The 57,509-nt window shown below is 54.1% G+C and carries 54 protein-coding genes (1 of these 54 running past the window's edge); 33 read left to right on the forward strand and 21 right to left on the reverse strand.

The features are described from left to right. The 3 genes from repC to repA form a co-directional block, all read right to left on the reverse strand. Positions 1–955, reverse strand: a 955-nt coding sequence (gene repC / locus AC0L7R_RS18420; protein ID WP_473660711.1) for a plasmid replication protein RepC, incomplete at its 3' end; no start/stop codon positions are given. A gap of 174 nt (positions 956–1,129) precedes the next feature. Continuing rightward, on the reverse strand, positions 1,130–2,086 hold the full coding sequence (gene repB / locus AC0L7R_RS18425) for a plasmid partitioning protein RepB (RefSeq protein ID WP_473660714.1): 957 nt from the start codon (positions 2,084–2,086) through the stop codon (positions 1,130–1,132). After that, entirely contained in the window at positions 2,087–3,271 is a 1,185-nt protein-coding gene (gene repA, locus AC0L7R_RS18430; RefSeq protein ID WP_348109369.1) for a plasmid partitioning protein RepA, read from the reverse strand. Between the two features lie 341 nt (positions 3,272–3,612). Between repA and AC0L7R_RS18435 the strand changes: the two genes are divergently transcribed. The 5 genes from AC0L7R_RS18435 (at position 3,613) to AC0L7R_RS18455 (ending at position 9,773) form a co-directional block, all read left to right on the forward strand. Beyond that, complete coding sequence (locus AC0L7R_RS18435; protein WP_473660718.1) at positions 3,613–5,553, forward strand: ABC transporter substrate-binding protein; 1,941 nt, start codon at positions 3,613–3,615, stop codon at positions 5,551–5,553. Between the two features lie 130 nt (positions 5,554–5,683). Next, positions 5,684–6,667 (forward strand): ABC transporter permease subunit, encoded by a 984-nt coding sequence (locus AC0L7R_RS18440; protein WP_473660720.1) that lies wholly within the window; start codon positions 5,684–5,686, stop codon positions 6,665–6,667. Continuing rightward, the gene (locus AC0L7R_RS18445) at positions 6,664–7,788 is read left to right on the forward strand and encodes an ABC transporter permease (protein WP_247129623.1); all 1,125 of its coding nucleotides are present in this window, start codon (positions 6,664–6,666) and stop codon (positions 7,786–7,788) included. Before AC0L7R_RS18440 ends, AC0L7R_RS18445 begins: the two co-directional genes overlap by 4 nt. After that, positions 7,763–8,794 (forward strand): oligopeptide/dipeptide ABC transporter ATP-binding protein, encoded by a 1,032-nt coding sequence (locus tag AC0L7R_RS18450; protein ID WP_473660725.1) that lies wholly within the window; start codon positions 7,763–7,765, stop codon positions 8,792–8,794. The genes AC0L7R_RS18445 and AC0L7R_RS18450 overlap by 26 nt, the downstream gene beginning before the upstream one ends. Continuing rightward, a complete protein-coding gene (locus AC0L7R_RS18455) occupies positions 8,787–9,773 on the forward strand; it encodes an oligopeptide/dipeptide ABC transporter ATP-binding protein (RefSeq protein WP_473660730.1) in 987 nt (328 codons plus the stop codon). Before AC0L7R_RS18450 ends, AC0L7R_RS18455 begins: the two co-directional genes overlap by 8 nt. A gap of 19 nt (positions 9,774–9,792) precedes the next feature. Here AC0L7R_RS18455 and AC0L7R_RS18460 read toward each other — a convergent pair whose 3' ends face one another. Further along, a complete protein-coding gene (locus AC0L7R_RS18460; RefSeq protein ID WP_473660731.1) occupies positions 9,793–10,446 on the reverse strand; it encodes an FCD domain-containing protein in 654 nt (217 codons plus the stop codon). Between the two features lie 193 nt (positions 10,447–10,639). Between AC0L7R_RS18460 and AC0L7R_RS18465 the strand changes: the two genes are divergently transcribed. From AC0L7R_RS18465 to AC0L7R_RS18505, 9 genes are all read left to right on the forward strand, one after another. Next, positions 10,640–11,869 (forward strand): extracellular solute-binding protein, encoded by a 1,230-nt coding sequence (locus tag AC0L7R_RS18465; protein ID WP_473660734.1) that lies wholly within the window; start codon positions 10,640–10,642, stop codon positions 11,867–11,869. A 57-nt stretch (positions 11,870–11,926) separates the two neighbouring features. Then, positions 11,927–12,796, forward strand: a complete 870-nt coding sequence (locus AC0L7R_RS18470) for an ABC transporter permease subunit (RefSeq protein WP_473660736.1) — start codon at positions 11,927–11,929, stop codon at positions 12,794–12,796. Then, positions 12,793–13,617: a carbohydrate ABC transporter permease gene (locus AC0L7R_RS18475; RefSeq protein WP_348109362.1), complete on the forward strand. Its 825-nt coding sequence runs from the start codon at positions 12,793–12,795 to the stop codon at positions 13,615–13,617. The genes AC0L7R_RS18470 and AC0L7R_RS18475 overlap by 4 nt, the downstream gene beginning before the upstream one ends. Then, positions 13,614–14,354 carry an SDR family oxidoreductase gene (locus tag AC0L7R_RS18480; RefSeq protein ID WP_473660738.1) on the forward strand — a complete coding sequence of 247 codons (741 nt, stop codon included), beginning with the start codon at positions 13,614–13,616 and terminating at the stop codon, positions 14,352–14,354. Before AC0L7R_RS18475 ends, AC0L7R_RS18480 begins: the two co-directional genes overlap by 4 nt. A gap of 40 nt (positions 14,355–14,394) precedes the next feature. Further along, positions 14,395–15,603, forward strand: coding sequence for an enolase C-terminal domain-like protein (locus AC0L7R_RS18485; protein ID WP_473660741.1), 1,209 nt, complete (start codon positions 14,395–14,397; stop codon positions 15,601–15,603). A gap of 393 nt (positions 15,604–15,996) precedes the next feature. Then, positions 15,997–16,950, forward strand: a complete 954-nt coding sequence (locus tag AC0L7R_RS18490; protein WP_473660742.1) for a substrate-binding domain-containing protein — start codon at positions 15,997–15,999, stop codon at positions 16,948–16,950. A gap of 71 nt (positions 16,951–17,021) precedes the next feature. Beyond that, positions 17,022–17,963 carry an ABC transporter permease subunit gene (locus AC0L7R_RS18495; RefSeq protein ID WP_473660744.1) on the forward strand — a complete coding sequence of 314 codons (942 nt, stop codon included), beginning with the start codon at positions 17,022–17,024 and terminating at the stop codon, positions 17,961–17,963. Next, positions 17,960–19,465 (forward strand): ATP-binding cassette domain-containing protein, encoded by a 1,506-nt coding sequence (locus tag AC0L7R_RS18500; protein WP_473660745.1) that lies wholly within the window; start codon positions 17,960–17,962, stop codon positions 19,463–19,465. The genes AC0L7R_RS18495 and AC0L7R_RS18500 overlap by 4 nt, the downstream gene beginning before the upstream one ends. Beyond that, positions 19,455–20,444 (forward strand): ABC transporter permease, encoded by a 990-nt coding sequence (locus AC0L7R_RS18505; RefSeq protein ID WP_247129611.1) that lies wholly within the window; start codon positions 19,455–19,457, stop codon positions 20,442–20,444. Before AC0L7R_RS18500 ends, AC0L7R_RS18505 begins: the two co-directional genes overlap by 11 nt. 1 nt (position 20,445) lies before the next feature. Here AC0L7R_RS18505 and AC0L7R_RS18510 read toward each other — a convergent pair whose 3' ends face one another. The 4 genes from AC0L7R_RS18510 to AC0L7R_RS18525 are packed head-to-tail and all read right to left on the reverse strand — an operon-like array spanning position 20,446 to position 24,392. Beyond that, entirely contained in the window at positions 20,446–21,600 is a 1,155-nt protein-coding gene (locus AC0L7R_RS18510) for a CoA transferase (RefSeq protein WP_473660747.1), read from the reverse strand. 3 nt (positions 21,601–21,603) lie between these two features. After that, complete coding sequence (locus AC0L7R_RS18515) at positions 21,604–22,770, reverse strand: CoA transferase (protein ID WP_473660749.1); 1,167 nt, start codon at positions 22,768–22,770, stop codon at positions 21,604–21,606. 23 nt (positions 22,771–22,793) lie between these two features. Next, the gene (locus tag AC0L7R_RS18520) at positions 22,794–23,591 is read right to left on the reverse strand and encodes an IclR family transcriptional regulator domain-containing protein (protein ID WP_473660750.1); all 798 of its coding nucleotides are present in this window, start codon (positions 23,589–23,591) and stop codon (positions 22,794–22,796) included. A gap of 30 nt (positions 23,592–23,621) precedes the next feature. Then, positions 23,622–24,392, reverse strand: a complete 771-nt coding sequence (locus AC0L7R_RS18525) for an enoyl-CoA hydratase-related protein (RefSeq protein WP_473660752.1) — start codon at positions 24,390–24,392, stop codon at positions 23,622–23,624. A 145-nt stretch (positions 24,393–24,537) separates the two neighbouring features. On the opposite strand from AC0L7R_RS18525, the gene AC0L7R_RS18530 reads away from it, so the two are divergent. From AC0L7R_RS18530 to AC0L7R_RS18570, 9 genes are all read left to right on the forward strand, one after another. Then, a complete protein-coding gene (locus tag AC0L7R_RS18530) occupies positions 24,538–25,659 on the forward strand; it encodes a hypothetical protein (RefSeq protein ID WP_473660754.1) in 1,122 nt (373 codons plus the stop codon). Then, positions 25,660–26,376, forward strand: a complete 717-nt coding sequence (locus tag AC0L7R_RS18535; protein ID WP_473660756.1) for an SDR family oxidoreductase — start codon at positions 25,660–25,662, stop codon at positions 26,374–26,376. A 2-nt stretch (positions 26,377–26,378) separates the two neighbouring features. Beyond that, positions 26,379–27,407, forward strand: a complete 1,029-nt coding sequence (locus AC0L7R_RS18540; RefSeq protein ID WP_473660757.1) for a zinc-binding dehydrogenase — start codon at positions 26,379–26,381, stop codon at positions 27,405–27,407. 27 nt (positions 27,408–27,434) lie between these two features. After that, positions 27,435–29,051, forward strand: a complete 1,617-nt coding sequence (locus AC0L7R_RS18545; RefSeq protein WP_473660758.1) for a GMC family oxidoreductase N-terminal domain-containing protein — start codon at positions 27,435–27,437, stop codon at positions 29,049–29,051. A 105-nt stretch (positions 29,052–29,156) separates the two neighbouring features. Further along, positions 29,157–30,110, forward strand: a complete 954-nt coding sequence (locus AC0L7R_RS18550; protein WP_473660760.1) for an ABC transporter permease subunit — start codon at positions 29,157–29,159, stop codon at positions 30,108–30,110. 57 nt (positions 30,111–30,167) lie between these two features. Beyond that, a complete protein-coding gene (locus AC0L7R_RS18555; protein ID WP_247129601.1) occupies positions 30,168–31,202 on the forward strand; it encodes a sugar ABC transporter substrate-binding protein in 1,035 nt (344 codons plus the stop codon). 60 nt (positions 31,203–31,262) lie between these two features. Beyond that, positions 31,263–32,243 carry an ABC transporter permease subunit gene (locus AC0L7R_RS18560; protein WP_473660763.1) on the forward strand — a complete coding sequence of 327 codons (981 nt, stop codon included), beginning with the start codon at positions 31,263–31,265 and terminating at the stop codon, positions 32,241–32,243. Further along, positions 32,240–33,754: an ATP-binding cassette domain-containing protein gene (locus tag AC0L7R_RS18565; RefSeq protein ID WP_473660766.1), complete on the forward strand. Its 1,515-nt coding sequence runs from the start codon at positions 32,240–32,242 to the stop codon at positions 33,752–33,754. Before AC0L7R_RS18560 ends, AC0L7R_RS18565 begins: the two co-directional genes overlap by 4 nt. A gap of 10 nt (positions 33,755–33,764) precedes the next feature. Next, a complete protein-coding gene (locus AC0L7R_RS18570) occupies positions 33,765–35,201 on the forward strand; it encodes an aldehyde dehydrogenase family protein (protein WP_473660768.1) in 1,437 nt (478 codons plus the stop codon). 14 nt (positions 35,202–35,215) lie between these two features. Here the strand turns inward: AC0L7R_RS18570 and AC0L7R_RS18575 are convergent, their stop codons facing one another. After that, positions 35,216–36,133: a PfkB family carbohydrate kinase gene (locus AC0L7R_RS18575; protein ID WP_473660770.1), complete on the reverse strand. Its 918-nt coding sequence runs from the start codon at positions 36,131–36,133 to the stop codon at positions 35,216–35,218. Next, positions 36,134–36,826 (reverse strand): FCD domain-containing protein, encoded by a 693-nt coding sequence (locus AC0L7R_RS18580; RefSeq protein ID WP_473660772.1) that lies wholly within the window; start codon positions 36,824–36,826, stop codon positions 36,134–36,136. Between the two features lie 136 nt (positions 36,827–36,962). Here AC0L7R_RS18580 and AC0L7R_RS18585 point away from each other — a divergent pair, with 136 nt between their 5' ends. The 3 genes from AC0L7R_RS18585 to AC0L7R_RS18595 are packed head-to-tail and all read left to right on the forward strand — an operon-like array spanning position 36,963 to position 39,887. After that, on the forward strand, positions 36,963–38,084 hold the full coding sequence (locus AC0L7R_RS18585; protein ID WP_473660774.1) for an enolase C-terminal domain-like protein: 1,122 nt from the start codon (positions 36,963–36,965) through the stop codon (positions 38,082–38,084). Continuing rightward, complete coding sequence (locus AC0L7R_RS18590; RefSeq protein ID WP_473660895.1) at positions 38,071–39,105, forward strand: alcohol dehydrogenase catalytic domain-containing protein; 1,035 nt, start codon at positions 38,071–38,073, stop codon at positions 39,103–39,105. Before AC0L7R_RS18585 ends, AC0L7R_RS18590 begins: the two co-directional genes overlap by 14 nt. 2 nt (positions 39,106–39,107) lie before the next feature. After that, entirely contained in the window at positions 39,108–39,887 is a 780-nt protein-coding gene (locus AC0L7R_RS18595) for an SDR family oxidoreductase (protein WP_473660776.1), read from the forward strand. A 292-nt stretch (positions 39,888–40,179) separates the two neighbouring features. Here the strand turns inward: AC0L7R_RS18595 and AC0L7R_RS18600 are convergent, their stop codons facing one another. The 9 genes from AC0L7R_RS18600 to AC0L7R_RS18640 all read right to left on the reverse strand — a co-directional run bounded on the left by AC0L7R_RS18600 (position 40,180) and on the right by AC0L7R_RS18640 (position 48,370). Beyond that, entirely contained in the window at positions 40,180–41,487 is a 1,308-nt protein-coding gene (locus tag AC0L7R_RS18600; protein ID WP_473660778.1) for a TRAP transporter large permease subunit, read from the reverse strand. Then, positions 41,484–42,047 (reverse strand): TRAP transporter small permease subunit, encoded by a 564-nt coding sequence (locus AC0L7R_RS18605; RefSeq protein ID WP_473660780.1) that lies wholly within the window; start codon positions 42,045–42,047, stop codon positions 41,484–41,486. Before AC0L7R_RS18605 ends, AC0L7R_RS18600 begins: the two co-directional genes overlap by 4 nt. A 187-nt stretch (positions 42,048–42,234) precedes the next feature. Then, positions 42,235–43,251 carry a TRAP transporter substrate-binding protein DctP gene (gene dctP, locus AC0L7R_RS18610; RefSeq protein WP_473660782.1) on the reverse strand — a complete coding sequence of 339 codons (1,017 nt, stop codon included), beginning with the start codon at positions 43,249–43,251 and terminating at the stop codon, positions 42,235–42,237. Between the two features lie 258 nt (positions 43,252–43,509). Continuing rightward, positions 43,510–43,965 carry an OsmC family protein gene (locus tag AC0L7R_RS18615; protein WP_247129589.1) on the reverse strand — a complete coding sequence of 152 codons (456 nt, stop codon included), beginning with the start codon at positions 43,963–43,965 and terminating at the stop codon, positions 43,510–43,512. 167 nt (positions 43,966–44,132) lie between these two features. Then, the gene (locus tag AC0L7R_RS18620; protein WP_473660784.1) at positions 44,133–45,023 is read right to left on the reverse strand and encodes an SMP-30/gluconolactonase/LRE family protein; all 891 of its coding nucleotides are present in this window, start codon (positions 45,021–45,023) and stop codon (positions 44,133–44,135) included. Next, positions 45,020–45,229 carry a tautomerase family protein gene (locus AC0L7R_RS18625; protein ID WP_473660785.1) on the reverse strand — a complete coding sequence of 70 codons (210 nt, stop codon included), beginning with the start codon at positions 45,227–45,229 and terminating at the stop codon, positions 45,020–45,022. Before AC0L7R_RS18625 ends, AC0L7R_RS18620 begins: the two co-directional genes overlap by 4 nt. A 144-nt stretch (positions 45,230–45,373) precedes the next feature. Then, a complete protein-coding gene (locus tag AC0L7R_RS18630; RefSeq protein ID WP_348108469.1) occupies positions 45,374–46,105 on the reverse strand; it encodes a response regulator transcription factor in 732 nt (243 codons plus the stop codon). A 21-nt stretch (positions 46,106–46,126) separates the two neighbouring features. Continuing rightward, entirely contained in the window at positions 46,127–47,362 is a 1,236-nt protein-coding gene (locus AC0L7R_RS18635) for an ATP-binding protein (protein WP_473660788.1), read from the reverse strand. Between the two features lie 93 nt (positions 47,363–47,455). Continuing rightward, positions 47,456–48,370, reverse strand: a complete 915-nt coding sequence (locus tag AC0L7R_RS18640) for a 2-dehydro-3-deoxygalactonokinase (protein ID WP_473660789.1) — start codon at positions 48,368–48,370, stop codon at positions 47,456–47,458. A 443-nt stretch (positions 48,371–48,813) separates the two neighbouring features. On the opposite strand from AC0L7R_RS18640, the gene AC0L7R_RS18645 reads away from it, so the two are divergent. Both AC0L7R_RS18645 and AC0L7R_RS18650 read left to right on the forward strand, forming a co-directional pair. After that, positions 48,814–49,674: a bile acid:sodium symporter gene (locus AC0L7R_RS18645; protein WP_473660791.1), complete on the forward strand. Its 861-nt coding sequence runs from the start codon at positions 48,814–48,816 to the stop codon at positions 49,672–49,674. A gap of 14 nt (positions 49,675–49,688) precedes the next feature. After that, a complete protein-coding gene (locus AC0L7R_RS18650; RefSeq protein ID WP_473660793.1) occupies positions 49,689–51,344 on the forward strand; it encodes an FAD-binding dehydrogenase in 1,656 nt (551 codons plus the stop codon). On the opposite strand, the gene AC0L7R_RS18655 is transcribed toward AC0L7R_RS18650, so the two are convergent. Both AC0L7R_RS18655 and AC0L7R_RS18660 read right to left on the reverse strand, forming a co-directional pair. Beyond that, positions 51,341–51,979, reverse strand: a complete 639-nt coding sequence (locus AC0L7R_RS18655) for a TetR family transcriptional regulator (RefSeq protein WP_473660795.1) — start codon at positions 51,977–51,979, stop codon at positions 51,341–51,343. The two genes, AC0L7R_RS18650 and AC0L7R_RS18655, sit on opposite strands and share 4 nt — an antisense overlap. Beyond that, positions 51,976–52,974, reverse strand: a complete 999-nt coding sequence (locus tag AC0L7R_RS18660) for a 2-dehydropantoate 2-reductase (protein ID WP_473660797.1) — start codon at positions 52,972–52,974, stop codon at positions 51,976–51,978. Before AC0L7R_RS18660 ends, AC0L7R_RS18655 begins: the two co-directional genes overlap by 4 nt. A 156-nt stretch (positions 52,975–53,130) precedes the next feature. Between AC0L7R_RS18660 and AC0L7R_RS18665 the strand changes: the two genes are divergently transcribed. The 5 genes in view from AC0L7R_RS18665 to AC0L7R_RS18685 are tightly spaced (at most 1 nt apart) and all read left to right on the forward strand, a layout consistent with a single transcriptional unit that may run on beyond the window. Then, positions 53,131–54,363 (forward strand): acyl-CoA dehydrogenase family protein, encoded by a 1,233-nt coding sequence (locus AC0L7R_RS18665; protein ID WP_473660799.1) that lies wholly within the window; start codon positions 53,131–53,133, stop codon positions 54,361–54,363. Continuing rightward, positions 54,360–55,178 carry an SDR family NAD(P)-dependent oxidoreductase gene (locus tag AC0L7R_RS18670; protein WP_473660801.1) on the forward strand — a complete coding sequence of 273 codons (819 nt, stop codon included), beginning with the start codon at positions 54,360–54,362 and terminating at the stop codon, positions 55,176–55,178. Before AC0L7R_RS18665 ends, AC0L7R_RS18670 begins: the two co-directional genes overlap by 4 nt. Further along, complete coding sequence (locus tag AC0L7R_RS18675) at positions 55,175–56,233, forward strand: phosphotransferase (protein WP_473660803.1); 1,059 nt, start codon at positions 55,175–55,177, stop codon at positions 56,231–56,233. The genes AC0L7R_RS18670 and AC0L7R_RS18675 overlap by 4 nt, the downstream gene beginning before the upstream one ends. 1 nt (position 56,234) lies before the next feature. Continuing rightward, positions 56,235–56,894, forward strand: a complete 660-nt coding sequence (locus AC0L7R_RS18680) for a histidine phosphatase family protein (RefSeq protein WP_473660804.1) — start codon at positions 56,235–56,237, stop codon at positions 56,892–56,894. After that, positions 56,869–57,509, forward strand: partial view of an SDR family oxidoreductase gene (locus AC0L7R_RS18685; protein WP_473660806.1) — the 5' portion only. Its footprint extends 121 nt past the window's final position; the window shows 641 of its 762 coding nt (coding positions 1–641); its start codon is at positions 56,869–56,871; its stop codon lies off the right edge, out of view. Before AC0L7R_RS18680 ends, AC0L7R_RS18685 begins: the two co-directional genes overlap by 26 nt.

Below are 57,509 nucleotides of genomic sequence, written 5' to 3' on the forward strand. Positions count from 1 at the left end.
CACCCGGATTGTCAATCGTAGGCAGGTGGTCCAATATCTGAAAGATCGCGATGACGCTTTTCTTCTTACCTATCCTAGATACAGCTTGTAAGAACACCGCTTGATCAATGCCCATCATCCCCGTGAGTTGGCTAGCAATCTTGAATGCATCGTTCCAGTGTCGCACAGGATCGGGAAAGTAGAGCTTGTATTCTTTGCATTGCTCTAACAGTCGCACCAAAGCGCTGTCGCTTGTTGTGCTATTGTGTTCTTCTTTTTTTACAACCTGATCAGAGCATATTAAAGATTCAGATTGTATGTGCCGCTCATTTTGGTTGTCACGACCGTTCATTTTCGCCGTGGTGACCGTCTCTATCTGACCTTCAAGACGTGCCTTCAGAGCATTCAAAACAGCCTCGTCAGGTTTGCGGCGTAAAATGACGCGGGCCTCTTCTGTGATTTCACATGGCCCATTGTCGTTTAGAAGCGTTTCGCGCAGCTGTGCGATGTGGTCACGCAAATTTGCCAGCCGGTCACGTTTTTCACGCGCCTGATCCGCGATAGATGCAATGTAAGCTGCGTTCTGCGCCAAAGGTGCGAGGTCGAACCCGTAGGCCACCCCTGCCCTGCGCTTGAACCGTTTGCGATTGGCGCTGTCGTGCCGGATGACAACGCCAGATGCCACAAGCTTGCACAGATGCCGCCGTAAGGTGCTTTCCGGCATGCCATTCAGGCGATGTGACAATGTCTTGTTGGATGGGAAAACTACAGTGCTCAGTGGCTCCGGGTCGATGTCGCGATCGCGGTGAAATGTCAGCAGTGCGCGTAGTACGCTCAAGGTGCGGTGGTTCAATTCCAACGTTTCCGCGCAATCCGCTAAATCTTGCAGTGCTTGCCACTTATCAACAAGGGTCACATCGGACGATTGGACAGCATGTGTCGTTCGCCCAAACTGCGTTTGGCGTTCATGTTTCATAATAATTTCACGAAAGACAATATTTACCCGTCGCCGCACAGTGATGCAGCGTTGACAGGATGCGCGGTTCGGGGCTATCTCAAAAGTGCGAAGATCGAGAATGGCCTTCCGGGATCAATCCTGGGGGGCTTTTCTTTTATTGTCGGTCTGCTCGTGCCTCTCCTGTTTTTTGTTTCATTGCTCCGCGTCAGTGGATTTGGTCCATTGGTCGTGAAGGTCTTGTAGCACCGCATCGGCGTTGGCGTTGAACCACGTGTCAAAGCCGTCAGCCGTGCGCGATGGGATGTTCAACGTGACGCCCCGTGTAGTTTGTTTGATATCGGCAAGAGCCTTGCCATCTGCGGTGCGCAGCGTGCGAGGCTTGGTGAGTGCCTTTGCAGGCTTTGGGGCTGCAGCACGTTTCAGCGCGGCCTCAAAGCGGTCATTTGATGACAAGGTCGCAAAGTCCGGCGTGCGCATGAAAGCGTCCACGCGGTTCGATGCGCCGTCTGCTTCCATCGCCTTGGCCAAAGTTGCCCAGCGGTCGCGCCCAATGCTTGGGGCGGATCCAATGTTACGCAAAAAGGGTAGGGTGAACGCCGTGCCGATCTTCAACATACGCGATACCATCGGCAGATCAATCGAAAGCGCCGCGGCAATTGTCTGCCGGTCATAGTTCATGTCCTGCAGCTGGGCTGCAAATGATGCCTTTTCGATAAAACTCAGATCCTGTCGCGCGGTGTTTTCTTGACCCTGCGCCATGATCAAAGCGTGGTCGTCAAGCTGACGCACCATAGCTTTCACGGGCAGTCCAAGATCTTTCAACGCTTTGAGACGCCTGCGACCATAAACGATTTCATAGTGGCCGGTCTTTGTGGAATGCGGGCGCAAAAGCACAGGCACCTGCTGTCCGTAGGTTTCCAGACTGTCCTTGAGTTGCTTGTGGGCCTCGCCGCTAAAACCTAGTCGGTCTTCAACACCTGCATCTTCGATTAGGTCGGCACTGATTTCTTGGACCGCGTTCTCCTGCAGTTTGCTCAGTGACGATTGCAAGGCACCAACGGTGCCGCGCGATGGGGCAGGGGGCCGCGCCGCCGGTTTGGAACGGGTACCCGTCGGAATGTTACTGCTCAGAATGCCTTTGCGTGCCATCTATCGTCTCCATGCGGTTTGCAGCAGCTGTTCGACCTCTTGGCAAACAAGATTGAGTGAATCCACCGCACGGTCGTAGGTGTTGCGGTGAAATTGGCTGCGTTCCACTTCGAAAATGGTTTGTTGGGTCAGGCCTGCATCTGAAATCGCGGTGGATTTCAACATCGGGGCGACCATGACGTCGTCACCGAACAGCTGCCGCAGGAACGCGACGACCTGTTGCTGCGGACCATCGTTCGGTTCGTGACGATTGATCAGAAACCGCATGAAATCGAACTGCATGTCTGCGCCCGCGTCAGAGACGACATCAAGTAAATCCGCGCTCATTTGTAAGAATTGGGACATCGACGCCACGTCGAGCATATTCGGCACAATCGTAATCAGAACGCCTGTCGACGCGCAAAGCGCGGACATCGTCAGGTATCCTAGCTGCGGCGGGCAATCGAAGATGATGACATCGTAGTCTTGTTCTACAGTCTGAAGGACAGTTGCCAGTCGTGCAAAGAACGGTGGCTGTACATTTGTACGCAAGGCTTGCGGTGTTTCATGTTCGAATTCTTGCAAAAGCAACCCGCCCGGAGCGAGATCGATACCCGTGAAAAACGTCTTTTGGATAACGTCTGACAAGGGCAGGGGGTCATCATAGCGGATCGCGTCGTAAATTGTTCCGCTTTCGAGAAAGTCGACCTCTGGCCGGTATCCGAATAGCGTTGTGAGCGATGCCTGCGGATCAATATCGACGACCAACACCTTATAGCCCCGTAGGGCGAGCCATTGGGACGTGTGCACGGCACTGGTTGTTTTACCCGATCCACCTTTGAAGTTGAGGAACGATAAGACCTGAACCGGATCATCACCGCGCCGTCCACGCAGATAGGTGCCTTTTGTCTTAGCATTAGACTCTAATATGTCGCGAATCGCTTGGACGTCGGACGCGTGATAAAGCCGTCTTCCGCCTGCAGTAGACTCTACTTCGGGTAGTTTTTCTTCGAAATGTAGCTTGCGTAGGAAACTGGTTGAGATACCAAGAAGATCTGCTGTTTCACCCGCAGTAAACAGGCGCAATTCTTTGCGCGCATCTGGGGCAAAGACCTTGTGCATATGGTCTTCAAGCGCCGCAGCGAGGTGTTCCGCATTCTCACGAATGCGGGTATTAATTTCGATACGCCCCTGTCGCTCAGGCATGGTTGTCCACCGCTGATTTGGTAACGCTTTGCAGCGTCATCTTGTTGTTTAGCGTTTCTATAGCGCAAACTTTGTGGCGCGCGCAACTGATTCCTCTTTCAGGCAAGAGGCGGACGGAAAGTTCAACCAGTTTCATACGATGAATGACCACATACACTGACCAGTGGCCTCAGGACGTGACGGTGCCGTCTTGAATAGGTGGTAAATTAATTCTTGCATTTTGGATAGGGAAAGAACTACGGTTAATATATTATATTATATCGATAGTATAATTAAAGCGGCGGGGAGGTCGCGCTGGCATCATTCATAATGCTGTCACTTATGCTAATGGAGGATAAGACATGAGGACTCAGGTTACATTAAAGCGAGCGCTAGCGAGCGGTTCCGCTGCGCTATGCTTGGCTGTTGCGGGCGCGCTGCCCGCGATTGCACAAGACTATCAAGAGGCGCCAGGTCTCGCTGATTTGGTCGCATCAGGTGCATTGCCAGCGATCGAGGACCGGTTGCCAGCCAGCCCAATGGTCCAAGAAACGCTAGACAGTATTGGTGAATATGGCGGGACGTTGCGCCGCGCTATTCTTGGCGGGGGCGACCAGCACAACATGGTCCGCCTTATCAGTAACGAAAACCTGGTACGCTGGAGCGCCGATTGGTCAACGGTCGAAACGAATATCGCGGAAAGCTATACGGTTTCCGAAGATGCGACGACGTTCACGTTCAATCTGCGCGATGGCATGAAGTGGTCTGACGGTGAACCATTCACCGTGGATGACATCATGTTCTGGTACGAAGTGTTTTCCGATGAGCGGCTGACGCCATCGAAACACCCGATGTATACAGGCGCGAGCGGCCCCGTCGAAGTCACAAAGATCGACGAAAATACTGTTGAGTTCAAATTCGGTGAGGCCAATGGATTGTTCTTGCAGAACCTCGCATACGGGTTCGGCTATTACACCGTGAACTATCCGCGCCACTACCTTGAACAGTTCCATGCGGATTACAATTCCGACATTCAGGCGCTTGTTGATGCTGAACCTGCTGCAGCTGATTGGGTATCATTGTTCAACCTGCGTGCCGGTCCGATGCATACGCCGATTTTCTGGCAGAACGCTGACCGTCCGACGCTACACCCGTGGCACATCGTCGAGGCCTACGGTTCAACCGACCGGATGGTCGCAGAGCGTAACCCGTACTACTGGAAAGTTGACGGCGAGGGGAACCAGCTCCCCTATATTGATCGCGTGACGTGGGATCAGGTCGAAGACCCTGAATCGATCCTGCTAAAGGCGTTTAACGGCGAAATCGACTATATGGCGCGTCACATTGGTCGCCCTGCGAACCTTGCAGCGCTGACCGATAATAAGGACCGTGGTCAGTACGGTTTCTATCAGGTTGGCGATATCACCGCATCGCAAGCTGCCTTGATGTTGAACCTGAATAACCCTGATCCGGTTAAGAACGAAATCGTAAACACGTTCGAATTCCGTCAGGCATTGAGCCACGCGATTGACCGTCAGGAGATCATTGATCTGGTCTATCTGGGTGTCGGTAATGCGGTTCAAACATCACCGCATCCATTGTCGCCGCTCTATAACGAAGAATGGTCCACACAATACACGGACTTTGATCCTGATGCAGCAAGCGCGTTGCTTGACGGTATGGGTCTGGATCAAAAAGACGATGACGGGTTCCGGTTAGGACCTGATGGTGAACGTCTGACTTTGGTGTTCCTTGTCGCTGATGTGTTCGGGTTCCAATATCCTGACGTTATGGAACTGGTGTCCGGTTACGCAGCGGACGTTGGTTTGGATATTCAGGTTCGTGCAAGTGATCGGTCTCGTCTGCAGGAAGTCGCATCCAACGCTGAACATGACGGCTATATCTGGAACTGTCCGGGCGGTCTGAACGACGCCTATACAAACCCAGATTGCTACCTGCCACGTGGTCAGGCGGTATATTGGGCACCTGAATGGGCTGCATGGGGTGTTGATCCGACAACGGGTACTGAACCACCAGCCAATATCAAAGCTTTGTTCGAAGCATATGAAGGTGTCACAGGGTCTGCTGACCCTGCAGTCCAAGAAACTGCGTTGAAAAGCCTGATTGATCAGGCTGCTGGCCAGCTATTGACGATTGGCTTGATGCAAAGTGATGGGGCGTATGGGATCGCACGCGAGAATTTGCGCAACTATCCTGACCCGATGCCGATTGCCGGACAGCTTTGGACGCCGGCGCCCTATACGGCACAGTTTTACTTTGAGGGCGGCGATAATCTCCGCTGAAAAGTAACCCGCGTTCGGCTGCATTTTGTAGCCGGATGCTGAAAGGTAGCAGAGCTTTGTCCATGGTCCTCCCGGATTAAGCTCTGCTACGATTTTCAAGACACGCGACGCACCGCCTAAAGGACACGTCATGCTCGGATTTCTTTTTCGACGTATCGTTTACATGATACCGACCGTCTTTTTAGTTTCTGTCGTTACCTTTGCGATCATCCAACTTCCGCCGGGTGATTACCTTGATACGCTTGCCGCAGAGCTGAACGACAGTGGTGGCTTGGACGAGGGGACAATGCAGTCCCTGCGTGACCAATATGGTCTCGGGCAACCTATGTACGTGCAGTACCTGAAGTGGATGAAGGGTATTCTGTTTCACTTCAATTTCGGCATTTCGTTCGAGAAAAACGTGCCTGTGAACGACCTGATCTGGGATCGCTTGGGCTGGACATTCGGCATTTCGATCCTGACCCTCTTGTTCATTTGGATCACCGCGCTGCCGATTGGCATCTATTCGGCCGTACGCAAGTATTCGGTTGGCGATTACACGGCGACGTTCTTTGGTTTTGTGGGCCTTGCGGTCCCGAATTTCTTGCTAGCGCTGGTAATGATGTATGTGTCGTTCAAGTATTTCGGCCAATCTGTCGGTGGTCTGGTCAGTCCAGAGTATCTGGATCAGCCGTGGAGCTGGGACAAATTTGTCGATCTTATCAAACACATCTGGATGCCGATTGTCGTCGTCGGGACGTCCGGCGCCGCCGCTTTGATCCGCATTATGCGCGCAAATCTGCTGGACGAACTTAACCGTCCCTATGTCGTGACCGCCCGCGCGAAAGGCATGTCCGAATTCCAATTGCTGATGCGATATCCGGTGCGTGTCGCGCTGAACCCGTTTGTTTCAACGATCGGTTGGATTTTGCCGACCCTTGTGTCGGGCGAAATTATCGTCGCGGTGGTGATGAACCTACCCACAACCGGCCCCCTATTGCTGCGCGCCTTGCTGGTGCAGGACATGTATCTTGCCGGATCGCTGATCCTGATCGTCAGCATGTTGACCGTGATAGGCACACTGATTTCCGATGTTCTTCTGGCATGGATTGACCCAAGGATCCGTTACCAATGACCGAAACACAAACCGACACTGTTGCCGCACCTTTACTGTTAAGCCCAAGGGCGCTGATGTGGCGCAAGTTTCGCCGCCATAAGGTCGCGTATTTCAGCCTTTGGCTGACGGGATTTATCTATCTCATGGCGATTTTTGGTGAATTTATCGCCCCTCAAGCGCCAGACGAAACAAATAGGCGCGGCATTTTTGCGCCTCCGCAGGGGATACACCTGTTCGTCGAAACGCCTGATGGCGGACGCGACTTTCAGTTGCATGCAAAAGCGCGAAAGATGCAGATTGATCAGGCTACGATGCGCCGATCTTACGCAGACGATCCCGATGAAATCATCCCGTTGGGATTCTTTGTGACCGGATTTGAATACGACCTGTTGGGATTCATCCCGACGGATCGCCATTTCTTCGGCCCGATTGACCCCAGTGATACATTTTACCTGCTTGGCTCAGATCGCCTTGGTCGCGACATTCTAAGCCGGATTGTGATGGGAACGCGGGTGTCGATGTCCATCGGATTGGTGGGTGTTCTCATTTCGCTTGTCATCGGCGTGTCGCTTGGCGGCATCTCTGGCTACTACGGTGGTTGGGTCGATAACGTTATCCAGCGGTTGATCGAGTTTTTACGGTCAATTCCGACGATCCCACTTTGGATGGGCCTTGCAGCGGCAATTCCATTGGGATGGCCACCGCTTCGCACATATTTTGTTGTCATGCTGATTGTTTCGATGATCGGCTGGACCTCACTGGCGCGCGAGGTGCGCGGCAAATTCCTGTCGCTGCGCAATGAAGATTTCATCACCGCAGCACGGCTTGACGGGCTTAGCGATTGGGCTGTGATCCGCCGTCATATGGTGCCCAGCTTTTCTAGCCACATCATTGCGTCGCTCACTTTGGCGGTGCCGTTGATGATCCTTGCCGAAACGTCGCTGTCGTTCTTGGGGATCGGGTTGCAACCGCCCATTATCAGTTGGGGCACGCTGTTGAAAGAAGCCCAGAACATTCGGACCATGGTCGAAGCACCTTGGTTGCTGATCGCACCCGGAAGCATGATCGTGATTGCTGTCCTTGCGCTTAATTTCCTAGGAGACGGCCTTCGTGATGCCGCAGACCCACATGCCCATTGATACAGACCCAATGATCGAAATTCGGGGACTCAAGACCCATTTTTTCACCGATGATGGCGTGATCAAAGCCGTGGACGGAGTGAATCTCGATGTTCATCGCAATCGCACGCTTTGTATTCTCGGCGAAAGCGGCAGTGGCAAATCCATTATGGCGCGGTCTATTTTGCGGATCGTTGATAACCCCGGAAAGATCGTTGCCGGGTCGATCACATACCGCAACGCCGAAGGTGAAACGCTTGATCTTGCCACAGCGCGCGCGGGATCCAAGCAACTGCGGCGTATTCGCGGGCAAGACATTGCGATGATCTTTCAGGAACCCATGTCGTCGCTGGGTCCGATCACGAAGATTGGCAAGCAAATCACGGAAACACTGCATCTGCATCGCAAAATGACAAAGGCCGAAGCGAAAGAAGAGGCGATCGAACAGCTCGCCCGCGTAGGTATTCCCAAACCAGCGGAACGGTTCGAATCCTACCCGTTCGAGCTGTCAGGCGGCATGCGGCAGCGTGCAATGATCGCGATGGCCCTATCCTGCCAGCCGAAACTACTGATCGCGGATGAACCGACAACAGCATTGGATGTCACAACGCAGGCACAGGTTCTAGATTTGATCGCAGAGCTGAAAGACGAACTGGAAATGGGCGTCATGTTGATTACGCATGATTTGGGTGTTGTTGCCGAAGTCGCCGAAGACGTTGCTGTGATGTACATGGGCAAAGTGGTTGAATTTGGAGATGTCTATTCGATTTTTGACAACCCGCAGCACCCTTATACGCAGGCCTTGCTAGAATCGGTTCCACGGATCGGCGGTGCCAAACAAGATCGGCTTCCTGCGATCAGGGGTATGGTGCCGCATCCGCTTGCCTGTCCGTCCGGGTGTTCGTTTCGAACCCGTTGCGATCATTATATGGCTGGCACATGCGACGTCGCCACGCCTGCATTGACACCAAAGGACAATGGCAAGGTGGCTTGTTTCCTTCATTCAGAGGCGCGTGCAGATGTCTGAGACGATCATCAAAGTTGAGAACCTGCAGATGCACTTCCCGATCGGGGGAGGGTTCTTTGGGAAATCCACCGATGTTGTGCGTGCCGTTGACGATGTGTCGTTCGACGTCGTCCGAGGTGAAACCTTCGGGATTGTTGGAGAAAGCGGATCGGGCAAAACCACGCTTGGGCGCTGTGTTATGCGGATTCTGCAACCATCGGGCGGCACAATTGCGTTCAACCGTAAAGACAAACCTAGCGTGGAACTTGTGTCCTGTGATCGCAAGTCGCTGACGGATATTTGGCGGGACATGCGCATGGTTTTTCAAGACCCGCAGTCGTCGTTGAACCCACGTTTGCGCGTGATAGACATTGTCGGGCAGTGTCTGCAGCAATCCGAAGGGCTGCGCGGAAAGCGGTTGGCGGATCGCGTATCGGAACTGCTTGAGCAAGTTGGCTTGCGTCCTGAATTTCTGCTGCGGTATCCGAACGCGTTTTCGGGCGGTCAACGACAGCGGTTGGGGATTGCACGTGCTCTCGCGACAAATCCCGAAGTCGTCATTGCTGATGAAGCTGTCTCAGCGCTGGATGTTTCTATTCAGGCACAGACCCTGAACCTTATGCAGGATTTGCAGGAAATGCATGACCTGACGTATATTTTCATCGCGCATGACCTCGCCGTTGTTGAACATATTTGCGACCGGATTGCTGTGATGTATCTGGGGCAAATTGTGGAACTCGCCACCACCGAAGAACTTTTTGAGACGCCAAGACATCCCTATACCCGCGCGTTGCTTGCGGCAGTGCCGGTTCCTGATCCGCGCGCACGTACGAAGACCCGCAAGACGCCAGTTGCTTTGGCGGAAGAAGGGAAAACCGGTACGGGGTGCAAGTTCGCGTCACGTTGTCCACATGCGCAGGAATTGTGCCATACGACTGCGCCGACAGCGCGCAAAATCGCAGGCGCCGACGTCCTTTGCCATTTCGCGGGCGAAATATAGGGCGGGGGATCACATGACGTTAGTCGCGCAAGCGATTTGTCTTCAGTTGTAGATACATCTGATCGCCGGCGCCGCGCACATGGTCTTTGATGCAGTCCACTGCACGCTTCATGTCGTTTTCGCGAAAGGCCGTGATAAGATCGCGATGTTCTTGCAAAATTTCGATGTGGCGCGCGCGCGAAATCGGCACGCTCATAGCAAGCGCGTTCAGAATGCGGCGTTGCAGCCGCCAAATGCCAAAGGCGCGTCCGTTGTAATGTTTGCGCGCGATGAATTCGTGAAACTGCAAATCCAAACCGGTGAATGTAGATTTATCTTCGACCGGCACCGATTCAAGTTGGGTTTGCAGGCTTTCCAGCTCTAAAAGGTCCGCTTCTGTGCAGCTTCTTGCGAAAGTTTCGACAAAGTAGGGCTCCATCAATTGGAGGATTTCAAAAATGTCGCGAAGCGAATCCGCGTCAAAACTGGAAACCGTGGCCCCTTTATTCTGGGCAATCGTGACGATGCCTTCGCCCTGCAACAGGCGCAGTGCTTCGCGGACCGGGATGATGGACGTCCCATAACGACTGGCAAGATCTTGCACCTTCAGACGCGTTCCTCCCGGAAAATGGCCAGTGCCGATATCAGCAAGAATGCGTGAGTATATCGAACTGCTGTCACTCGTTTTGGTCATGATAGCTGCTTTCGGGGAGAGTTTCTTAGTCATTATATACTTTATCGGAATACGAACTGCCATAAAATATATTTGAAATCGCACGGATTTTCAAAATTATTGGCATAGGGTGCTGTAATTTTGGTTGATTGCTGATCTTAAGTATTACAAAGTCATCAAAATAGTATATCAAATTATGGTGGAGGAAAGTTTGATGACCCTATTCCGTTCGATGACCTGCGCGGCAATTGCGGCCCTGACCGTAGCAGCGCAAACCGCAAACGCACAACAAGTCGTACTTGATGTTACGGGCTGGAAGGGCAACGAAGCCGAACCCGCTGGTATTGCTGAATTAGTGTCGGCCTTTGAGGCCGCCAATCCGGATATCAAAGTTGAATTTTCGTATATCAGCCGACTGGATACAGATGTTGTGCTGCCACCGCGTCTGCAAGGAAATAACGCGCCTGACGTGATGATGACGGACATGCCTTTGGTGTCGATCTGGGGGGATGCAGGATTGCTTGCAGATCTCGGCACCGATTCAGAGTGGTACGGTCGGTTGGAACCATCATTGGTGCCATCCGTGACGACGGGAGATGCCGTTTATATCATGCCTCTCGAAGTGATCGGTATGGGTAATTTCGTGAACAACGGGTTGCTTGCACAGGCAGGCATTGAAAATGCGCCGACGACGATTGATGAACTACATGCGGCTTGTCAGGCGCTTGATGCCGCGGGCATCCGGCCGCTTATCTTTACGGGCGGTTTTTCAGCACCACTTTTCGTGATCGCCAATGGGTTAGAGCAAACAGACAATGCCGCGGCATTGGGTATGGGCGAGGCGAGCTTCGTTGAATCAGAGAGCTTCAACGCCTCATTGGACGTTGTGCGTGGCTTGATTGACAACAAATGCGTCGATCCGGACGGGCAGGCGGGTCTTGATCCATGGTCAACGGCTTTGACCGAATTCAAAGCTGGCAACTTTGCCATGATGCCGCAGGGCGCATGGAACATCGCCGATTTTTCAAGTGTCGAAGGGCTTGATTACAGTTTTGCACCGATCCCGTCTGGCAAGGACAGTGGTGTTGCGCTTGATCTGTTCGGGATCGGTTGGTCGATGAGCGCCCAAACAGAGCACGGAGAAGAAGCCGCGCGGTTCATTGCATTCTTCTCTGATCCTGAAAACCTGCAAATCATGCTGGATGCGGAAAGTGCCTATAGCCCGTTTCAGGGCGGTGCGAGCGGTCTGCCTGATCTGGCCTCGGCCTACGATCAGGCGCGTGTCGATGGCGGCGTTGTTATGTACCCGTTCGCCGTGCTTGATTGGCCAAAGGCGTTGGAAGGCGAAATCTGGGATAGTCTGACCGGGTTCTTGCTGGATACCGACAAGTCGAACGAAAACGTCTTGGAACGTTGGGACGAGGCCGTCGAAGACAGCCTGTGATTTTGACGCGGTGCGCCTTAGGGCGCACCAGCTAAGACCGCGTAAGGGAAACCATCAATGAAACGATCAGTCAGTATGTTTTGGTTCACGGCGCCAGCACTGTTGGTGATCGTTTGCTTTTTCATCTACCCTATCGCGTTGACAGTTCAGATGAGCTTTACCGACTTTAAAGGCGTCGGTGCGTCGGAATTCATCGGTTTGGACAATTACGAAAGGTTCCTAAATCGGTCACGTTATTTGAACGCGGTCTGGACCACGTTAAAATTCACTTTCATCGTTGTTGCTGCGCAAACGCTGTTGGGTCTTATGTTTGCGGCGTTGCTGCACCGCATGCCCGCAATTCGTAATTTCTGCCGTGCTGTTTTGTTTACGCCTGCGATGATGTCATTCGTGATCGTTGGGTATGTCTGGCAGTTCATCTATTCCCCGTATTCTGGCGGGTTGAACGCTCTGTTGACTGCCGTTGGCCTTGAAGGCCTGACGCGCGGTTGGTTGGGTGATCCCAGTACCGCATTGTATGCGATCGCCTTTACCCATGTCTGGATGTTTGTTGGCTACACAACTGCGATTTTCCTCGTCGGTTTCGCGAGTATTCCGCAAGACATTGACGAAGCAGGCCGGTTAGACGGTGCATCGTCCTGGCAACGCTTCCGCCATTTGGAGCTGCCGTTGTTGGCATCCAGTTTCACGATCAACATCATCTTGTCCACTGTCGGCACGCTCAAGACGTTCGAGTTGCCATTCATTATGACGCGCGGTGGTCCTGATCGCGCGACGAATACGCTGAGCCTGGAAATCGTGAATAACCTGTTCGGATCCTACAAATTCGGCTTTGCGTCCTCTTTGTCGATCATCATGTTGTTTATCGTGGTTGCGGTGGCGATGATCCAAAATGCCTATCTTCGGCGTCAGGAGCAAAACGCATGACCTTTCGCCGTTTGTATTCTTGGATCGCCCAATCCGCTGTGGTGGTCGCCGTTGTCGGGATGCTTTTGCCAGTGATCTACATGATCGCGATGTCATTTCGGACCGCGACGGAAATTATCGAAAAGCCGCTTGGCCTTCCCGAAACGCTATATCTGGGCAATTACGCCAATGTTCTGTCGAGCATGCCTTATCTGCGGTCCGTCGCGAATTCGATCAGCATCACGCTTGCGGTCACTGTTCTGGTTGCTTTTCTGGGGTCTATGGCGGCCTATCCGCTGGCGCGACGCACGAACGGTTTCACACGTTTGATATTGTTGCTGGTCGCGCTCGGCTTGGCGACGCCGCCATTTGTGACGATCACACCGATCTACGTTATTTTCCGCAATATTGGGCTGCTCGACAGTTATGTTGGTATCGTTCTGGCGTTCACCGCGCTGAATCTACCGCTGTCCGTGTTTTTCTATACCAGCTTCATCGGTGCCATCCCGAAAGAGTTGGAAGAGGCCGCGCGCCTAGATAATTGCAATGATTGGCAAATCTACTGGTACATCATTCGCCCCTTGCTTGGGCCTGCAACGGCGACGCTGTCATTGTTTGTCATGCTTATGGTGTGGAACGACTTTACCTACCCGCTGCTTTTGCTGACATCGCCTGAAAAATTTACCGTCATGATTAGTGTTTATCGGTTCTTGGGCAACCTGAATGTCCAGCCCGAGCAGCTGTTTCCAGCCGCAGTTCTTGGGTCGCTGCCGTTGCTTGTTCTCTTCGTCATTTTCCAACGCCGGATTGTGGCCGGTGTAACGGCGGGGGCTGTGAAATGATTGATCTGACGGGGAAATCTATTGTCGTGACCGGCGGTGGATCGGGAATTGGTCTTGGTATTTTGCGGCAATGCGTAGCGGCAGGTGCAAATGTCACTGTCTTTGACGTAAATCCTGATGCCAAAGAAACGGTTGAAGCCGCTGGTGGTCAATTTGTTCTTGTTGACGTCAGTGATGCCGATGCATTGGCGCGTGCAGCAGATGATCTGCTGCGCTGCGACGGATTGGTGAACAACGCGGGCATTACGGTTCAAAAACCGCTGGCGCAGCTTGATCTGGACGAAATGGACCAGCTCTGGACGATCAATCAGCGATCGCTGTTGGTGCTGACGAAACTGCTGACGTCAAAACTGGCGTCATCCGGTAACGGGGCCATCGTGAATATCGCATCGAACCATGCCAAGGCTAGCGCGCAAGACTACGAAGCATATGCAGGCACCAAGGGCGCAATCGTCGCAATGACCCGCGCGCTCGCATGGAGCCTCGGACCCAAGAACATCCGCGTAAATGCATTGGCGCCCGGACTGACAATGACCGAAGCGGTGACCGCGATTGCGGCAAGCCAGGACGGCCTGATGGATACTTTCAATTCATGGCACGCAACGGCACGGGTGAATTCGGTGGATGAGATCGGCAAAGTCGCTGCTTTCCTTTTGTCGGATGCATCGTCGGCCATCAACGGATCCGAAATAGTGGCGGATCAAGGCATGTCAGCCAGATTGGGTGGACTGTCATGATTTTTATTAAGCTGTTTCGACCAACAGGAGTACACCGAGTATGACCCTTTCAAGTGCCGCGCCGAACCCTGCAACGATATCGCGGCTTACGTCGCGCCCGCGCATCACGGCGATCATCCCCTATGCCGTTTGGGTGGGAGGACGAAACCAACTGATCGTAAAAGTCGAAACGGATTGCGGTATCTTCGGCTGGGGGGAAAGCGGTCTTTCGGGGCGTGAAAAAGCGGTCATTGGAGCGCTTGAACACTTTGCCGAGATTTTGAAAGGCGAGGACGCATTCGATATCGGTGCGCTTTGGCAGCGGTTGTACCGCAGTCAATACTTTGAAGGCGGGCGGGTTTTGCAAGCTGCTATTTCCGCGATCGACATCGCTTTGCATGACATAAAAGGTAAAGCGCTGGATGTCCCTGTTTATCAGCTTTTGGGTGGGCAGCATCGCAACCAAGTTCCAACATTTGCCAGCACCGCATCCACACAGTTCGATACTACAATGGAACAGGCCAAGTCGCTGGCGTCTCAGGGTTGGGATTGTATTCGCGTCTTTCCGGACCTGAGCGATTTTCAAGTGTTTGATCCGCGGGCGCACATCGGTCGGACTGCCGCCATGTGTCGTGAGGTGCGACAAGAACTGGGCGAGGGGATGGCGATTGGTATTGACTGGCATCACCGTTTGTCCGTTGCCGAGGCTGCGTCGTTTTGCCAGCGCATGCCGTCTGGCACGCTTGATTTCATCGAAGAACCTATTCGGGATGAAACCCCAGAAGCCTACGAAGCCTTGCGTCGCATGACTGACATTCCGTTCGCAATCGGCGAAGAATTTTCCAGTAAATGGGATTTTCGCCCCTACATCGAACGCGACATCCACCAGTTCAATCGGGTCGATGTCTGTAATGTCGGCGGCTTGACCGAAGCAGTAAAGGTCGCTGCGATGAGCGAGGCGCATTATGTCGACTTGATGCCGCACAATCCGCTTGGTCCAATTTGCACAGCGGCTAGCGTTCATCTTGCGGTTGCGGTTCCCAACTTTGCGTGGCTCGAGGTGCGGGTCGGATCCGATGGTGTTTACGTCGTCGATGATGCCCGCGATTTGTTCCCTACACAGCACGAACGCAACGGCATCCACTTTGATCTTCCTCAGGCCGCTGGATTGGGGGTCGATGTAAATGAAGACCACGCCAAAGAACTGTCGTTCAAGTTTTGGAACGCGCCCATGCTGCGCCGCCCTGATGGTTCGTTAACGAATTGGTAATCTTCTGATTCTGGTTGTACCAAAGTGCCAAAAAATGAAGCGATACACTCGGATTTTAGGGAGTCCTGAAGGCGCTTTCTGAACAATTGCATCGTTGCACACTGGTGCGACTACAGGTTGAATGAAGCGATCCAATGAACGGGTATCGCGTCTGTTTTTCGTTCATTATCAATGTATAAAGCCTAGCGGGTTCTCCTCTATCTTCTGGGTTGGGGCACCCCGGTTGGGATAGAAATTCGCTGGTGATGCTGAGCGAGTCTCAATAATTTCAGCCCTACGTCTAGAAAGAACTTGCTTAATGCGATCCGATGGGATCATTTGTTTGGACGGACCAAACTGACCATGGGAGAGGCAGATTGGATATATTCCGGAAGAATTTTGGAGGATAATCGGATGAAAAAACTATTTGGCGCATTTGCAACGATTACAGTTGTTGCGGCGACTCAAGCGGCCGCTGAGGACATCACCATCGGCCTTTCAGTTGACCAGCTGTTTGAAAGTCGTGTCGCAGTGAATAACGGCATTCATGCCGGTGCAGCGGATCGCGGATTTGAAGTTGTTGAAGTGGTTGCGGACGGCGACGCGCAACAGCAAAACGCACAAATTCAATCTTTGATTGCGCAGGGCGTTGACGCAATTCTTGTTTGTGCCGTTGATCAGAACACGATTGAACGCGCCTTGATTGCCGCGAAACGTGCTGGCATTCCTGTTGTGGCCTATGACCGTGACCTGCCCGATAGCGCTGTTGTTCAGTCCTTTGTTGGACCTGACTCTTTGGTCGATGGGCGTCTTGCGGGGGAATACACCGCCGAGGCGCTGGCGAGCTATGAAGGCCAGATCAACATCGTCGAACTGATTGGCGCGTTGAATGATCAGAATGGTATCGACCGTTCGCTTGGCTTCCGTGAAGGCATCGCAAGTCTTGAAAACGTCAACATTATCGAAGTTCCAACAGATTGGGCATCGGATCGTGCATTGTCAGGAACGCAGAACGCGTTTCAAGCAACGCCAGACATCGCGGCGGTTTTCGCGGCGACTGACACCCATATTCCGGCAGTAGAGACAGTTCTGACTGATCTGGACCGCTTGGTGCCATCGGGTGAAGATGGTCACGTGATCATCACCGGCGTGAACGGGTCGCGCGACGGATATGACGCGGTAATGTCTGGTACAGCTGACGCATTTGTTGTGATGGGCACTGACGCGACGGGTCGCACAGCGGTCGATCTTGTTGCACGCATTCTTGATGGCGAAACGGTAGATCGCACGAACTACGTGGGTGGTAACCTTTACACTGCTGCCGATGCGGAAGCGAATGCAGCGAAGATCTGGGGCGCCCCGAAGTAATCGCACAGACGAACTGATGACGCGCCGCATCCGTGCGGCGCGTCATCGCTGTTCATTGGAAGACCGTACGCATGAAACCCGTGATTTCCCTAATCAGAACCTACCCTGCGGTAGTGATCGTCTGCGCGCTGGCGGTAGGATTTTCTCTGCTGTCACCGTATTTCGCATCGGCAGGAAACATTGAAGCGATGCTTGGCGCAAATGCTGTCGTCTTGATCGCAGCTGTTGGCATGACGGTTGTGTTTCTGGCGGGCGGTATTGATCTGTCGATTTCGACAGTGATCAGCGCCAGCGCTGTCATGGCCGGACTGGTGATGGGTGCCACGGGAAGCGTTGCGCTAGGCGCCGTCACAGGCGTCGCAGCCGGTTTGGTGTTCGGTGCCCTGAATGGCATTTTGATCGGGTATTTTCAGCTAACCCCGTTCATTACGACGATGGCCACGCAATTGATTGCGCGCGGCATCGCGTTTGTCTTGAGCGCAGGGATCGCTGTCAAAGGCACACCTTATTGGATGTTAGACTTTGGATTTATGGTCTGGTTCGGGATTCCCGCTTTGACTGTTGTCGCGCTGATCGTTGTAGCAGTGGCGCTTGTCGCGATGGCCCGCACCACATGGGGCCGTCATGTGATGCTTGTCGGATCCAACGCAGAAGCCGCACGCTTTAGCGGCATCAACGTGTCTTTCGTGACGTTCAGCGTTTATCTGTTTTCGGGCGCGATGGGCGGGATCGCAGGTTTTATTTCAATCGCAAATCTCGGCAACGCCATTCCAGGCGTCGGGGACACCTTGCTGCTGATTATCATTGGGGCAGTTGTGCTTGGCGGCACTGGCATGGCGGGCGGGGAAGGATCCGTTGGCCGCACGGTCTTGGGGGTTGCGATCCTTGCCATCCTGACAAACGGGCTGAACCTGATTGGTATCCCGTTTTACGATCAATTGATGATCCAAGGTGTTTTGATTTTTGTCGGCACATGGATGGCGATGCGATTTGGTAAGCGGAGCGAGACATGACAACGTCCACCAATCCTGTCGTTTCGGTTCGTGACCTCAGCAAAGCCTTTGCTGGCAAAACTGTGGTGTCTAGTGTTTCGTTCGACCTTGTCCCCGGTGAAGCGCTGGCGCTTGTGGGCGAAAACGGTGCGGGAAAATCGACAACCAAGAATATGCTATGCGGTCTACTGACGCCGACAAGCGGCGAGATATTAGTCGATGGGCAATCTGTCCCGAAGGTCATTGGCGCAGATCACGGCATTTCAGCGGTCCATCAGGAATTATCGTTGTTTGGGTCCCTGACCGTTGCAGAGAATATCAGCATCGCGGATCTACCCGGGCAGTCCGGCCGCATTGACTGGAACGCGACCCAAGACACAGCCCGCAAACAGATCGAGTTTCTCGGCATCGAAATTGACCCGCATGCGCTGGTTGAAACGCTTGGTGCGGGGAAACAACAGGTCGTCGAGATTGCGAAGGCTTTGCTGCATGCCAATAAGGTTCTCATTCTCGATGAACCAACGACGTCGCTGACTGCAATCGAACGTGAAAAGCTATTTGCGATCATTGATAAGCTGAAGGAAGGCGGTCTTTCTATCGTCTTCATTTCCCATTTCATGGAAGAGATCTACCGCGTCTGTGACAGCTTCGTCGTTTTGCGTGACGGGCAACAGGTGGGGCAGGGGCGTCTGGCGGATGTGAACCAACGATCGCTTGAGGAAATGATGGTTGGGCGCACGATGGCTGATGCGCGAGTTGTTCTGACAGAGCCGTCGCAAGTTCCTGCTTTAGAGGTTATCGGGCTGTCCTCTGCCGATTTCTGTGACATCAATTTGTCAGTGAACGCAGGCGAAATATTAGGGATTGCGGGCTTGATGGGTGCTGGACGAACGGAAGTCGCAGAAGCGATTTTTGGTTTGCGCCCCGCGTCGGGTGACGTGCGGATCAACGATGCCAGCGTACCGCGTCGTGTGAAGGATATGATGGCGCAGGGCCTTTGCTACGTGACCGAAGACAGGCGAACCAACGGGCTGTTTCTGAACCGGCCAGTGCGTGAAAACTTGTCCGCCGCGTCGATCACCAAATTTGTCCAGCGCGTCATAGGCGGCTTTGGATTTGCTGGCGAAAATACGAAGGCGCGAAGCATTGTCAAAGATATGAACATCGCCATCCCGCACATCGAAAACAACGTCAGCGACTTGTCAGGGGGTAACCAGCAAAAGGTTATGCTGGGGCGGTGGTTGGCGACAACGCCGGACATTCTGATTTTTGACGAACCGACCAAAGGCGTGGATATCGGCGCAAAATTCGACATCCATGAAGCTATTGTTGAATTGGCCAAATCAGGCAAAGCCGTGATTATTGTCTCGTCTGATCTGCCTGAATTGCTGCATGTAACGCACCGATTGGTGGTTATGCGCAAGGGCCGTATTGTTGGCGAATTCCAACGCGACGATTACGATTCAGTCAAAATCATTTCGCTTGCCGCCAGTTCAACAGAAGGGACCAGTGATGCAGCTTGATGGTTTGCGCGACGTGGTTTCGCGTCAAAAATGGATCGCAATCGCGGTGGCGACAATTGTGCTTGGTGGCATTCTGTCTGCCGTGTCGCCTGTCTTTCTGACGCTCTCGAATTTCCAAGCCATTCTTGTCCAGGCAAGCGTGACGTCGATCATGGCAATTGGCATGACCTTTATCATCCTGACGGCGGGGATCGATATTTCTGTGGGTGCAATCCTATTTGTCACATCGGCCCTTTTTGCACAGCTGATGATGAGCACCGAAAGCTACCTTTTTGCATTTGTCGTGACGATAATTTGCGCCACCTCACTGGGCGCCTTGAACGGGCTTCTTGTTATCAGGTTCGCGGTTTCGCCACTGATCACAACCCTTGCCACCTATTCGATTTACCGCGGTGCGGCGATCCATTTGACCGGGGCACAGAACATTCCGGTTCCGCGCGAAATGGGATTTTTGGGGAACGGGCGGCTGTGGGGAATTCCTGTTCCGATTTTGATCCTCATCGTCGTTTTGATCTTGGGGGTCTACGTTTTGGCCCATACACGGCTTGGGGTTTATGCGCGCGCGATTGGTAATTCCGAACGGTCAGCGAAGGAAACCAATCTGCCTGTGGGGCGGGTGACCATCGCCATCTATGCCTTCAGCGGGTTTGTCACCGGCATTGCGGGATTGGTCCTGCTCGCCCGCGTTGGCGGCTTGCAATCGGGCATCGGGATCGGGATCGAATTTACCGTGATTGCCGCTGTGATCCTTGGCGGGACGAAACTGACCGGCGGGTCCGGCACGGTAGTTGGATCAGTGATCGGAGCGATCTTTCTGGTCCTGATCGACAACGGCTTGAACCTGATGAATGCGTCGCCTTACATCTACGACATCGTGCGCGGGTCCGTTTTGCTGGCTGCGGTGGCAATTGATCGGTATTCGGCGGTGCGCCAACGCGCGGCGCTGGAAAACCGACGCGCAAAGTTGATTGCTGGCTGACCTAATCGCCGAGATCGAATTCTTCTCGGATCGACGCGTTGTGCTCGTTCAGCGTAGGGCCCGTGCGGTTCAGGTCTGGGCGCACGCCGTCCATGCGAAAAGGCGCTTTCACAAACTGGGCAGACTTGGCGTCTTGGGTATCGATCGCCTGTAGCATGTCAAGCGCCTGAAACGATCCGCTGGTAAACATGTCGTCCCATGTCAGGACTTTTGCGCACCATATATCGTGGCCACCAAGATGCGTCTCAAGCCATGCTGCATCTTGGGTCCGTAGGCGACCAGCGATGAGGTTATGGATCTTTTTGCGATGCGTGAAACTCGCATTCGGGGCCGTGTCGATAGCCGCGATTTCGGGCAGTTCTAGTGCATCTGCAAGAATGTCCAACCGCGTCATAGCGAGCGCAAGATGCCCGTCTTGCGTTTCAAATACGCCGTACGGCGCACCAAGGTACCGATGGGCGGACCCGTGATCCAGCCGTTGCGGCAGGTCGCCACCATTGTTCAAGTAAGTGGTTAGCAGTTCGAACTGCATATCCGTCAGCGATTCCAATAAGCTGGTTTCGACATGCGCACCTTGGCCGGTCCGTGCCTGACGCAACAGCGCACCTAGAATCGCAGTCGTCAAATTCGCGCCTGTACTGATATCGGCAAGCGGTAGGCCAATAGGAACGGGACCTGCGGTCGCATTTCCGCTTAGCCACATGATACCGGACCGTGCCTGCGCAAGAAGGTCTTGACCCGGTTTATCGGCCCAATCGCCGTCCGCCCCGTACCCCGTGACTGAACCAAAGACGACCTTTGGATTGACCTTACGAACAGTGTCGTATCCCAGACCTAACCGTTCAATCACATTGGGTCTGAAATTCTGAATAACAACGTCAGCCTTTGCCACTAGTTTCAGCGCATTTGCTAAACCGGACGGCGATTTCAGATCAAGCGTCACGCTTTCTTTGCCACGGTTGATCGCGTGAAACAGGGTCGAATCCGTTCCAATGCGCGTTTCCGACAAGTAATGCCGCCGACATAAATCACCACCGTCGGGATTTTCGACTTTGATCACGCGCGCGCCCATATCTTGCAGGCGAAGTGACGCGTAAGGGCCAGCCAGAAACTGGCTAAAGTCTATGACAAGCAGTCCTTCTAGTGGCCACTGCATTTTTCAGGGCCGCGACATTTGCAGGCTGTCAAGAACCGTGGCTGTGTCAGCGCCCAATTCCGGCGCAGCAGCAGAATTCTGGAGCGCCACACCATCCAGCCGGATCGGACAGCGCGTCGTGCGGGCCTCCGTGCCGTGTGTGGTGCGCATCGTCTGGACCGGATCGAGGGCCGCAAATCCATCTGATTTAACAAAGGTTGGCCAATCATAAACCGGCGCACACCAAACGCCTGCAGGTTCCAGAATGTCTAGCCAATGTTGAACCGGTTTGGTGACAAGGATTTTCGCGACGATCGCTTTGATTTCATCAAGCTTCGAAAATGCCTCTGCCTGCGAGAAAGCACCGATTTCTGCGGACCCAAGTAGGTCTGCGACTTTTTCAAGCGGTGTCATCGCGAAGGCAAACCAGCCGTCAGACGCTTGATAAACCCCGTAGGGCGCAGGTTGATACGGGTTCGCGTTGCCTGTTTCATGTCGGCGCGGCTGCTGTTCATTGTCATTCAAAAAGCAGGTGAATTGTTCAAATGTAAGATCAATCGCCGATGATATCAGGTCAACCTCAACCAACCCGCCATGACCAGTTACGCCGCGCCGGACAAGGCTCGCGAGGATGCCTTGCACCAAATTGCCAGCTGTCGCGACATCCAGCATCGCGAACCCCGTTGGGGTCGGCCCATCATCGGCGTTGCCATTCAGCAGAGAAATGCCTGACAGGGACTGAACCAACAAATCTTGTCCTGGCTTGTCACGCCAAGGGCCGTTGGTGCCATAGCCCGATACGGCCCCATAGACGAGACGCGGGTTCAGTTCCCGTACCGCGTCATAACCCAACCCAATCCGGTCCATCACGCCCGGGCGGAAATTGTGGATCATCACATCAGCCGTCGCAATAAGCGCGCGCACCTTTTCGAGATCGGCAGGTTGTTTCAGATCAGCAGCTACACTTTTCTTGCCGCGATTAAATGTATGAAAAACGAGGCTATCGCCATCAAGGCGTTGATCATTCACCACCATCGAACGACACAAATCACCGCCCTGTGGTCGTTCGATCTTAATCACCTCGGCCCCAAGATCGGACAGACGCATGGCCGCGACGGGCCCTGCCAGAAATTGTGCGAAGTCCAGAACGCGAAGTCCGTTCAGTGGCAATGAAGAGCTGTTTTCAGGCATGATAATGGCTTTTCTAATCCTAGTTAGGGCAAGAATTTGGTGTTTTCGGCAATCTGGTATCCAAGGCGGCGGGACAGATCATTGGCTGCGGATCGCAATGCGTCCAACGTTTCAGCAGCAGTCGCAATCGGGTCATTTTGCGCGATAAAACCTGTGGTAATCGCGGCCGCAATGCCGCGGACATCAAACACTGGCACGCAAAGATTGCGCACGCCGTGGATCATCGTGCTTGCCGTATCTTCGAAGCCGTTGTCGCGAATAAGAGCGAGCCGTTTGACCGCCTCGGGTTGCTGTGTATCGGGGAGCTGGCAGATATACCGATCTTGCGTTTGTTGTGATGAAAACGCGAGGATCACATGGCCCGAACTCGTTCGTTCGACGGGGAATAACGCACCTGTGCGCACAGCATATCCAGCCGGTCGCGGGCTAGGTGCAGAGGTTAAAACCATCACATTGTCGCGGTTCAACACGCCTAGATGGCACGATTGTTCCGTGCGTGCCGCGATCCGTTCGAGGATCGGAACCGCCTGTGATATCAACCGATCCGTCGGGTCGTGACGGTGGGACAGTTCGAACAGTTTCAACGTCATCGCGTATTTACCGGTCTCGGCGTTTTGCGACAAAAATTCCCGTTCGGTCAGATAGACAACGATGCGGTAGATTTCGCCCATAGTTCGGCCAAGTGCAGCGACCATTTCGTTCATTGTCAGACCGTCTTCGACATCGGCAAGCAATTCGATGATATCAAACGCCTTTGCGACGGCAGGTACCGCTGATTTCCCAGCCTTGCTGTCGTCATTTGTTCCGGTCTTTTTTGGCATTTGGCTGGCTATCCTATGTGCGCGTCGCGATTAGCGATCTTTGTCTTTCGCGACCTTTGCAAAACACAGTGACATCAGTTCGTTTTCGTACTTCAAGCCCTGCGCGACGGTCACGTCCAGAGCGGACCGTACAGCAGCTTTGACAGCTTGGGTAGCAACGGAACTATGTGCTGCAATTGACTGTGCAATGTTCCTTGCGCGTGCCAGTTCGTCGCCATCATCGACAAGATATTCGACCATACCGATGCGGTGGGCCTCGGTGGCATCAAACCGTTCTCCGGATAAAAGCAGACGCATAGCTTGGCCGTATCCGCACAAACGGGTCAAATGTTGCGCGGCACCACCTGCGCCATTCCATCCAAGCGCAACCTCTGGTGCGGAAAAGATGGCGCTTTTTGCAACGACACGTAAATCGCAAGCAAGCGCTATTTCTAGTCCGCCGCCTAGCGACCAGCCTTTGACGGCAGCAATAGCGGGTTTGCGCAGCGACAAGATCGGTGGAATGTAATCTTCGCGATTTCGCCACGCCCAGAAATCCGCATAGCGATCAAGCGCTTTGATATCCGAACCAGCGCAAAAGGCCCGATCACCTGCGCCGCGTATGATGACAACGTGAATACTATCGGTCTTATTCACGTGTTCGCAGCAGCTGGCGATGTCGCGATACATGTCGGGCGTGAGCGCGTTGTGCTTGTTCGGGCGGTCAATGATCATTTCTGCGATCGCGCCGGTTTGTTCAATTCTCACGCTGCCATCCCGAGGGTTTTCTTGCGTTTCAGATGATGCGTCTGACGTCGTCACGAATGTCTCCTTCGCCGTAATGCCGGCGGATTTTTGCGGGCCTTACCTGATCTAGCACGTCATTTTCAAAAATGAAAATAACTTTTATACTTGCAAAGAGAATAATCTGCTGGCCATATTGCCCTATCAACTGGGGGGCTGAGAATTGGCTGCAGCATTAAAGGGCATGACGTGGGACCATCCCCGTGGATACGACTGCGTTGTTGCGGCGTCTAAATCTTACGAGGCAGAAACCGGCACTAAGGTCGAATGGGACAAGCGTTCACTACAGGCGTTCGCCGATGCGCCAATTCTGGATTTGGCCGAAAATTACGACTTTATTGTGCTAGACCATCCGCATGTCGGGCAGATTGCGGAAACCGGTGCCTTGCTACCGCTTCCATATCAACCCGACCGTGAAACATCGCTTGGCGGATCCGAGGAAAGCTACCTTTGGAACGACAGATGCTGGGCTTATGCGCTCGACGCGGCGTGTCAGATGGCCGTTCATCGTCCGGATTTGGGCTCACCATTGCCGACCCATTGGGATGCATTCACTGCGCCGGATGCCAGTCGCTACAACGCGTTAACGCCATTACTGCCGGTGGACGCATTTGATATGTTCATGACGATTGTTGCGGGTCGTGGTGAAGACGATCTGCCGCGATCGCCAGACGCCTTTGTTACCGACCAAAACGGACATTACGCGCTTCACATTTTGCGGGCGCTGTATGATCTTGGCCCTGACGAACAGGTCGATATGAACCCGATCCGGGTGCTCGAAACACTGTCGACCACCAGCGAATTTGCCTGTTCGCCCTGCCTGTTCGGCTACGTGAATTACGCGCGCGCAGGGTTTCGCGATCATCGGTTGCATTATTTTGACCTACCGCTCTGCGAAGGTTTTGACGTCCCGCGTGCCATCCTTGGCGGCGCAGGGATCGGGGTTTCGACCAAGACACAGACACCGGCCGCTGCGATTGCGTTCGCGCAATGGATCACGTCCGAACCTGTGCAATCGGGCATCTACCTTGCCAACAACGGACAGCCAGCGAACCGATGCACGTGGCGTGCGCAGGCGAAGAACCTAGATGTCGCGCCATTTTTCGATAAGGGGTTTCACACGATCGACAACGCCTGGACGCGTCCGCGCGACGTTTGGTTCCTTGGCTTCGTCGACGATGTCTGTGCGATCATGCCCGACTTTTTCCGCAAACAAATTCCGGTCGAGACATTCTTCGACACGCTGAACACATTGTACCGCCATCACCGAAAGGGAGCATTCTGAATGCCAGTCGCCGTCATCACAGGAGGCAACAAAGGCCTTGGACTGAGCCAAAGCCAGCGTTTTGTCGACGCTGGTTACGAGGTCTTCGTCGTTGCTCGTAGCCGCGCCGATATTGACCAATTGGGACCGCATGCGCATTTCGTTGAATGTGATATCGCAGCAGATCGCGGTGCCGCATATTTGGCCGAAATCCATGCCAAGGCGGGGCCGATCAGTGCGCTGGTCAATAACGCAGGCGTGCATCTGAAGAAACCTGTTTGGGATGTGTCTGCCGATGAATTAGATGTTGTTCTAGACGTCAATGTGCGCGCCATGTTTGCAAGTTGTAGCCAATATGTGGCCCTTCACCGTGAAACTGGCGGCGCGATTGTGAATATCGCGTCGATGGGGGGCATCATGGCGCTGCCGTCCGCCGCCGCATACGTCACCGCAAAGACTGCAGTCGTTGGGTTGACCCGTTCTGTAGCCGTCGACGCCGCGCAATTTGGCATTCGTTGCAACGCGGTCAGCCCGGGCTTCATTGATACCGATATGACGCGTGCCATTTTGGCGAAAGACCCCGCACGTCGCGATAAAATCGAAGGTCGCATTCCGGGTGGCCAATTTGGCACGCCCCAAGATGTGGCGAACACGGTGTTCTATCTGGCCTCGGATCAAGCGGCTTATGTCAACGGTGCCAATCTGCCTGTCGACGGCGGTTATGCGGTGGGGTTCTAATCATGGCAATCGAAACCAAACTGTGCGCTGCGCGCGACATTCAAATCGCAGATCAATCACCTCAAACATCGGTCTCCGAGGGACATGTGCGGCTGCGTCTTGCCGTGGCAAGCCTGTGTGGCACCGATCTGCACTACTATTCACAGTTCTCGAACGCTGGGTTTGTGCTGCAAAATCCTGTTACATTAGGTCACGAGGCTTGCGCCTATGTGGCCGATCCGAACGGAAGTGAATTCGAGCTCGGCCAGTTGGTTGCCCTGAACCCGATTATGAATTGCCAGACGTGCGTGGCCTGCTTGCGCGGCGAGGAAAACCTTTGCACCGCTAAGAAATTCCCGGGCTCTGCCACAACTGTTCCACATCTGGATGGCTTTTTTCGCGAAGTTATCGATCATCCGGCGCGGTGTTGTCGGCCTGTCGCGAAACATGTTGATCCTCGCCATTTGACCTTCGCGGAACCGATGGCCTGCGCTCTACATGCCTTGAATAAGGGTGGCGTTTCAAAAGGACAAAAGGTTCTCGTAACCGGCTGCGGACCTATGGGGCTTTTGGCAATTGCGGGCGCTGCTGCACGCGGGGCGCAGGTGACGGCAATCGACCTGCGTGCGGGGGCTGTTGATGTTGCTCGCAAGGCTGGCGCTGATGAGGGGCTCGTGATTGGCGAGTTTGAAGAGGCCACGCTGGACCGCCAATTCGACGTTGTGGTTGAGGCCAGCGGTGCAATTCCCGCATTCAACACAGCCCTGATGGCGGTACGCCAGAAGGGTCGCGTTTCGATCTTGAGCAACATTCAGTTGCGCGAAGCCAAGGTAAATCTGAACCAGATTATGCTCAAGGAAATCGAAGTTTTCGGCTCCTTCCAATTCAACAGCGAATTTGAAGAGGCCGTGCAGTTGATCGAAGCAGGTCGCATCAATTTTGACGTGCTGACAGCGCAGGCTTTTCCACTGGCCCAGACGGGTGACGCCCTACAGCTGATGGCGAGCGGGGACGCGTTTGGAAAGATCATTGTTTTGGGGACGGACGTTTAGCACAGGCGAATTTTGAAGGGGGATAAGATGAGCGACACTTTTGATCACATCGTCATCGGAGGCGGCTCTGCCGGCAGTGTCGCGACATCCCGTCTGGTCGAAGATGGCGGCGGACGCGTCCTGCTGCTTGAGGCCGGTCATCATCATCGACATCCGTTGCTTGATATGCCGCCGGGGGTTTTCAAACTCCTCAAGAACGGGTCCAAGTTTTTTAAGACCCATTTATCGGAACCGCAGCCGCATTTGGATGGCCGCAGGGCGGAGATTCCGCAAGGCAATGTGCTGGGCGGCGGGTCCAGTGTGAACGGACAGGCCTATGTGCGTGGTCGCCCATCCGACTACGACGCTTGGGACGAAACGTTGCGCGGCAATAACGATGCCATTGGCTGGGGCTGGGATGATGTCCTGCCGCATTTCAAACGCCTTGAAGGCAATCGGACGTTTAACAACGAACTGCATGGGTCAGATGGCAAACTCGTCGTGTCGGATCCTGGTCACATCGACGATATGGCCCGATGGTTTGTTCAGGCTTTGCAGGCGCAGGGCGAGCCATTTAATCCCGATTTCAATGGCACTTCTCAGCGCGGCGCGGGATTTTTTCAATTCACTTACGATAAGGGGCAACGTGTATCTGCGGCTTATGCTTTCCTTGATCCGCTTAAAAACGACCCCAACCTGACGATCCGGCTTAACGCCGAAGTACAGCGCATCATCATCGAAAAAGGGCGCGCTGTCGGCGTTGTCTATCGCGACAAATCGGGTGTGCACGAAGTGCACACAAATGGCGAAATCGTTCTGTCTGCTGGCGCATTTATGACCCCGAAGCTTTTGATGCTGTCCGGTCTCGGACCGGCGGATCACCTTGCGGATCATGGGATCGACGTGGTCGAAGATTTGCAAGGTGTTGGTCAGAATCTAAAGGACCATCCCGATGTTTCCGTGGTCGCACGGGCCAACGGCCCTTACGGCTACTACGGGCAGGATCGTGGCTGGAACATGCTGCGCAACGGGCTTGAATTCAAACTGTTCAGGCGCGGGCGCATCACAACGACCGGCTTGGAAGCTGCGTGTTTCGTCAATCCCACCACGCCGGACGCGCCACCCACGCATGAGGCTTATTGCATTCCAGTCATGTATCTGGACGACGCTTGGCTCAAACGGATCGGGGACGGGCATGGGGTGTCGATCCAGATGGTTTTGCTGAAACCGGAATCGACAGGTGAGGTCCGCCTTGCGTCTGCTGATCCGTCGGCCATGCCGCTGATTTCCCCTAATTTTTTAAAAGAGAAAGCAGACATGGACGCGATGATCGCGGGGCTGAGATACTTCCGTCGCACGATGGATACCGAACCTATGGCCAGCCGGATCAAAGAAGTAGTTGCACCGCTGGATATGTCCGACGATGGGTTGGCGGCCCATTGCCGCAAGGTTGTGAAAACAAACTACCATCCCGTCGGGACGGCCCGCATGGGCGCAGATGGCGACGCAATGGCGGTTTTGGATGCGCGTATGCGGGTGCGTGGCGTTGAAGGCTTACGCGTCTGTGACATGTCTGCAGTTCCCGACATTCCGGCTGGAAATACAAATGCGCCAGCGATGGTCTTGGGTGATCGGTGTGCCGATTTGATACTCGGGAATATCTAGTTTCGTCCGACAAAAATCATCGGAATTCATTAACACTTGACGAATCTACGCAATTTAGAGCAGAACTAGATAAGTTTGGTCGGACCAAACAAGGGGGAGAATGCCATGGACGCCGGGAAAATACTACGTGAGCGCAATATTATTGTTGTTACGTTGGTTTGCTGCGTCGTTTTCTACCTCGTTAGCCCACGGTTTCTAAGCTTGGACAACATGTCTGCGATCTCGCGTCAGGTTGTGCCGATTGGCCTGATCGCGCTTGGGCAGTTCTTCGTAATTGTGTCCGGCAACATTGATCTGTCGATGGGCATGGCGTCCGTTTTCTTTGCGGTCTTGTTAGGGGTGTTTTTCGGGCTAACCGGCGGTGTCGGCATTGGGCTGCTGGCGGTGGTTGCAGCGTCACTGACGATGGGGGCCCTGATTGGTGTTTTGGTCGCCAAGCTAAAGCTGCCCGCATTTATCGTCACGCTGTCGGCATTGTTCATGGCGCAAGGTCTGTCCGGTTTGGTGATCCCGCGCGGGCAGCAGATTTTCTTGATGGGTGGCTTTTTCCAATTTGCCGGATCGCAGAAGATTTTCGGTATTTATCTGTCGTTCTTGTTTCTGATCGCGCTGTGTGCCGCGGCTTACGTTGTCTACAATCACACGCGTATCGGTGCCGCGATTATTGCAATCGGTAACAGTGAAGAAAACGCCAAACTTGCTGGTATCAACGTTGATCGCGTGAAGATCGGTATCTTTATGTTCTCCGGTCTGTGCAGTGGATTTGCAGGGATCATGCTGTCCACGCGTATGGGGTTTGTGCAACCGGGACTTGATGGCAATGGCCTACTTTTGGATGCCATCGCGGCCATCATTATCGGGGGCACGCTGATCCAAGGCGGGCGCGGCACTATCGGTGGCGCCCTGTGGGGCATCGCATTCATCGGCATCGTCAACAATGCATTGAACCTGCTGAACGTGGAGGACGTTTGGCATCAGGTTTTCAAGGGCGTTGTGATTTTGACAGCGCTTGGGGTGAACTGGTTGCTTTGGCAATCACGTCAATCCGAAGCGCATTAGAACGAAAAACTGGCTTCCAAAAGCCAATTCACGGTTCACAAATGGAGGATAGAACCAATGACAATTAAGTCAGCAACAAAATTAGGACTCGCGCTTGGCGCAGCAATGGGCAGCACGGCTTTGGCCGACGGCCACGAGCTGGATATCGTCTTTATCAACGATGGCCACGTGGCCCCGTACCACGTCGCGTGGCTGTCCGGGTTTGAAGACGCAATTGCAGCCTATGATGAAGCATTCCCCGACATCGCGATCACCGGACGTTGGTTGTCTGCCGAAGGTAGCCTCGAAAAGATGATCCAGCAGACAGAGGTTACGATCAACGAAAACCCTGACGTGATGTTTGTGAACGCCATCAACGTTGACGCGTTTGAACCGCTGGTCGCCCAAGCCCAAGAGGCCGGGATCACATGGGTCGCGGTCCATTCGCCAATGGAAAGCGCTGACTACAGCTTTACGCTGGGCGATGTTGCCAATGGCCGGAACCAAGGTCTTGCGATGTGCGCATTGTCAGGTGGCGAACCTTATCAAGTTGCGATCATGCTGGGGCAGGCAGGTAATCCATCCGGTGAAGCCCGCCATGCTGGTATCCTTGAAGGCATTTCAGCGTGTGACAACATCGAAGTCGTCGCAGAACAGCCCGCAGATTGGGACACAGTTAAGGCGCAGACATTGGCCGAAAACTGGCTAACGCAATTCCCTGATCTTGACGCCATCTCTGGCGTGACTGACGGCTACATGTATCCATCAATCGCGATTGCCGCCAACTCTGGCAGATCCGACATGCAGTTCTTCGGCTATGACGGGGACATTCCGATCATGCAGCAAATGGAAGGTGGCCAGGTTATGGCTGACATCCTGTTGTCGGGCACTCGTGAAGGGTGGAACTTCGTGCAGATGGCCTACCGGATCAGCCAAGGCGAAGAGCTAGAACAAGTGTACGACTTTTTCACACCGCTGGTTTTGAGCGAAGCAAACCACGCCAAAGCGCTTGAAAACGGGTTCCCGGAAGATGTCACAGTTTACCATGTGGACCAGGCTTTAGAGGTCGCCGCGAACGGTTACCTCGAATTCGGCCCTGACTCTGTTCAGTAACTAAGACATCGCCGCCGGCAATCTCCCTTGCCGGCGGCACATTTGAAAAAGGGCCGTTTCATGTCAACCACCGCAGCCGCCAACCCGACCACCGCCAAGAAAGCGATCAGCGGACTGATGTTGCGCTACCTTGTTCTTGCCGGATTGATCGTCATCGCATCGTTGGGCTTTAGCCTTGCCAATGAAAACTTCTATTCGTTGGTGAACATCGGCATTTTGTTGCGATCGATTGCAGTGCTGTTTCTTGTGTCGATGGGCATGACATTTGTCATGCTGACCGGCGGAATTGATCTAAGTGTTGGATCAAACGTCGCCTTTGCAGGTGGTGTGGGTGTTATCACCCTGACGACCACGGGCAGTGCGCCACTTGGCTTTGCGACCGCAATTATTGCGGGCATGGCCATCGGAGCCATCAACGGCGTTTTCATTGGCCGTCTGAAATTGTCTGCATTTATGGTGACATTGGCCACCTTTGCATTGGCGCGCGGTCTTGCACTGGTGATCTATGATGCGACGTCGATCAATGTATCAGACCCCACCTTTTTGTGGCTGGGCGGGACAAGCTGGGGCAACATGCCTGTCGTGATCCCGTTTGTGGCCTGCGTCTTTATCGCACTCAGCATTTTGCTGTACCGGACGCCATTCGGCAGCAACGTCTATGCAGCCGGCGCGAATTTCAACACGGCCTTTGTCCTAGGGCGCAGGCCGGAACGGTCGGTCGTCTGGATCTATGCGTTATCCGGTGCGCTTGCCGGTATATCAGCGATCGTTACGGTCGGTCGTGTGTCGTCGGGCCAACCGTGGTCCGGTCTTTACCTTGAATTCGACGCGATTACCGCGGTTATCCTTGGCGGCACGTCCCTGTTTGGCGGGCGCGGACGGCTATTAGGCACGATCCTTGGCGTTCTGCTTTACGGCATCATTATCAACGGCTTGGTTCTGACTGGTACCAATCCGTACCTGCAAAGCCTGATCAAAGGCATGATCCTTTTGGGCGTTGTCCTTCTTGACAGTTGGACACAACGGGGGAAGTCAGCATGACCAATCGCGTTGATATGAAAGGGATCGGCAAAAGCTTTTTTGCGACCCGTGCCCTAGATAACGTCGATTTCTCCTGTGTTGCTGGCGAAGTCCATGCATTGGTTGGTTTGAACGGTGCGGGGAAATCAACGCTGATGAAGGTGTTGGGCGGTGTCATTCAACGCGATCAAGGCGTGATCGAAATGAATGGCGAAGAAATCGATATCGCGGCACCCATTGATGCGACAAAGCACGGTGTTGCTATGATCCATCAGGAATATTCGTTGATCAACGAATTGACGGTAGCGGACAACATCTTTCTAGGACGCGAACTGTTCATAGGGCGGACGCCGTTCTTGAATAAACGCGAGATGGCGCGACTAGTTACGGCACAACTTGATCGTTTCGGGCTGGATCTGGATCCGTCGCGCCCTGTGCGAGATCTGAATTCGGGCGAGAAACAGATTGTCGAAATCATCCGTGCCTTGATGTCGAACAGTTGGCTGATTGTGATGGATGAACCCACGTCCGCCTTGTCCGAAGAAGACAAAGAACGCCTATTCGGATTCATCCGGCGCATGAAAGACGAAGGAGTCGCGATTATTTATATCTCGCATCACATGCCTGAAATCTTTGGCATTGCCGAAGAAGTCACGGTGATGCGTGACGGCAAAATCGTATTGTCTGAACGCACGTCGCAAACCACCGAAGATGCCGTCATTCAGACCATGACCGGTACCGAACTTGATGATTTCGTGAAGCCTGTGAAAACGATCAGCGACGATGTTCTGCTGGACGTTCGCGACCTGAAATTACCGCAAGTATACGACGATGTTTCGTTTTCCCTGCGTCGTGGCGAAATTCTGGTCCTGACGGGTTTACGCGGCTGCGGTGCGCCGGAACTGGCCAAAGCGATCTTTGGGCTGACGGTCGGTTATGGCGGCACCATTTCTTACCGTGGCGAACCATTGCAACCGGGACGCGGACCCGCCGCTGCTGTCCGCGATGGCATGGGTATGGTGACCGAAAACCGCGACAAAAACGGGATCATGGCAGCGCTTTCTGTGCGCGATAATATTGCGTTACCGTTCTTGGAAAAAGCGACACGCGCGGGGCTGATTAACGCAAACCAGATCGGTACGTTGGTTGATAAGGCGATCCGCGAAACATCGACTAAAACATCCTCGCCGGATCAAGAAATCCGTTTCCTATCAGGTGGTAACAAACAAAAAATCTGTTTCTCGCGGTGGCTTGATGACGATCTTGAACTGTTGATCCTGTTGGAACCAACGCGCGGTATCGACGTACATGCCAAGGCCGACATTTACCGCATCATCGAGGACCTTGCGACGCGAGGCGTTGGTGTTTTGATCCTAAGTTACGAGATCGACGAGGTCATCATGCTCGCTGATCGGGTGATCACCATGTACCATGGCCGATCCGTTGCTGAATACTCCCATCCGAATTTTGATAAAGACAAGATGCTTGCAGATATGTCGGGCGCGAATTTGCCCGCTACAGAGCATGCGTGAAAGGAATACTATGACTTACTACCAAGCCTTCATCGATAATGCGTTCGTTGATGCTTCAAATGGTGCTAAAATGCCTGTCGTTGATCCGGCGACCGGCGGTCAATGGGCCGAAGTTCCGGCCTGTACACCGGACGATGTTGCCCGCGCCATCGAAACCTCTGCGCGTGCCCAAAATGATTGGCAGATGCTGCCACCGCAAACCCGTGCGGAACACATCTACCGGATCGCAGATGGTATTGAGCGTGAACGTGATCTTCTGGAAGAACTGCTTGTACTCGAACAGGGCAAAAGCCGTGCAGAAGCTGCGGGCGAAGTAACCGATACGATCCGCTACATGACGTACGCTGCTGAATCCGCGCGTCGCATCCAAGGTGAAATTTTGCCATCTGATCGTCCGAACGAACAGCTTTACATCTACCGTGTGCCGTACGGCGTGACGCTAGGGTTGTGTGCCTATAATTATCCGCTTGCCTTGATTGGTCGGAAAGCCGGGCCTGCGCTGGTGGCTGGCAACACGATGATCATCAAACCCCACGAAGCCACACCTGTCACCGCGTCGGTCTTTTGCCGAATTTGCAAAGAAGCGGGCCTGCCTGCAGGTGTTATCAACATGGTTACAGGCACCGGCAAAGACGTCGGTGCGCCATTGGTCGAAAGCCCCACAGTGCGAATGATTACGGTGACCGGATCAATCCGTGCAGGCCAAATGATCATGGAAGCGGCGTCAAAAAACCTGACCGCTTTGTCGCTAGAACTGGGTGGTTCAGCACCGTTTATCGTTCTGAAAGATGCGGACATCGAAGCCGCAGCAGAGGCAGCCGTCGTTGCCCGTTTTGCGAATGCAGGGCAGGTTTGTATTTGCAACGAAGGTGTGTTGGTCGAAGAATCCATTGCAGATGAATTTACCGCCAAAGTGTTGGAAAAGGTCAAAGCCGTCAAAGTCGGTGACCCGAAAACCAACGGCGGGATGGGACCTGTAACAACGCCGGACGCTTTGGCGCGCGTCGAACAAATTGTAGCTGATTCCGTCGCTGGCGGCGCGAAGGTCGCGGCTGGCGGGAAACGTCCTGATGGCGCTGCATTCGCATCGGGTAACTGGTACGAACCAACGGTTCTGGTGGATGCGACGGCGAACACCGCCGCAGTTGTTGAAGAGATTTTTGGCCCAGTGATGCCGATTGTACGCGTCAAAGACTACGAAGAGGCGCTTAGCATTGCGAACGCCCGCCCTGACGGGTTGTCGGCATATTTGTGGACCCAAAGCCCGTCCGTTTACATGGACGCGATCAAGCGCCTCGAAACCGGAACGATCTTCTTGAATTCGGGCATTACCGGTTTGGTGAACGGATACCACAATGGCCACAAGTTAAGCGGTCTTGGCGGCGAAGATGGTGTACACGGGTTCGAAGGCTACATGCAAAAACGCACAGTTTACATGGCCTACTGAACCTTAGGACTTGATCATTCCTGAATAATGGCGCCGGGCGATGCAATTACGCGTCCGGCGAGCACATGACCGGCTTTCATCGCATCAAGTTGAGAGTTTCCTCGCGCAATTGACGCGAGATATCCGGCATTAAAGCTGTCCCCAGCTGCGGTGGTATCCACAACCTTGATCAGTTCGGCAGATGGTTTGAAATCATAGGCACCCGACAGATCAAGCGGCCCCTCTGCGCCGCGTTTCATTGCACCATTCCTGACGCCCCATCCCTGTAGTCTGGCGGCCACTGCAGCGTTGTCGCAATCGCCGAAAAGCGCCTGTTCGTCGTCCGCAGACGGAAGCGCAATGTCAGCCAGACGCCACATAGCGGCATTGACCTGACGCGCGATATCGCTGCTTTCCCAAAGGGCTGGTCGGTGGTTGCTGTCGTAGGCGATTGTGCCGCCCGCTTTGCTGAATGCGTCCGCCCAATCAAGGACCTTTGACCGTACGGCTAGCGGCAGAATTGCAAGGGAAATGCCGGTCAGCAAAACCAGATCGAACGTTTCTAGGTCGTGCAGTGAAAGTGTGCTGTCACCAGAAAACAATTGCCGTGCAGCAGAGGCAGATCGCCAGTAGCTGAAGCTCCGTTCGCCCACGTCGTCGGTATCAATCGCGTAAAGCCCAGGCATCAGACCCGCGCGTCGTTCCACGAGCGTTGCATCGAGACCGTGGTTGCGAATGGCATCCAGAATACGGTCAGAATAGGGATCAGTTCCGATGGACGTCACATAAGCGACCTTCGTATCGGTATCACGCAAGGCACGCGCGAGATAAACAGCCGTGTTGTAGGTGTCACCTGCCACGCCAATATGGGCTGTGCCGTCACGTTGCGCACGCAGTTCGACCATAACTTCGCCAACACAGGCAATCCGGTGGATCGGCCGTTTCGTTTTCATTCAGATGTCTCCAAAGGTCAGACGCACTTGTTCCCAAGCCTCTGCCAAGTGTGTCTTTAGCTGGTTTTCTGCGGCGTCCGGGTCACGCAAAAGGATTGCTTCCAGAATGGCAGAATGTGCGGTGAAGTTCGCCTTGTTGCGGTCTGGCAGGCGGGGCATTTGCCGCCAGTGCGGTTCGAGCCACGTCGAATAGGCACGGTGAACTGAAGGCCAAACCGGATTGCCCGAAATCTGATAAAAGACCTGATGGAACTGCATGTCGGTTTGGTAAAACAGATCACTGTCGTCAATGGCGGCTTCGTTTGCTGCCAAAGCCGCTTTCAGATCGGCAATATCCTGTTTTCCAGCGTGTTCGGCGGCATTCCGGACCAGTGATCCTTCCACGAGAATACGTGTATCGAACAGGTTCCGGACACCGCTTGGCTGCAACAACAGGTTGCCAACAATCGAACTGGCGGCGTCCATAGCGGCATCGTAACCGGGTTTGCGGACGACGGGACGGTGGCGTGGTTTTGCAACAACTAGGCCCTGACTCGACAGAATTCCGACGGCTTCTCGTGCGACTGTGCGACTGATGTTGAATTCTGCCATCAAGTCACGTTCAGCAGGAATCGGTTGACCATTTGCAATTGATCCGTCCCTAATCCTTTGCGACATTGCTTGAACAACCTGATCTGCAGCTCTTCCAGTCATTTCTGTATCCTTTAGTTCAGCATCTTTTGTATGACTAAAAATTGAATATTCTTAATATTATTGACAATTGGGGCCGTATCAGCAAGTTATAATAAACTTTGGTCGGACCAAAATACAACTGATAAGGGCGCCACATATGTCAAACCCCAAGAATCCTATTCAAAATGTCACAGTTCGATCCTTTGATGTCCCTTTGGCTGAAGTCCTAACGGACGCCAAACACGGCGATCATACACATTTTGAGTTGGTAACCGCCACCGTGCGTCTTGCCGACGGAACAGAGGGCACGGGTTACACATATACCGGTGGCAAGGGCGGTCGCGCGATTGCAGCGATGATTGAACATGATCTCGCTCCGTTTTTGGTTGGCCGTGACGCAGGGGACGTTGAATCGCTTTATGATGCGATGCAATGGCATGTTCATTACGTTGCGCGTGGCGGCATCGCATCCTTTGCAATTTCTGCCGTGGACATTGCGCTGTGGGATTTACGCGGAAAACAGACTGGCCAGCCGCTTTGGAAAATGGCTGGCGGTGCGGGTGATCGGTGTCGCGCATATGCAGGCGGTATCGACCTGAATTTTCCGTTGCCGAAGTTGTTGGATAATGTGCGCGGGTATCTTGCGCAGGGGTTCAACGGCGTAAAGATCAAGATCGGACAACCAACGCTGGCCGAAGATGTTGCACGTATCAAGGCCGTTCGCGAAACCATCGGGCCTGACGTGACCTTTATGGTCGATGCGAATTATTCCATGACCGTTGAACAGGCCATTGAAGCGGCGCGCGCCTTCGCACCATACGATATTACGTGGTTTGAAGAACCAATCATCCCTGACGACTACCACGGCTATGCAAAGATTGCCGACGCCACTGGCATGCCGTTGGCGATGGGTGAAAACCTGCATACGATCCATGAATTTGAATATGCCATGGCGGACGCCAAACTAAGCTATATTCAGCCCGATGCTTCCAATTGCGGGGGCATCACCGGATGGCTTCAGGCCGCCGCGTTGGCGACGAAAAATGGCATGCCGGTGTGCAGCCACGGCATGCAAGAATTGCACGTCAGCTTGGTGTCTGCTCAACAAAACCCAGGGTGGATCGAAATCCATTCTTTCCCTATCGATACATATACACATCGCCCACTGGTCGTAGAAAACCACCTTGCCGTCGCGCCAAACGATGCCGGTATTGGCGTGTCTTTCGATTGGGACAAACTCACGCAAGCGCATAAGGAAATGCATGATGAGCACTCTTGAGATTAACGCGGCCTTCTATCGGGGCGACAAGTCATTCAAAGTCGAAAAGACGACTGTATCAGTGCCCAAAGCTGGTGAAGTGGCCGTGCGGATCGCATATTGTGGGATCTGCGGCACTGATATGCATGTTTTCCATGGCAACATGGATGCGCGTGTCGGTCTGAACCGCATTGTCGGGCATGAAATGTCTGGTGTGGTCGAAAGCATCGGCGAAGGTGTATCCGGTTTCGACGTGGGCGAGAACGTCGTGGTGCGGCCCTTGGACCATTGCGGCGAATGTCCTGCTTGTGCCGCTGGCCATGAACATATCTGCCATAAGCTAAAGTTTCTTGGCCTCGATACCGATGGTGCGATGCAAGAAATCTGGAACGTTCCAGCGCATACTTTGCACGCGTTGCCAGCCGATCTGCGGTTGGACCATGCAGCACTGATCGAACCTGTTGCGGTCGCTTGTCATGACGTGCGGCGTTCAGCGCTGAAAGAGGGTGAAGATGTCGTCGTGATCGGTGGTGGCCCGATTGGTGTTTTGGTCGCGATGGCGGCACGGGATGCTGGCGGTAATGTGGTGATTTCAGAAGTGAACCCAAACCGGTTGGCCATTGCGGAAAAGCTTGGCTTCGCGACGGTGAACCCCAAAGACGCTGATCTGGTTGAAGCGGTCATGTCCCGCACCGGTGGCAAAGGCGCCGATGTCGTATTTGAAGTGTCAGGCACGCAGCCGGGTGTTGATGCAATGACAGCGGTTGCTGCTAGCCGTGCACGGATTGTCATGGTCGCAATTCACGCCACCAAACCGCAAATCGATATGTTCCAGTTCTTCTGGCGCGAACTAGAGCTGCTTGGCGCGCGGGTCTATGAACCCGTGGACTACGATAAGGCGATTGAAATCATTGCCAGCGGCGGTGTGGATGCCGAAACGGTCATTACGAATATCAGCCCGCTCTCTGATATTCAGGCGGCTTTTGAAGCGCTTGATGGCAGCGCGACTGCAATGAAAAGCCTTATCAAGGTAGGAGCATAAACATGCTGGCCCAATTTGATCTCACTGGTAAAACCGCTCTCGTCACAGGGTGTAAACGCGGCATCGGACGCGGCATGGCTGAAGCCTTGGCAGCCGCAGGCGCGGACATCGTTGGTGTGTCTGCCACGTTAGAAAAGCAGGGTAGCGATGTTGAAAAAGCGGTACAGGACTTAGGTCGTTCGTTCCGGGCATATACATGCGATTTTTCCGATCGCAGTGCCCTTACTGAATTTGTGAAACAGCTTGAAGCAGACGGCATCGAGCCTGACATCTTGGTGAACAACGCAGGCACGATCAAACGCAAACCTGCCGCTGAACACCCTGACGAATGGTGGGATGAGGTGATTGAGGTCAATCTGTCCGCACAATTTGTCCTGAGCCGCGAAATTGGCCGTGGTATGATCGCGCGTGCTGCAAATGGCGGGGCGCGAGGCAAAATTGTCTTCACCGCATCTTTGCTGACCTACCAAGGCGGCATCACGGTGCCGGGATATGCTGCCTCCAAAGGCGGGATCGGACAATTAACCAAAGCGTTAGCGAACGAATGGGCGGGGCAGGGTGTCAACGTCAATGCAATCGCCCCCGGATACATTGCAACCGATAACACCGAAGCCTTGCGCAATGACAAAGAACGCTATGACGCAATTCTGGGCCGTATTCCACAAGGACGCTGGGGGAAACCAGAAGACTTTGCCGGACCGATTGTGTTCCTGTCATCGCCTGCATCTGACTACGTGAGTGGCGAAATTCTAACGGTCGATGGCGGCTGGATGGGGCGCTAAGCCGAACAAATGTTTAGACTGACCATTTGCGCCCCGTGATCGGGGCGCAAATTATTTTTCAGGTCGAAGGTCGGCACCCATCGCAGACGCTTTATGACTTTCACCATCGGTCGCGGTTCAGTTTCGGGCTTGGAACTGGCGCTCATATCAAACGACCGTCCTACTCAGATCTATACACAGGCAGGGCAGAAAACATCGATCTCAACAGCGCGCGCTCCGAAACTATTGGGACGTATTCGCACCCCAACAAACAATGGCGTCGTTGGGGCTGCGCGCTGTCGTTATCACGTCCTCACTTCGCATAGGCCAGTTCCGGTAAGAAAGTGGCAATAGCCGGGATGAACATGATCATGATCAGGGTGATCACCTCAACCTGTAGGAACCACCAGATGCCGCCGAAGATTTCTTTCAGCGAGAACGACGGCGCGACACCTTTAAGGACAAATGCGTTTAAGCCGACGGGTGGTGTGATCAAGCCAATTTCAAGCGTTTTCACCACGACAATGGCCAGCCAAATCGGGTGGGCACCCAGTTCGATCAGTGGCGGCACGAAGATCGGGACTGTTAGGAACATGACGGACACTGGATCAACCATGCACCCCAACACGAGCAAGAGCAGCACGTAGATGCAAACAATGCCCATCATCGACATATCAAGACCGACAATATATTCGGACACCGCCCCCGATGCACCGCTTACCGCAAGGTAAGACGAGAAAATCAGGGCGCCCACGAGAATGATGAAAATCACTGATGTGGTTTGCGCCGTATCAAGGAAAACTTCTTTCAAAACAGGGAATGACAGCCGATTGCGGATAAGCGCGATCAGGAAAGATCCGATAGCACCGATTGCGCCTGCTTCTGTTGGGGTGATGATCCCTGCGTAGATGCCACCGATCACAATACCGCCAAGGGCGATGAAGCTCCACACGCCTTTCAGGGACTGCAAACGTTCCTCGATACCTGCTTTGGGCAGCGCTGGTGCCATCTCAGGATTACGGCTGACGCGGATGTAGATCATCACGAGGTAGGCAAAGGCCGTAAGCAGTCCGGGGATGATCCCCGCAATCAGCAGCTTGGGAATAGATTCACGCGCAACGATGCCGTAGACGATCAAATTGATGCTCGGCGGGATCATCCCCGCAAGTGTGCCAACCGTTGCGACACATCCAGCGGCCAATTTACGGTTCACTTTCAGGCGCAGCATTTCAGGAATAGCAACACGCCCGAAAACCGCTGTCGAAGATGTGGTAGACCCCGAACAGGCGGCAAAGGCGACTGCGGCAACCGTCGTTGCAATCACGACGCTCCCCTTCAGGTGCCCAAGCCAAGCACGCGTTGCGCGATAGATATCCTGCGTAATACCGGCCTTGGCCGCGACATGCCCCATCAGAAGAAACAAAGGAACCGCGCTCAACGCGTACCCCGATCCAATGTCAAACAACCGCCCGCCGATGGCGTCAAAGGTGATGGTGGTGCCACGAATGAACGCAAATCCTGCAGCACCAGACAAAAGCAGGGAAATCCCGACGGGGACGCGCATTATCATCAATACCGCAACCATCCCGATCACGATCGGTAATTGAAGTGACTCAATCATGACTTATTCTCATCTTCTTCAGAGTTTTGGTGCGGAAATTCATTGGCTGCGGTTTCTTCCAGCAGTTCATTTTTGACGATCAAGTTGATCAATTGCGTCAAAAACCGCAGCGAAAACAGGGCCAATCCAATCGGAATACCTGCGCGTGCCCACCAGGTTTTCACCTCCACGATGCCTAGGATTGTGTCGCCCATGACGTAGTTGCTCCACGCTGATTCAGCGCTGGTCCACGTCAGCATGGTGAAAAACAAAAACGCCCCGAGAAGATAGACTGCTTCGGCAGCTTTTCGTGCTGAGCGGGGTAGGAAATCGTAGAGGATCCCAACCGTGATATGTGCGTCGCGACGTTGGGAATATCCCAGACCCAGATAGATCAGATATACGAACATCAAGCTGACGTATTCATAGGCACCCGGTAAGCTTATGGAAAATAACGCTCTTGCTGCGACTTCGAGGACGGTGATCGTCATCATTGTCGCGACAGCCAAAGCCGACGCATAGCAAGCGATTTCCTCCAGCTTTTTCTGCACCCCTAGGGCGCGGCTGGTTAAACTCGTCATTGCGACATCCTTCCCTCAAAATTCGGAAACTTGAACAAGCGTTTCACTTTGCGATTAGCGCAAAACTTTGAGCAACATGCATTATTCAGTGGTGGTTTAATACGGTTGCGCCGCCCATATCCCGTCTTGGTGGTTTGGACGGCGCAAGTGGTGGCCGGACATATTGCCCGACCATCCTAGGGAGGGGTTAGCCGCCGTGCTTTTCAAGAAGCGCAAGGAACTCATCGAGGACAGCTTGGCCAGGAAGACCTTCTTCTTCGCGTGCATCAACCCAGCTTTGCCAAGCAGCGTCGCGTACTTCCAGCATCTTGGCGCGTTCAGCGTCGTCCAATTTCACGATTTCTGTTTGTTCGCTCAATCGGGCATGGGATTCAGTTTCTGCGACTTCCAGAAGGCTGCGGGCTTGATCCACCATTTCTTCGTTCAGCTCTTCAATAACCGCCTGAACATCAGCTGGAAGTGCGTTCCATGTGTCCAAGTTAATGGTGACCGGCAGTGGGAAGAAGAACCAGTCTTCGTCGTCCCAGTAGCTAAAGATTTCGCCAAAACCAAAGGCATAAGCATCCGCTGGTGAACCGATGATCGCGGCTGTAACAACGCCGCGTTCGGCAGCAGCTGGCAGTTCACCCCAAGGGATGCCGTAAACGGTGATGTCCAGTTCTTTCAGGATTTCGGCAGCGCCACCGTGTGCACGGATTTTGGCAGCTTGCAGATCTTCGATCGTACGAATTGGGTCGTGCGACAGCAGCTGAATAGATGTCCAAAGCCCCGGAAACAGGTACTTCTGGTTCATCGCTGTAAATTCAGCTTCGACGGTTTCTGACTGGAAAAGTTCGTGGCCAGCACGTGCGTGTGCCAGTGGATCATCACTCATGAAGGGCAGGGATGTCACGTTGGCGAGCGGGAAAAGACCCGGGTTGTAGACAGGGGAAAACTCTCCCATGTCAAATGCACCCACTTTGATATTCTCCGGCTGACTCGAAAGTTTACCAAGCGCGCCACCAAAAATGCGTGTAAAATCCACATTGCCGTCAGTGCGGGCTTCAACTTCATCCATCCACCAGCGAACGGCCAAGTTTGATGGACCTTCACCTGTAAACGCATGGTACTTAAGGTTGATATCCTCTGCCATCGACACGGTTGGCGCCGCGAGCATTGCCACCGCAACTACGGCGCTTGCGCATAACGATTTGACTATCTTCATTTTTTCTCTCTCCCACTTTTAGTTCTGTGCTCTTGCAAATGCAGAGCGTCCTCCCCTGAAAGCGACCCCATTTCACGTTATCAGCATGCTAAATGCTAAAGTTAGTGGATTTGGTTGTGTCGCTTAACAGTTTCTTAACTTTGCTTCGACTTGATCGGCACGGGGGATCACGCGGTGACTCTGCGGAAACCCGCAACAACGCGGTGCACCTCCGCAAAACCGCGTGAACGTCACGCTAATCATGCCCCAAAGTCATGTTCACTTTCTGACCCAGCTTTCTTGAATCTCGCAGCCTGCACGGCGTAGTAGAACCGATACCGGGCATTTTTCACCTACGATTTGCGCCAGCTTTGCGATCTGCGCGTCATCTGCGTCGGTATCCAGAATGACTTTCAGTTCGATCACCGGAAACGGCGTTCCGATCTCGGCCTTACCAAACACCCCGCGGGTGTCAAAATGACCGCAAACGTCAAATTCCATTCCGCGGACATCCATCTTGAGAAGACCAGCGACATAATTCGCGATGACATTTGAACAGCCGATGAAGGACGACAGCATCGTCTCCAGCGGGGTCGCGAATAAATCCGTTCCGCCACGTTCTGGCGGTTCGTCCGTCGTGACCACCTTGCCACGGGCAATCATTTCAGTGCGCGCATGCGTCACCGCGTGTCCGGTTACATCAATCTTGAATAGGTCGGGCATCACATGTGCCATTGCTTTCTCCTATAGTGGAACGACTTTTTTACTTGTGAAAACGGGATCATCAGCACCGGTTCGGCAGGGGTTCGGTTTTACCAATTAACTTGCTACGCATTCGCCCTTGCCTCTACCGAACCAGTTCTGACTTTGGCTGATGACACTGGCCAACCAGCCGAACCGCCTCAAAACAGTGGAAGGCCGGGCGTTTTGACACGGACGCGATACAGCGATGTTGATGAGGTGATGTAGAGATCATTCAGATCCGCGCCGCCCCATGCAAAGTTCGCCGTAAATTCGGCTGTACGGATAACGCCCAATGTTTCACCTACCGGCGTGATCACGTGAATCCCACCGGGGCCTGTGCAATAGACGTTCCCTTTGCTGTCGATCTTCATGCCGTCGGGATGACCCTCGCCTTCGCCCACAGTCACGTCGACCCAAACGTCACCGCCCGTAGCAGAGCCGTCTTCGGCAATCTCGAATTTCCGGATGTGTTTGTGTTCTGTGTCGTTGACGTAAAGCACCGTGTGATCAAGCGAGAAACACAGACCATTTGGCTGAGCAAAATCATCAGCAAGGCGCTTGATCGTCTTCCCGTCTGGTGTGACGCAATAAACGCCCTGCGCGCCCATTTCGAGTTCACGTTCAACGCCAAAGTAATCGAGCCGCCCGTAAGTAGGGTCGGTGAAATAGATCAACCCGTCATTGCGAACTACGATGTCATTCGGGCTGTTCAGCTCTTTGCCATCAAAGTGTGTGGCAAGAGTTGTGATAGAACCGTCCGCTTCGGTACGGGTCACGGCACTGTTTGCATGCTGACAGGTCAGCAAACGGCCCTGCGCATCATAGGTATTGCCGTTGCCCATGTTGCTTGGTTTGCGAAACGACTGAACCTTGCCATCTGCTCCAAGTCGGAACATTTCGTTTCCGGGGATGTCGGAAAATGTCAGGTGTTTCTCGACCGGATGCCAAATCGGACCTTCGGTGAACAGGAAATCACCAGCTACTTTTTCAAGGGTCGCGGCCGCATCGATAATGTCGTTCATGCCTTCGGTACGAACTTCAACCGTCATGAGTTCGCCCTCAGTTCTTTGACCCGCACGCCACCAGAAAACCAATCCTTTTCGTCGATCTCGTCAAAGGTGACCCAGACATTTTCGGCGGGAATACCGGCGGCCTCTGCCAATGACGCGGTGACGTCGGCTTGCACCTTGGCCTTAATGCCATCCGGATCCTTTTCTATAACTTGTTTTACAATGCGGATGTTCACAAACGGCATCTAGCCTCTCCCCCTATGTTCCGACTTGGATCACATCCAAGACAGCCAGTTTTCTAGGAAAACGATTAGAAGAGATGACATCTTCGGTCTGCGTAAAGACGCGCAACATCTATGCGGGAACCCGCAGATTTTCGATTGGGTGTGTTAGTGAGAGGAAGGCGATATCCACGCTTGCAGTTTTTCCTCTTCGCGGCGTAACGCGTCAGCGTTCAAAATGCCCTGCGTTAACGCAAGTGAAATCGCCCGCGTGCGTGAATTGAAACTCGACCCCCATTCCCCTGTTGGAATATCGTCCTTATCCAGCCCGAGCTTTTGATAGAGGCTTTGCAATCTACTTTGCACTCCGCGTAGCGAAACATTCCGCCGTGCTGCCATGGCTTTGTCGGTAAGCCCAAGGCAAAGATCAACGAGCGCCTCGAATTCAAGTTCGCTCAACCCGGACAATCGGTTGTCTGCCCTTTGCTGCACGCCGCGCACTTCGCGGTCGATGACGCATTGTTCCGCAATAAAGACGCCTTGCAGGGCCAGTTTGAGCTGTTCGTCAGGGGCGGATTTCAGAATGTACCCGTAGACTGCGGCGTCGGGCACAATCTTTGTGATACCGCGAATATATGCTTCTTCAGTGTAGTTGGACCAAAACAAAATCTTGGTGGTGGGGGCTTTGGCCCAGATGGCTTTGGCAACGTCGACACCGGTGACTTTAGGCATCTGCAGGTCCAACAGGACGCAATCGTATTCGGCAGACTTGAAGGCCTCAATCGCCGCTGCGCCGTCGCTTGTGAGCGTCAATTCCTGCATTTCGGTGAACGTATCACGCGTCAGCCGTTCCAGAAATGTGCGGTGCAGTTTGTCGTCTTCGGCAATCAGTAGGCGCATGCAGCTTCTCGCTTTACAGAGTTATGTATTGTCACTTTCGACCTGCCCCGCATTCATTGGAACCACAATCATGACTCGTGTTCCAACTTGGCCATCTAAACGTTCGAAAACTACCTTCGCAGATATAAGATCCGTACGCGTCTTGATGTTGCTTATACCGCTGCGGGACTGCAAATCAGCGTCCTGAATACCCGTACCATTGTCGTCGATTGTTACTGTCACATTGTTGTCGGATTGTGCAATCCGCACGTCAATTCGGCTACATTCGCCGTGCTTTAAGGAGTTGTTCACTGCTTCTTGGACAATGCGATATACGGCCGTACGCACAGTGTCTTGCAGTTCGTCCATCTTACCGTTCGACGTATCATTGACATGCATTTCGATCCGACGCTGCATGTTCTTAAGGCATCGCTGCAAATGCGCATCAACGGCTTCTGCAAAACCGAAAAGCTGCAGAACACCGGGTTTCATGTCCTCTACGATTCCGCGGACTTCGTCCAGACAATGATCCAAATCACCCTGGATCGCCGCAATCTCGTCCATAGCGGCTTTTGAACCGCCCTCGACCCGCGACATACGACGACGAATGCGCGATAAATCCGCGAGCGTTTGGTCGTGAAGATCCATTCCCAGCCGCTGCCGTTCGCGTTCCATCCCTTCGGTAAGACGCAATGCGCCAATGCGCAGCGTGCGTTCGCGTGCTGTGGCCTCAAGTTCAGTGATTGCGGAATCTTTCGCTTCTTTGCCCCGTTCCAATGCAAACAGATAGGCAGATACCAGATCGGCGGCACCCTGCGCGAGGACGATCAGATCTTCGCTGTAAAAGTTCTTTTTGTGGCTCGAAATCGCAAGCGAACCGATCAATTCGCCCTGCACCCGCAGCGGCACGACAATACGACTTCGCAGGTTGGCCTCGAAAATTGGTTTGCTGTCCGACCCTTCAAAATGGAAGACGGGATCGGTCCAAGCGTCGTCCGTAAGAATATGCGCGACATCGCCGCGCAGGACGTCGCGGATCGGGCTTTCTTCAGTCGGATTTGCGGGGTTTTGCGTGTGGCTCCATGACGTGTGCATGCGGGCTTCGTAACAAATCTGGGTCCCTGTCGGATGCAGAAGCACAATGTCGAGATGATCGTGTGCAATCAATGCACGCAGACGATTTGCAAAATTCTCGAGAACCAGTTCGTAGTCTGTCGGACCAGCAATCGCTTGTGCAATCGACAGATAACAATCCAAAGCTTCTGCTGCGTTTGGCATAAGAGCATACACCCCCTCTTTGGATGTATTCAGTTGATCATACCTCGACTTTTTTATCAACTTAACCTCTTCATATCCGGCCAGCTTTTGGCATCAAGCAGGTTTAGGCGCTTGCGCAAAAGCACGGGCTAAAGGGCGCAATCCGTCGATTATGGCCTGCATACCATCATAGATCAGCGAGTTGATATCGACCGTTGCCAAAGCTGCCTGATACAGCCGCGCGTTTTCGCGATCCCCGATAATGACGATATCGCGGGCGCGCCACATCTCGCGGACGGCCGCAATTTCAGCGCCAACCAACAAACCGGAAAGATGCGATTTGAGCACTTCATTCGGTGTTCCGTTCAATAGCGTTCTGGGCCGCGCAGTGAATAGATTGGCGGTTAGTTTATCTGGGCATGACATCGCTTCTTGGACGCCTTCGAGAAACGCATTTTCATCCCACGCTGGACTTGTCGTGCTAAAGCGCAGCACTGATTGCTTCGTGAGCAAGCTGAACAACTCGCCGGTCATGAAGGTCGTGAAGTTGTAGATTTTTCCATCCGCGACGCGCGCCCATTTCGAATGGGTTCCCGGCAAACAAAAGCCACCATCAAAGTTCGGATTTTTCGCAAGGTATCCTGCGATCTGCGTTTCCTCGCCCCGCATGACATCCTCTGGTTTGCGCTGGCAGACGCCTGGCACGATGCGCACAGCCAAACGCGGATCATCAGTTGGAACCTGAACGGTTGTTTTTCCATCCACTGGCAGACACGGGGCTTCGGAATATCCTGCGTCCCGCCAGCCTTCCTTTGCACCGACCATACCGCACGCCAAAACAGGGGTGACCCGATCCGCCCGCAGCCAACGGCCAATCACGTCCAGCAAGGTGGGCTCAAATTCACTTGGTATAAGCTGGGACATTCCCATGCTGCTGTGAAACTGATCCACAAGCGTGCCGTCAGCGCCAATCGCATAGGCGCTCAGATTAGTCGTTCCCCAATCAAGGGCGACCCATTGAATTTCCATTTCCACTCCTCCGCCAAGATGACCTTGCCAATCGCCTCGACGTCTTCCGCTCGAAAACCTTTTAGGGCTGCAATCGCGTGTCCTGACAGGTTGTTCATTCTTGGAATTGCGTTCCCATGTGGGTCGCTGTCCTTTGGTCGATTGATGGTTCTTGACCACTGTAGAATGGTCATAAACGGTGCCGTTCGGGGTGGTATCTGCGATGCCCGCAAGAAAATTGCGGAAACCCGCAATGGTGATTTGTTTGCCGGACGGCATACTGCGCGGCTGCCGAACCTGATGTGACGAACGCAAGGATGACCCGTCAAACAGGGATTACATTAGACAATGAACGCGACGTAATACACGCTACCCTGCAAGAAAACGTTGTCGAAACGGCTTCAATCGGGAAAAACAGAATAATATTCCGATTCAGGAAGCGAGTCGCATTGGGAGGTGCAAACGTGGACGTATTAATATCAGTGGTGCTGCCGCTAGGGCTGGCCTTTATCATGTTTTCACTGGGGGTGGGGCTAACAGGTGCGGATTTCTTGCGTGTCGGGCAAAGACCTGTCGCGTTCTTGATCGGTGCCGTACATCAAATCATTCTTCTGCCCGTCGCCGCATATTTTGTCGTGACTGCCTTTGGGATTTCCGGTGAACTGGCCGTCGGTTTCATGATCCTTGCCGCATGTCCGGGTGGCGTCACCAGCAACATCATCTCGCGTTTGGCGAAGGGCGATGTGGCCTTATCGGTATCCCTGACCGCCGTGATCAGTCTGGCGAGCGTGGTGACGGTGCCTATCATCCTTAGCTTTGCGCTTATGACATTTTTGGGGGCAGATGCGCCGGACCTCGACATCGCTTCAACCGCCTTCACAATGTTCTTGCTGACTGTGGTGCCCATTCTTTTGGCCCTTGGGGTACGCCGTTTGGCACCTGATGCCATGACGCGGATCGAACCGACGCTGACACGGATTGCAACGGTGTTATTCATCATCATCATTTCTGCCGCTTTGGCAGCAAACTGGGATGCGTTCGTCGCGAACCTGCCAGAGCTTGGGCCAGCATCGTTGGCACTGGTGGTGGTTTTGACCACGATCGGGTTCTTTGTGCCCCGTTTGCTGGGCCGGAGCCTGAACGAAAGTAAGACGGTCTCGATCGAGACCGGCATTCAGAACGGCACCTTGGGAATTGCGATTGCCGCGATCATCGTAGGCGGCGCAGAGGGCTTTGGCCCGTATTCGCTACCATCTGCTGTCTATAGCATCTTGATGTACGTAATCTTGGTCCCCGTCATTTTTGTCTATCGTCGCTTGAAATAAGCAGGAGAAATACGTTGGAAACTTCTGATGTCATCGTTGTGGGTGGTGGGCTCGCCGGTTTGGTTGCAGCCGCAGAGCTGGCGGATCGCGGCAAGTCCGTCACGATCATTGACCAAGAACCCGAGGGTTTCCTTGGTGGTCAGGCCTTTTGGTCGCTTGGCGGTTTGTGTTTGATCGACACGCCAGAGCAACGCCGGATGGGCGTGCGTGATTCACGCGAGTTGGCGATGCAAGACTGGATGGGCAGCGCGCAGTTTGATCGCCCAGAAGACAAGTGGCCGCGTAAATGGGCCGAGGCCTATGTCGACTTTGCTGCGGGCGAAATGCGCCCTTGGCTGTATGAACAGGGCATGCGTTGGTTCCCGATTGTGGGCTGGGCTGAGCGCGGCGGCGGCTTTGGGTCTGGCCACGGCAATTCGGTCCCGCGCTTTCACCTGACATGGGGAGTCGGGCCTGGCACGCAAGAACCGTTTGAAAGACGTGTCCGCGAACATGAAAAAGCGGGGCGTATCACGCTGAAGTTCCGGCACCGCTGTTCTAATATCATCATGGAAAACGGTGCCGCCAAAGGTGTCGCAGGTGAAATTCTAGCTGCCGACACTGCTGAACGTGGGCAAAAGACCAATCGCGATATCGTGGGTGATTTCGAACTACGCGCCGCTTCGGTGATTGTGACGTCTGGCGGGATCGGCGGGGATTTCGATCTGGTGCGCAAAAGCTGGCCGGTGGATCGGTTGGGACAACCACCGAAGGAAATGGTGGCAGGTGTCCCTGCGCACGTTGATGGACGTATGGTAGCTATCAGTCAGGCGGCCGGTGGTAATCTGATCAACGCGGACCGCATGTGGCACTACACCGAAGGCGTCAAGAACTGGGACCCGATTTGGCCGAACCACGGCATTCGCATTCTGCCGGGTCCATCGTCGATGTGGTTTGACGCAAACGGCAACCGCTTCCCGCCGCCCGGACTGCCCGGCTTTGACAGCCTTGGCACCTTGAAGATGATCCAAGATACCGGTTTCGATTATTCATGGTTCATCACGACTCAGAAGATCGTGAAAAAAGAATTCGCCCTTTCGGGGTCGGAACAGAATCCTGACTTCCGCGACAAATCATGGAAAGAAGTCCTGAAGCAGCGCATCTTTAATAAAGCTGCGACACCTGCTGTCGAAGCGTTCAAAGAGCATGGTGAAAACTTTGTTGTGGCCGACACGCTGCGCGAACTGATCGCGAAAATGAACGATCTGACAACGGACGATTTGTTGTCGGTGGACAAGATTGAAGCCGAAATTCGCGCACGTGATGCGCAGGTGGATAACCCGTTCACGAAAGACGTGCAGATGATGGCGATCCATGCGGCGCGCAATTACAAAGGCGACCGCTATCAGCGTACCGCAAAGCCGCATAAGATCCTTGATCCGGCGAATGGCCCATTAATCGGTGTGAAGTTGAATATCATCACGCGCAAAACGCTTGGCGGGCTGCAAACTGACCTTAACAGTCAGATGTTGGATGCGTCGGGTGCTGTCATTCCGGGTCTGTTTGCTGCGGGCGAAGTCGCGGGGTTCGGCGGCGGCGGTTATCACGGTTACAACGCGCTTGAAGGAACGTTCTTGGGCGGCTGTATCTTTTCTGGACGGCAAGCGGGCCGCGCGGACACAATCGCCTAGTCGTCGGTCAGGTAATGCGCAAGGTACGCTTCTAGCAGGGTCGAAAGCTCTGCTGAATAGGGGCGGGATGTATCGCGGTCTGGTTGGGTCGCGATCAAATCCTCCATCGCAAGTGCTACCTGCACCGTCGTGTTTGCGACAACGGCCGGGTCGCCGCCATGAAATCCGTCACCACCTTGTGCCCAACGGGCGCGTAAAAACACGACCAATTCATCGTGGTCGTCGTCTTCGACGGCCACGGTTTCCCGATTTGCCATGAACCGCATGAGCAACGGCCGGTAATAGGGGTGCCGCGCAATGTATTTGCGTTGCTTGGATAGAACTGCGCCCAGCCTGTCGCGCCAACCCGGATAGGTCTGTTCATCTGCAAAGACTGCAAAAAGCGCCTCGCGCAGCTCACTTGCTGATTGCAGGTAAAGTTCGCGCAAAAGATCGTCGAGTGTCGGGAAATAGCGGTAGATGGAACTGACAGGAATGCCCGCGCGTTTCGCAATGACCGTCGTCGACAAATCTTGCAACTTATCCGTCGCAAGATAGTCGGCCGTCGCACGCAGTATATCGTGAACACGGCGTATCGCGCGTTCTTGCTTTGGGGTGTCACGGCTCCGTAACGGGCTAAAGGACAGTTCGCTCATAATCCAACCTCTCGTAACAACTGCTGCGACGCAACTGGCCCGACGCTGTCACCCGTTTCTGCTGATTTCACAAGTCGTACCAGCGCACTGTTGACCGGTGTCGGAATTTTGTGATGTCGTCCCAATGTGGCAATTTCACCCGAAAGTATGTCAATTTCTGTCAAACGTCCCGTCTGTAAATCGCTGGCCATTGACGTCATTGCGGACCGGTCCAGACGTTGTTTGCGGAGCACCACAAGCCGAAATAGCCATGTCGGTGCGCGCAGCATACGTGCGGCAAGTCGCGGGTTATTCGGGCCTACTTGTGCCCAACCGATGCCTGCTTGATCATAGACCTTCAATGCTTCTGCAATAGCAGCGGACAGCACCAAACGATAGCCGCGATCAAGCAGCATGTCGTAAAGCGGAATGCCCGCGAGCGCATTGATCGGATTGGCGAGGTTCAACAACAGCTTCCCATATTGGATGGGCGTCAGATCCGGATGCAGGTCGATTTCTACGCCTGCTGCAGCCAACCATTCGGTCGCCGGATGGCGTTGCAAAGCAATGTTGCCAGCGCCTGTGCGATGCAAATGGGTGTTGCTTTGCCAGACGACATTGTAAGGCACCATCCCCGCGAGACAATGCCGTTCGGGCAGGGATTTGCGCAGAAGGCGGACAGGTGCGACCCCGTTCAATAGCGACAGGATTGGCGTCTTTTCAGCGCTATGTGCGCGGATGGCATCAATCGCGTCGGGCAGCGCGCCAGCTTTATGCGTCAAAACGATCAAGTCAGCCTCGGAAAGGATTTGGGGATCATCTGTGATGTGAAGCCCACCGGGGGCGACGTTGACGTTATGCCCGCCGGAAAGGTCCAGCGCGTGATCACGCAAGGCGGAAAGCCGTGAAGGACGCCCGATCAGCGTGATACGCCCACCCGCCGCCGCAACCGACGACAACCAAGCCGCACCAGTGTAGCATCCAATGGCGCCCGCGCCGAAAAATACGATGTGCATAGCATCCTCTCCCTTGAACCTTTGCGATTTAACAAAAGCCGTAACGTAAAACAGAATTATATTCTGTTTTTCTTGCAGCGAAAGCCATTTACCTTCAAATCCAACGTAAGGTTACGTTTTGTCGGACCAATGACCAGACAGCAGTAGGAGATGACTATGGATTTTCAGCCAAGCGCGAGGTGCCAAGACTTGCAAGAACGATTGCAAGACTTCATGCGCGTTGAGGTCATCCCGCATGAGGCCGACTACCGCGCCCAGTTGCGTAGCCTGAATTCTGGGTCTGATTGGAAAACGTGGCAAGTTGTTCCAATGATGGAAGACTGGAAATCCAAGGCACGCGACGCGGGGCTATGGAACCTCTTTCTGCCTGACGACAAATTGGCCCTAGGGCTGAGCACCCTAGAATACGCGCCATTGGCCGAAACCATGGGCCGTTATCCGTTCAGCGCCGAGATATTCAACTGTAGCGCCCCAGACACCGGAAACATGGAAGTGCTCTGGCATTTCGGGTCAGACGCACAAAAACAGGAGTGGCTGACACCACTTCTTGCGGGCGAAATACGGTCTGTGTTTTGCATGACCGAACCGAATGTGGCGTCATCTGATGCCCGCAATATCAGTGCGTCGATTACGGAAGATGGTGATGAACTGGTGTTGAACGGTCGCAAATGGTGGTCCACGGGAATTGGTCATCCAAATGCAAAACTTGCGATTTTTATGGGGATATCGGACCCGGACGGCGACCCCCATGCCCGTCATTCAATGGTGCTGGTGCCGCTTGATACACCGGGTGTCACGATCGAACGGATGCTGCCGACAATGGGCGAATATGATCCGCCTGCCGGACATGGCGAGGTCAATTTCGACAACGTGCGCGTCCCGAAAGAGAACCTTATTTTGGGTCTCGGCAAAGGTTTTTCTATCGCGCAAGGCCGTCTTGGACCGGGTCGCATTCATCATTGTATGCGCGCCATTGGTGCTGCGGAACGCGCTTTAGAGCTGATGATCAACCGTGGCAGCAAACGCGAGGCTTTTGGAAAACCCTTGATCGCGCTTGATGGCAATCGCGGACAGGTCGCGGATGCGCGGATGGCCATAGATCAGGCCCGTCTGCTGACGCTTTATGCGGCGTGGAAGATTGACACTGTTGGCGCTAAGGCCGCGATGAGCGAGATTTCAGCTATCAAGGTTGTTGCGCCGAACATGCTTCAGGACGTTGTTGATAAGGCAATGCAGATACATGGCGGCCAAGGTCTGACTCATGAAACGCCGCTGGCCGATTTGTGGTTGATGGCGCGTGCCTTGCGCTACGCCGATGGGCCAGACGAAGTCCACCGCGCCATGGTCGCGCGTCAGGAACTGGCCAAATACCGTGGGAAAAACGCATGAGTGCGCGTCGTGTTTTCATAACGGGGGGCGGCGCGGGCCTAGGGCGTGAATTTGCGCGCCAACTGGCCGCCAGCGGTGCAAAAGTCTGTATTGGCGATATCGACGCCGTAGCCGGAGTAGCCACCGCAAAAGAAATCGGCGGACATTTCATCAAGTGCGACGTGCGATTGGAAACAGATTTGCAGGCTGCCGCCCGTTGGATGAAGACGGAATGGGGCGGGGCGGATCTGTTGATCAACAACGCCGGTGTCGCACAAATGGGAACACTGACAGACACGCCTGTGGGTGACTGGCAGTGGATCGTTGAGATCAACCTGTTGGGGACCGTACGCGGATGCAAAACCTTCGCGCCGCTCTTGGCCGAAACGCGGGGCACAATCCTGAACATTGCGTCTATGGCGTCCTTCCTGCACCTGCCTGGGGCAGGGGCATATAACGCCACCAAGGCGGCGGTCTTGGCTTTGTCGGAAACGCTTATGCTTGAGCTTGAACAGGATGGGATCACGACCCATGTCGCCTGCCCAAGCTTCTTTCGGACCGGCCTCGCGCAGAACATGCGTGCCGGTGACGACAAAGCCCGCGCAATGACGGAACGTTTGGTTGAACGGTCCAGAACCAGCCCCGCCGACGTTGCGGCAGCGATCCTCGAAGGTATGGAACGCGGCGAACCACGCATTTTCATCGACAAACGCACGCGTAAGGCGCTGCGGATGAAAAACTGGTTGCCGTTTTCCCGCTATCTGGGCGGGTTGCGCAAGGAGGTTGCCAAACTGGATGCGCGCATGGCGCGTGTCATGAAAGGACAATCGACATGAGCATTGATCAAGCGGGTGCCATTCGGGATGGCGAAGAACTGGACCTCGATCTGTTAGGTCCTTGGATGTCGCAAAACCTGCCACACTTGCAGGGACGTCCTGAGGTCACCCAATACGCTGGCGGCGCTTCGAATTGGACGTACCGCCTGAAGTTCGACAACGATGATCTGATCCTGCGTCGTCCGCCAACGGGCACCAAAGCCAAAGGTGCCCATGACATGGGCCGTGAATACCGCTTGCAACGGGCGCTACAGCCGGTTTTTTCGTACGTCCCCACTATGCATGCCTATTGCGAAGATCCGGCTGTCATCGGCGACGAATTTTACGTGATGGAGCGTCTGAACGGGATCATCCCACGCAAGAACCTGCCGCGCGATGTGTCCCTTTCACCGGATGAAGTGCGCACCCTGTGCACCAATGTGTTGGACACCTTGATCGCATTGCACAAGGTGGACCACGTTGCCGCGGGTCTGGATACGCTGGCAGCCGGTGCTGGATACACGCAGCGCCAGATCGTGGGTTGGTCCAAACGGTATCGCGACGCCCGCACATGGAACGTTCCGCGCGGCGAAGGTATCATGCGGTGGTTAGAGGCCAATCTGCCCGAAAATGAACGCCTTTGCCTGACACATAACGATTTCCGCTTTGACAACGTCGTCCTTGACCCGTCCGAACCAACCCGCGTGATCGGCGTTCTGGATTGGGAACTTGCCACGATCGGCGATCCGCTGATGGATCTTGGCAATACACTGGCCTACTGGGTCGAGGCGGGTGATGATCGGCTGGCACGTGCAACGCGGCGGCAACCAACGACCCTGCCGGGCATGCTGACCCGTGACGAAGTGATTGCCTACTACTGCGACGCCATGGACCTGCGCCCTGAGAGTTTCACATTCTATCAGGTCTACGGGCTGTTCCGCCTGTCCGGCATCGTGCAACAAATCTACGCCCGCTATCATAAGGGCCAGACGAAAAACCCAGAATACAAACGCTTTTGGGTCTTTGTGCATTACCTGCACCACCGTTGTCGCAAATTGATCCGTAAGGCTGGCTAAGATGGCACGTGTTCATTTGATACGGCACGGGCAAGCCAGCTTTGGCGCGGACAACTACGACGCCCTTAGCGCAAAGGGTCACGATCAGGCCAGTCATTTGGCAAAGGCGGTGTCGCGGCCAGATCAGCTGGTCAGCGGAACAATGCAACGGCACCGCGAAACCGCCGCGCCATTTGGCCCTGCGAACACGGACGCCGGATGGAACGAATTTGACTATTTTGATGTTCTTGCGGCCTATCGGCCCGAATTGAACAGCCCTGCTGCCTTACGCGCTGCCTTTGCAGACGCGCCCAATCCGAAACGGGCCTTTCAAGACGTTTACGACAAGGCGACAACGCGTTGGGCAGACGGTGCGTATGACGGTGATTACGTTGAAAGCCGCAGCGTTTTTCGCAAACGCGTGCGCGATGCCATGACGACTTTGGTGGCTGAACTGGGCAAGGATGACACCGCCTATGTCGTGACCTCTGGCGGCCCCATAGCTGCGATTGTGCAGGATGTGCTGGGCCTGACTGAGCAAGCAACACGCGCCATGGAACATGTGCTTGTCAATTGCGGCGTCACGACCCTTTCTGTGCGGCCCGGCCATACGCGCCTGATCAGTCTTAACGAACAGCAACATCTGGGAGCAATTGATGCCGACCTCATCACATTCCGCTAAAGGCGTCATTCTAATCACTGGCGCAAGTTCCGGGCTGGGCGCAGGCATGGCCCGTGAATTCGCAAAGCGCGGGTATGATCTGGCGCTTTGCGCGCGCAGGTTAGACGCGCTTGAAGCATTGAAAATCGAATTGTCGGGTACCCGCGTTGAATTGGCAGCACTCGATGTGACTGACCATACGGCGGTTTTTGAAACGTTCCGACAGTTTCGCGACAGTTTCGGGCGGCTGGACAAGGTGATCGTCAATGCAGGTATCGGAGAAGGTGCGCCAATTGGCAAAGGTGGGTTCGCGAAAAACCGTGCCACGCTTGAGGTCAATCTGATTGCAGCGCTCGCGCAAGCCGAGGCGGCGATGGAAATCTTCCGTGATCAGAACGCCGGTCATTTGGTGTTCATGTCCTCCATGAGCGCGATCCGCGGCATGCGTGGCGCGATGACAAGCTACGCCACCAGCAAAGCGGGTCTTGCCCACCTTGCAGAAGGTCTGCGCCTAGAAATGCTACATAAGCCAATCAACGTAACGACCCTTATGCCCGGATACATTCAATCCGAAATGACCCAAGGGCAGGATACATCAAAGACCCCGTTTATCATTGATGGCGCCAAGGGTGCGCG

Source organism: Yoonia sp. D2-7, from assembly GCF_055809435.1.

Coding starts and splice junctions, on each gene's coding strand:
- repA (WP_348109369.1), bottom strand. CDS start 3,271: ATGCCTGAGCGACAGGGGCGTATCGAAATTAATACCCGCATTCGTGAG.
- AC0L7R_RS18535 (WP_473660756.1), top strand. CDS start 25,660: ATGCCAGTCGCCGTCATCACAGGAGGCAACAAAGGCCTTGGACTGAGC.
- AC0L7R_RS18675 (WP_473660803.1), top strand. CDS start 55,175: ATGAGCATTGATCAAGCGGGTGCCATTCGGGATGGCGAAGAACTGGAC.
- AC0L7R_RS18505 (WP_247129611.1), top strand. CDS start 19,455: ATGCAGCTTGATGGTTTGCGCGACGTGGTTTCGCGTCAAAAATGGATC.
- AC0L7R_RS18475 (WP_348109362.1), top strand. CDS start 12,793: ATGACCTTTCGCCGTTTGTATTCTTGGATCGCCCAATCCGCTGTGGTG.
- AC0L7R_RS18460 (WP_473660731.1), bottom strand. CDS start 10,446: ATGACCAAAACGAGTGACAGCAGTTCGATATACTCACGCATTCTTGCT.
- AC0L7R_RS18585 (WP_473660774.1), top strand. CDS start 36,963: ATGTCAAACCCCAAGAATCCTATTCAAAATGTCACAGTTCGATCCTTT.
- dctP (WP_473660782.1), bottom strand. CDS start 43,251: ATGAAGATAGTCAAATCGTTATGCGCAAGCGCCGTAGTTGCGGTGGCA.
- AC0L7R_RS18635 (WP_473660788.1), bottom strand. CDS start 47,362: ATGCCAAACGCAGCAGAAGCTTTGGATTGTTATCTGTCGATTGCACAA.
- AC0L7R_RS18515 (WP_473660749.1), bottom strand. CDS start 22,770: ATGCCTGAAAACAGCTCTTCATTGCCACTGAACGGACTTCGCGTTCTG.
- AC0L7R_RS18630 (WP_348108469.1), bottom strand. CDS start 46,105: ATGCGCCTACTGATTGCCGAAGACGACAAACTGCACCGCACATTTCTG.
- AC0L7R_RS18490 (WP_473660742.1), top strand. CDS start 15,997: ATGAAAAAACTATTTGGCGCATTTGCAACGATTACAGTTGTTGCGGCG.
- AC0L7R_RS18545 (WP_473660758.1), top strand. CDS start 27,435: ATGAGCGACACTTTTGATCACATCGTCATCGGAGGCGGCTCTGCCGGC.
- AC0L7R_RS18510 (WP_473660747.1), bottom strand. CDS start 21,600: ATGCAGTGGCCACTAGAAGGACTGCTTGTCATAGACTTTAGCCAGTTT.
- AC0L7R_RS18655 (WP_473660795.1), bottom strand. CDS start 51,979: ATGAGCGAACTGTCCTTTAGCCCGTTACGGAGCCGTGACACCCCAAAG.
- AC0L7R_RS18465 (WP_473660734.1), top strand. CDS start 10,640: ATGACCCTATTCCGTTCGATGACCTGCGCGGCAATTGCGGCCCTGACC.
- AC0L7R_RS18485 (WP_473660741.1), top strand. CDS start 14,395: ATGACCCTTTCAAGTGCCGCGCCGAACCCTGCAACGATATCGCGGCTT.
- AC0L7R_RS18445 (WP_247129623.1), top strand. CDS start 6,664: ATGACCGAAACACAAACCGACACTGTTGCCGCACCTTTACTGTTAAGC.
- AC0L7R_RS18640 (WP_473660789.1), bottom strand. CDS start 48,370: ATGGAAATTCAATGGGTCGCCCTTGATTGGGGAACGACTAATCTGAGC.
- AC0L7R_RS18605 (WP_473660780.1), bottom strand. CDS start 42,047: ATGACGAGTTTAACCAGCCGCGCCCTAGGGGTGCAGAAAAAGCTGGAG.
- AC0L7R_RS18595 (WP_473660776.1), top strand. CDS start 39,108: ATGCTGGCCCAATTTGATCTCACTGGTAAAACCGCTCTCGTCACAGGG.
- AC0L7R_RS18455 (WP_473660730.1), top strand. CDS start 8,787: ATGTCTGAGACGATCATCAAAGTTGAGAACCTGCAGATGCACTTCCCG.
- repB (WP_473660714.1), bottom strand. CDS start 2,086: ATGGCACGCAAAGGCATTCTGAGCAGTAACATTCCGACGGGTACCCGT.
- AC0L7R_RS18565 (WP_473660766.1), top strand. CDS start 32,240: ATGACCAATCGCGTTGATATGAAAGGGATCGGCAAAAGCTTTTTTGCG.
- AC0L7R_RS18470 (WP_473660736.1), top strand. CDS start 11,927: ATGAAACGATCAGTCAGTATGTTTTGGTTCACGGCGCCAGCACTGTTG.
- AC0L7R_RS18620 (WP_473660784.1), bottom strand. CDS start 45,023: ATGACGGTTGAAGTTCGTACCGAAGGCATGAACGACATTATCGATGCG.
- AC0L7R_RS18435 (WP_473660718.1), top strand. CDS start 3,613: ATGAGGACTCAGGTTACATTAAAGCGAGCGCTAGCGAGCGGTTCCGCT.
- AC0L7R_RS18520 (WP_473660750.1), bottom strand. CDS start 23,591: ATGCCAAAAAAGACCGGAACAAATGACGACAGCAAGGCTGGGAAATCA.
- AC0L7R_RS18660 (WP_473660797.1), bottom strand. CDS start 52,974: ATGCACATCGTATTTTTCGGCGCGGGCGCCATTGGATGCTACACTGGT.
- AC0L7R_RS18570 (WP_473660768.1), top strand. CDS start 33,765: ATGACTTACTACCAAGCCTTCATCGATAATGCGTTCGTTGATGCTTCA.
- AC0L7R_RS18575 (WP_473660770.1), bottom strand. CDS start 36,133: ATGAAAACGAAACGGCCGATCCACCGGATTGCCTGTGTTGGCGAAGTT.
- AC0L7R_RS18555 (WP_247129601.1), top strand. CDS start 30,168: ATGACAATTAAGTCAGCAACAAAATTAGGACTCGCGCTTGGCGCAGCA.
- AC0L7R_RS18615 (WP_247129589.1), bottom strand. CDS start 43,965: ATGGCACATGTGATGCCCGACCTATTCAAGATTGATGTAACCGGACAC.
- AC0L7R_RS18665 (WP_473660799.1), top strand. CDS start 53,131: ATGGATTTTCAGCCAAGCGCGAGGTGCCAAGACTTGCAAGAACGATTG.
- AC0L7R_RS18480 (WP_473660738.1), top strand. CDS start 13,614: ATGATTGATCTGACGGGGAAATCTATTGTCGTGACCGGCGGTGGATCG.
- AC0L7R_RS18590 (WP_473660895.1), top strand. CDS start 38,071: ATGAGCACTCTTGAGATTAACGCGGCCTTCTATCGGGGCGACAAGTCA.
- AC0L7R_RS18440 (WP_473660720.1), top strand. CDS start 5,684: ATGCTCGGATTTCTTTTTCGACGTATCGTTTACATGATACCGACCGTC.
- AC0L7R_RS18600 (WP_473660778.1), bottom strand. CDS start 41,487: ATGATTGAGTCACTTCAATTACCGATCGTGATCGGGATGGTTGCGGTA.
- AC0L7R_RS18680 (WP_473660804.1), top strand. CDS start 56,235: ATGGCACGTGTTCATTTGATACGGCACGGGCAAGCCAGCTTTGGCGCG.
- AC0L7R_RS18450 (WP_473660725.1), top strand. CDS start 7,763: ATGCCGCAGACCCACATGCCCATTGATACAGACCCAATGATCGAAATT.
- AC0L7R_RS18550 (WP_473660760.1), top strand. CDS start 29,157: ATGGACGCCGGGAAAATACTACGTGAGCGCAATATTATTGTTGTTACG.
- AC0L7R_RS18500 (WP_473660745.1), top strand. CDS start 17,960: ATGACAACGTCCACCAATCCTGTCGTTTCGGTTCGTGACCTCAGCAAA.
- AC0L7R_RS18495 (WP_473660744.1), top strand. CDS start 17,022: ATGAAACCCGTGATTTCCCTAATCAGAACCTACCCTGCGGTAGTGATC.
- AC0L7R_RS18580 (WP_473660772.1), bottom strand. CDS start 36,826: ATGACTGGAAGAGCTGCAGATCAGGTTGTTCAAGCAATGTCGCAAAGG.
- AC0L7R_RS18625 (WP_473660785.1), bottom strand. CDS start 45,229: ATGCCGTTTGTGAACATCCGCATTGTAAAACAAGTTATAGAAAAGGAT.
- AC0L7R_RS18670 (WP_473660801.1), top strand. CDS start 54,360: ATGAGTGCGCGTCGTGTTTTCATAACGGGGGGCGGCGCGGGCCTAGGG.
- AC0L7R_RS18540 (WP_473660757.1), top strand. CDS start 26,379: ATGGCAATCGAAACCAAACTGTGCGCTGCGCGCGACATTCAAATCGCA.
- AC0L7R_RS18560 (WP_473660763.1), top strand. CDS start 31,263: ATGTCAACCACCGCAGCCGCCAACCCGACCACCGCCAAGAAAGCGATC.